The organism is Paucibacter sp. TC2R-5 (assembly GCF_025717605.1).
GTDB classification, from domain to species: domain Bacteria; phylum Pseudomonadota; class Gammaproteobacteria; order Burkholderiales; family Burkholderiaceae_C; genus Paucibacter_A; species Paucibacter_A albus.
In genome coordinates this window covers 170,800-228,470 of record NZ_JAJIRQ010000001.1, presented here as the reverse complement: position 1 = coordinate 228,470, position 57,671 = coordinate 170,800, and the positions used below count along the sequence as shown (strand labels likewise).

Genomic DNA, 57,671 nt, shown 5'->3' with positions numbered 1-57,671 from the left:
ATCGCAAACCGGCGCCCGCGCCGCCAAGCGCGCTGCTTAATTGATGGATTGGCTCGGCCCGCAGGGCCTTGCTGACTGAATCAAAAAAAGGCCCGGTGCATGCACCGGGCCTTTTGTCTATTCAGGGCTGCAGTTGCAGGCGGTCTAACTGGTCGGCCACCAACTCCAGCCGCAACAATGGGTTGTCCAGCTGCATCAGGCGTTGCCGCTCCTCCGGAGCCAAGGGCAGCAGCTCGCACCAGCGGTTGGCCAGCCAGCCGCAATCTTCCCAGCGATAAGGGGGCTGCAGCGGCAGATCGAGTGCCGCGGCCCCCTGCTCCAACTTGTGCAGCAAGGTCTGCAAAAGCTCGGCCGCGGGCCGCAGGTCCGGCGGCACTGTCACCTCGCTGTCCGCCGCCAACTCCTCCACCTCCCCCGACCACAGCCCATGCGGAGACTGCGCAATGCTGAGCAACTTGAAGCGCTGACCGCCGACACAGCGCAGCTTGAACAAGCCGGCCTGCGGCCTCTCCAGGCTTTCGATATGGGCCAGCGTGCCGAGAAGATTGAAGCGCTCGGACGCAAAACCGGCTTGGCCGCTCAAGCGCCGGCGCACCTCGCCGCCCTCCAGCAGGCTGACGACGCCAAAGGGCAGACCGCCCTTGTCGCAGCGCTCCACCATGCCCAGATAGCGCGGCTCGAACACCTGCAGCTGCAAGTAGCCGCCCGGAAACAGCACCGACTGCAGCGGAAAGAGGGGCAAGGTTTGCGGCTTCATGCGGGCAGCTTTGCTGTTTAGCGTGTCTTCGCCGCGATTTTGGCGCGGATTTGCGGCAGCATGGCCAGCGCCGCTTCGCGCCCGGCCTGCACCGACTGCTTGCGCACCGTGAAATCGGCGCTGCCAAAGCCGTCCAGCTTGGGCCGCAGCACCACATCGGCCTCCCTCAGCTCGAAGTTATTGATGCTGCGCCCCATGATGGAAAAAGTCTGCAACAACATCCGGATGGCGTCACTGCCGGGCTTGGCCTCCGGCGGCGAGCTGATGTCCACCGCGATCACCAGCTCGGCGCCCATCTGGCGGGCATAGCGCACCGGCACCGGGGCCACCAACCCGCCGTCCACATATTCGCGGCTGCCGATCTTGACCGGCTGAAACACCGCCGGCACCGAGCTGGAGGCCCGCACGGCCGCACCGGTATCACCGCGCTGGAACAAAATGCCGCTGCCGTCCGCCAAATCGGTGGCCACAATGCCCAGGGGCAGCTTCATTTGTTCGATCTGCTTGGCGCCGGTTTTCTCACGCACATAACGGGCCAAGGCCTCGCCACGGATCAAGCCACGGGTCGGGAAGGCCCAGTCGGTGATGGATCCTTCGTCCATGCCCTCGGCCAGCACCGCCATTTCGCGGCCACTCAAGCCGGAGGCATACAGTGCCGCGACCAGGCTGCCGGCCGAGGTGCCTGCCACCAGATCGACCTTGATGCCCTGTTCCTCCAGCACCTGAATCACGCCGATATGCGCAAAGCCGCGCGCCGCGCCACCACCCAGGGCCAGACCCACGCGGGGCGGCACGGGGACCGGCGCCGGCACGGCGGCGCGGGCAACCGGATCCACCATAGTCACGGGCGGCTTCTCGGGTGGCACCAAGGGCGCATTCGAGCAAGCCGTGATCAGCAAACTCAGCAAGACAAAGCCGGCAGCTCGCAGGCCTAGAGAATGCCGGGCGCAGGAAAAGAATGAATTGAGCATGGCCGATTCTAGAAGCCTGCAACACAATCAAGCCCAGGGCATGGCCATCATGCCCGAGGAGATGAGCATGGCAATTCAACACGCAAGCCTGGGCCAGCTGATAGACCTGAAGGCGCTCAGCGAGTTCAGCGTCGGAACCCCGAGCACCAGCTTGATCAAGGCCGATCAGCTGCAATTGCTGCACCTCTTGTTGCCAGCCGGCCAATATTTGAGCCAGCACAAGCTGGCTGGCGAGCTGTGCATCCAATGCCTAGCCGGCCGTGTACGCCTGGACATGGCCGGCACGCAGTTGCCGCTCAGTGCAGGCCAGCTGACCGTGCTGCGCGCCAATGAAGCCCATGCCGTCGTCGCGGAGCTGGACAGCAGCCTCTTGCTGACCTTGGTGCACAAGACTTGAATAGCTGCCGGGGCAGGAAAACCCCGGCCGACCACAGCACCCGAGGCGGCCACAATCGCCGCCATGAGTAGCCCACACAGAATGCGCCGCTGGGCGCCCCGTTTGCTCGCCGGCACCGCTGCCGCGCTTGTTTTGACTGGCTTCAGCGCCTGGCTGGCCTTGCGTGCCAGCTTGCCTCAACTGGACGGCACCATCGCCCTGCCTGGCCTGAGCGCGCCGCTGAGCCTGGAGCGCGACGCGCTGGGCACCGCCGTGCTGCGCGGCGAGAACCGGCTGGATCTGGCAAGAGGCCTGGGCTTTTTGCATGGCCAAGAGCGTTTTTTCGAAATGGATCTGACGCGGCGCTCGGCGGCCGGCGAGTTGTCGGCCTTGTTTGGCGACAAGGCCTTGCCGCGCGATATCCAGCGCCGCGCCCACCGCATGCGCGCCCGCCTGACCGAGCGCTTAGCCCAAATGCCCGCCGCCGACCAGGCCTTGCTGAAAGCCTACGCCGACGGAGTCAACGCCGGCTTGACCGGCCTGCCCGTGCGACCCTGGCAATACCTGATCTTGCGCGGTGAAGCGTCCGCCTGGACCGCGGTTGACTCGCTGCTGGTGGTGGGCGAAATGTTCTGGATGCTGCAAGGCGGCAGCGTGGAGGCCGGCTTCGAGCGTGCCACCCTGCGCGAACACGCCGGCGATGCGCTATTCGACTGGCTGAACCCGCGCGGGGGGCCCTGGGACGCGGCACTGGACGCCAGCGAAGTGAAGCCGGCCGCGCTGCCGGGCCCGGCCCTGCTGGATCTGCGCAAAACCCAGCTCGGCCGCTCAGTGCAAGCGGCATTCGAGCTAGCGGGCTCGGCGGGCGCCGAGGCGCCGCTGATCGGCAGCAATAACTGGGCCGTGTCCGGCAGCCGCAGCAGCAACGGCCGGGCCATCTTGGCCGACGATATGCATCTGGACCTGGGCGTGCCCAGCATCTGGTTTCGAACCCAGTTGGAACTCAAGACCCAAGAGGGTCAGGTCTTGCGGGCAGCGGGCCTGAGCTTGCCCGGCATGCCCAGCCTGGTGGTCGGCTCTAACGGCCATATTGCCTGGGGTTTTACCAACGCCTACGGTCAGTGGTTTGACTGGATCAAGCTGCCGGATCAAGTGCCCTCGGCGCGGCTGAAATCGTTTACCGAAACGATTGCCGTCAAGGGCGCCGCCGCCAAGACGCTGGAAGTGCAGGAACTGGACGGCGCGCCCATCGTGCGCGAGCAAGCCGGCCAACGCTATGCACTGCGCTGGATCGCCCACAAGGTCGAGGCCTACAACCTGGGCCTGGACAAGATGCTCACGGCCCGCGACGCCGCCGGCGCGCTGGGCGTCGCCCAAGCGGCCGGCATGCCGCATCAAAACATCCTGGTCGCCGACGATCAAGGCCAAATCGGCTGGAGCGTGGCTGGCCGCCTCTGGACACAAGCGCCCGACGGAGCCGGCTACGCGCGCTTCCAAAGCATGGATCTGGCCCCGCATGCGTGGCTGGGCCTGGCTGACTATCCTCAGCTGCTGCGGCCTGCCGACGGGCAGCTCTGGACCGCCAACAACCGCCAACTGGGTGGTGCCAAGGCGCAAGTGATAGGCGACGGCGGCTTCGATCTGGGCGCCCGCGCGCAGCAAATTCGCGCCCGCTTGAGCGAGCACAGCAGCCACAGCCAAGCCAGCCTGAGTGCCATTCATTTCGACAGCGAAGCCCGCTTCATCAAGACTTGGGGCGACCGACTGCTGCCCTTGTTGGCGAGCAGCCCGGCCCATGCTCAAGCGCTCACACAAATCAAAAATTGGAACGGTCACGCCGATGCCGGAGAGGTCGGCTACCGCTTGATTCGCACGGTACGTCTGCGCACCCTGGACCAGCTCTGGCTGGCCTGGACAACACCGGTGCTGGGCGCGCAGCAGGCCGACGAAAAGCGGCGCTTCAAATGGCATTCGCAGTTTGAATACAGTGCCGTACAAGCACTGACGGAGCGCCCTGCCCACCTGCTGCCGGCAGGCTACGCCAGTTGGGACGCCTTTCAATTGGCACAGGTCGACGCGGCGCTGAAGGAGCTGACCCAAGACGGCAAGCAGGCGTTGAGTCAAGCCACATGGGGCCAGCACAACGCCAGCCGGATCCAGCATTTGATGTCCAAGGCGGTGCCGGCCTTGTCGGCGTTTTTGGACATGCCCTCACAGCCGCAAGGGGGCGACTCCAACCTCCCCTTTGTCGCCAAGCCTAGCTTTGGTCAATCCCAACGCATGGTGGTCTCGCCCGGCCTTGAAAGCGCGGCGAGCTTGTCCATGCCGGGGGGCCAGAGTGGCCACCCGCTGTCGCCGTTCTATGGCGCCGGGCATGCCGACTGGGCGGCGGCCAAGGCCACGCCATTGCTGGCGGGGCCGACACTGCACCGACTCAGCGCGAATTGAGCGGTGGCGCAGGGTGACTCAGCCCGCGCTCAGGACAGCTTGTAGCTCTGCAAATGAATGCTTGTTTCGGTCGTCTCGATGCCCTTGATCAGCCGCACCCGCTCCAGCACATTGGCCAAGTCGCCCAGGTTGGGCGCGCGCAGCTCGGCCAGCAGATCCCAGCGCCCGTTGGTATCGAACAAGCCCGACACCCCCGGCTCGCCCAGCAAGATGCTGATGACTTCACGCGTCTTGTTGCCCTCCACCGCGATGCTCATCCAGGCGGTGATTTGATTCGGCGTCGCGTCCGGCCTGAGCTTGACGGTGTAGCCATTGATGACGCCGGTGTCCTCCAGCTTGGTGATGCGGTTGCTGACGGTGCCACGCGACACCTTCAGTTTGAGGGCCAAACTGGCGACGCTGGCGCGGGCGTCCTGGCGGAGCAAGGCAATCAGTTGCTGATCCAAAGTGTCCATGAATAGCTGTCCTGCTGAGTTAGGGCTGATGGCGATTCTGCCATTTCGACAATTTAGTCTGACTAAATGATAGATCTCTCTGACTTTTTGATCTTTTCTTGCTCTTCTCGCTAACAGGAGGCTTGGCCAGAATTCAGTCATTCGAAAAACGGAGACTGCCATGACCACCTTGCTGACCACCGAAGATGTTGCCCGCATTACCCAAACCCTGGGCCTGCCCGAAGTATTCAAGCGCTTGGTGGGCTACCTTGAAGCCGACTATTTGCGCTGGAACGAATTCGACAAATGCGCCCGAGTGGCCAGCCACACCGAGGACGGCGTGATCGAGCTGATGCCAATCGCCGACGCCAGCCTCTACAGCTTCAAATACGTCAATGGCCACCCCAAGAACACCCGTGTGGGCTTGCCAACGGTGATGGCAGTGGGCCTGCTGGCTGATGTGGCCACTGGTCGGCCGGAGCTGGTCAGCGAACTGACCCTGACCACCGCCTTGCGCACCGCGGCGACGTCGGCCATGGTGGCCCGCAAACTGGCACGCAAAAACGCCAAGTCCATGGCCTTGATCGGCAATGGCGCGCAAAGCGAGTTTCAGGCTCTGGCCTTCCACTATCTGCTGGGCATCAGCGAGATCCGGCTGTTCGACATCGACACCGCCGCCACCGCCAAGCTCTTGAGCCATTTGCAGGGCCTGCCCGGTTTGACGCTGAAGGTCTGCGCCAGCACTGCTGAGGCCGTACGCGGCGCCGACATTGTCACCACGGTGACGGCCGACAAGACCAATGCCACCATCATCACCCCCGACATGATCGAGCCCGGCATGCACATCAATGGCGTCGGCGGCGACTGCCCCGGCAAGACCGAGATGCACCGTGGCGTCTTGGAAGCGGCCAAGGTGTTTGTCGAGTTTGAGCCCCAGTCGCGCATCGAGGGCGATCTGCAGCAGATGCCGGCGGAATTCGAAGTTACGGAATTCTGGCGCGTGCTCAAGGGCCTGAGCAGCGGCCGTGACAGCGCCGAGCAGATCACCTTTTTTGACTCGGTCGGCTTCGCGCTGGAAGACTTCTCGGCGCTACGCCTGCTGCGCGACTGCGCCCGCGAGCTGGGCTTGGGCCAGGATGTGAGCTTGATTCCCCAAATGGCCAACCCCAAGGACTTGTTCGGCCAGCTCGGGCTGGCTCACGCAAGCAGCACATTGCGCGCCGCTTGAGGGTCTTTGAAGGTCTGAAAGCCTAAGTGCTGGCGCTGGGGGCCATCCATTGATGGTCCAGCAAGCTCAGTCCGGCGCCTTGGCGGCGGCGCTCGCGCAGCTGGCGTACGACCTCATCCAGGCGCGCGGATTCGGCCGCCGCCAAGCTGCTCAAAATGCGCTGATCCAGCCCGGGCAGTTGTAGCTCGGCCTGCCGCACGGCCTGACGGCGCGCGGTCTGCCTAGACTCCCATTGCGCCGCCGCCGCGGCCGCTTGCTCCACCTGACCCGTGGCCCTGAAGCAGCGCTGTTGCGCCCGCAGCGCGGGCAAGGCCACCACGTCGCGGACCCGCAGCTCCGCGCCCTCAAACACCGCCGCCAGCAGCTTCAAAGCCTCTTGCGGGCGGCACTCGCCTTCTTCCATCAAGGCCAGCTCCAGCAGCACCGGGCGCCGTATCGCATGCCAGGCGTTGGCCGCGGCGCGTTGCTCCAAATCCAGAAAAGCGCCGCGCGCCATCTGCCGACGGCCGCAGCGACGGTGCCAGCGCGCCTGATTCGCTCGCCACATGCAAACAATGTATTGACTGGCAACGTCCGGCGCCAGGGCCGCCGCTGGCTCATTGAAGCTGTTGGCGCGCTCCAGCACGGCGGCGGCAGCGCCGAATTTCTCCGCATCGATATAGGCGTCATAGAGGCTGCAGATCAGATGCATCGCATTCGAGTAACGTCGAATCCGCTCGTAGTCTGATTTGTGCTGGTCCATATGCCCCAGCGCCTCAAACATCAAGGTCAGCGCCGCGTCGCCGTCGCCCATGGACAAATAGACCATGGCCAGGCGCTCCAGGGCCTGCGCGGTCAGCAAGTTGTTGTGCAATTGCAATCCGTCTTGCAGTGCCACATGGGCGGCGCGCAGCGCTTGCTCGGGCATCAGTAAATTGGCCTGTGCAAATGAGAGCTGGGTCATCACGCCGGCGCGCTGTGCCGAGGCCTGATCGACGGAGATCAGGTCCAGCATGGCCGCGCAGTCGTGCAGGACTTGATCGAAGCGGTCGAGCTTGGTCAGCGCCGCCACGCGCGCATTCAGCAGCCGGTATTTCAGCGCTCGTTGGCCCTCGTCCAACTCGGCAGGCAATTGAGCCAGCAGCCGCTCCAGGGCCGCCAAGCCGGCATCGAACTGCTCCGCGTCCAACTGCTTTTGCAGCTCGCCAAAGGCTTTTTCAAGCGCGGTGAGCTGCATAGTTTCGGTCCCCATCACCAACTCCTCTTTATCCATTCAAACTCAATCAAAGTAGCGCCGACGCAGCGCCGCGTAGCGGCCGTCGAGCTTGATCCGGTCCAAGGCGCTTTGCAGCCCGTGCTTGATCGTGGGCTCGATTTCTGGGTGCAGGCCATACCAGTACGAGAGATCGGTGTCCATGGCGGCCAGCTCGGTCAGACTAGCAAAAGGCAGCTGGTGCTGCTTCAAATTCCAGGCCGCGGCCCAGTCCAACATCACGAGCAGGTCCATGCGGCCCGCCAGGAGCTTGCGCAGATTGCTTGCATCATCCTGCGCCCATTCGATCTCAGCTTCGGGCGTCAAGCCCATGGCCAGCAAGCGCTTGGCCGCAGCGGATTCGCGCACCACGCCGATCTTCAAGCCTTGTAACTGCTGCAGGCCGGTGAAGTGAATGTCGGTGCGCCGCGCCAGGCGATAGATCACGATGCGCCGCTCACTGATCGGGCCCACCCACTGAAACAAGGCTTCACGCTCGGGCAAACGTGCCAGCGAGAACAGCACCGAATGCTTGGACTCGGCGGCGGAGCGCATCGCCCGTATCCAGGGCTGAACTTGAACATCCAGGCCCAAACCGGCCTCGCCCGCCATCATGCGCAGCAAGTCCACACTGAAACCAGCCGGCCCGCTGGCGCCTGAAAAATTCAAGGGCGGCAAGTTTTCGGTGAAAGCCTGCAAGAAGAAAGGCTGGGCCGGCTGAGCATGAGCCATTGGCACGGACGCCAAACCGAGGGCCAGCACTGAGCCTCGCACCAGTTCACGTCGCCTCATCGGGTCTCCCGCATCTTCGATACAAACCCAGTGTAGAGCGGCCACAGCGGCCAATACACTTCAATGCCTCTGCAAGGCCGCAGCCACCTGCGCGTCCAGATCCGGCAAGGCCAGCGCCAACCGCGTCCATGCCGGCTCATTCAACTCCCGCAGCGCCGCGCCCCAGACCGGATTGGGGAAATGGCTGTCCCAGTCGAAACGCGCAATCACATGCCAGTGCAGATGCGGCACCACATTGCCCAGCGTGGCCAGATTGACCTTGGTCGGGCTCAAGGCACTGCGCAAGACCCGCTCAATCGTCGTGACCGCCTGCATACAGGCCTGCGCCTGGGCCTCGTCCAGATCGCTGAACTCCGCCACATGGCTTTGCCAGATCAAGCGGTAAAAAGCCGGAAAGTTCTCATCGGCTACCCGCACGACCCGCCACAGCGGCGTCTGCGCAACGAGCAGCCCACCCGGCTCCTGGCACAAAGGGCAGGTGGTGGGGCAAGTGGTGGGGCAAGCGGTGGGGCTAACGGTAAAGGTTGGGGTTGGGGCTGGGGAATTCATGGCGAGCCTGCAATTCAAGATGGCCGCACTGTAATCGCAGCCGCTTCGGCACCTGCTCCTGTTGGCACCTCAGCCGCCCAATCACTGATCAGCTGCGCCATCAGGATCAGGTCTTGGGTGCCGGCGTGCAAATACCGGGCAAAGCCAGCCAGCCACTGTGCATCGGGTGCCTGCGAGCGCTTGCACATCGCCTCACCCTCGGCGCACCAGGTGACCAGGCCGGTGGCGCCCAAGGTCGCGGCCAAGCCTCTGAAGCTGTGCAGCGCTCTTTCCGCCTCGGCAAAGCTGGCGCGCGCCAGATAGGCGTCCAGTTGCACCGGCAAGTCCTGCGCCGAGGCACAAAAGCTGCTGACCATGCGCTGGTACAGCGCCGTCTTGCCCATGAATCTGTCAATCGTCAGCTGGGCTTCAATCCCCAGCTCCAGCGCCCTGGCCTGCAAATGCGCGGGCAAGGGCAAAGACGCAAAGTGCCGCCCGGCGCCAACTTGAGCCGCCTTGGCAGCGGCACTGCGGCCGCTGACGCGCAGCAAGACTTGCACCAATTCGGCTAACTCGAAAGGTTTGCTGACAAAGTCCGTCATGCCGGCAGCCAAGCATTCCTCACGGTCCGAGGCCATCGCATTGGCCGTCATCGCCACCACCGGCAGCGCAGTCAAACCCAAGCCCTGCGGCCCGCCGGCGCGAATCAGGCGGGTGGCCGTGAAGCCGTCCATCACCGGCATTTGCACATCCATCAGCACGACATCAAAGGCGGCCGGCTCGGCGCGCAGCAGGTCCAGCGCCACCTGCCCATCACCGACCAAGCGGACCGTGGCCCCTGCCTGCTCCAACAGGGTTTGTGCAACTTCCTGGTTGAGCTCGTTGTCCTCGACCAGCAGCAGTCGCAAGCCCGCCAACACCAGCTGCTTAGCCGCAGCCGAGCGCGCCTGGCGCCGCACATTGCCCTGCCCGGCGCGGGTGCGTTTGAGCATATCGTGCAACATCGCCGCCGTGATGGGCTTGACCAAGATGCCGTTCAGGCTGGCCTGCTCCTCCTTGCTGCGCTCGGCCAGGCGCTCGCGGCCATGCGCAGTCACCATCACGGTGATTGGCGAGTTAGGCCCCATCAGCTCGCGCATACGGGCCATCGTTTCCCAGCCATCCATGCCGGGCATTTCCCAGTCCATGAAGACCGCGTCAAAGGGCTGGCGCTCGGCCTGCTTGCGCGCCTGCATCAGCTGCAAGGCCTCTTGCCCATCGGCCGCCGCCTCGGCCAGCCAACCCAAGGATTGCGCCATATGCTGCACCAGCTCGCGAGCGATCGCGCTGTCGTCCACCACCAGCACGCTCAAATGCTCGGCCAGACTATCGCCAGCTTGAGCAGAGTCGTCGGTCTCCACGGCCAGCGCATCGCCGACCGGCAGGGTCAGGCTGAAATGAAAGGTACTGCCCTCACCCAGCACGCTATCCAGCGCCAGCTCGCCGCCCATCATAGCGACCAGGCGCTGCGAGATGTTGAGGCCCAGACCGGTGCCGCCAAAGCGCCTGGTGGTCGAGACCTCGGCCTGCGAGAAGCCTTCGAAGATTTTTTTCTGATTCTCCGGCGCGATGCCAATGCCACTGTCACGCACCGCAAAGCGCAAGACCACGTCCGAGCCGCTGTAGCGCAGCAACTCGATGCGTATCACCACCTCACCCTGCGCGGTGAACTTGATCGCATTGCCGCTCAGATTGATCAAGACCTGCTGCAAACGCAGGGCGTCGCCAATTAAGACTGGCGGCACTTCCGCGGCGATGTCGAACATGACCTCGACCGGCTTCTTGCCCACATTGGTGGACACGATGGTCGACAGATCGCGCATCAGTTGGTCCAGCGCAAAAGGCTGCGGGTCCAGCGTCATCTTGCCGGCATCCATCTTGGAGAAATCCAGGATGTCGTTGATCAAGCCCAGCAAGGACTTGGCAGCGCCGGCGGCCTTGACCGTGTAATCGCGTTGGCGCTGATTCAGATCGGTGCCTTGCAAGAGCTTGAGCATGCCCAGGACCGCGTTCATCGGTGTGCGGATCTCATGGCTCATATTGGCCAGAAACTGACCCTTGGCGGCCGTCGCCGCTTCGACTTGGGCGTAAGCCTGGGCGTTGTCGAGCGCGATCGCGCCGTAGCCGCAGAGTGCACGCATGATGAAGACCTCGCGCTCGCCATAGGCTCGCGCGCGAGGCGACTGCACCGACATCACGCCCAGCAAACGCTCGCCGATCAGCATCGGAAAGTACATCAGGCTGATGGTTTCCATGGTGCCGGGGATCACAAACGAGCCCTCATCCTGCGGCGCCAACTCGATCTGCAGTTCGCGCCGCTCGCGCGCGCAAAGCGCAAACGATGAGTTGGGGTCCGCCAGCGGCATGCTCATGCCGGGCACGACCAGATCGCCCTCACGCGCGAACACCATATTCAAACGGGCGGCCTCTTCATCAAACAAACAGATGCCGAAAAATGTCGCATCCATCATCCGGTGGACGTGGCGGTGCAGCGCAGCGAACACCGCTTCTGAGTTCAAGCTGGCGGTGATCTCACGGCCAACCTGACCCAAGGTCTCCAGCGTGTCGCTGGTGGCCTGCAGAAGCTCGGCCCGGCGCGCCTCGGTCTGCGCGACGAGTCGGTGGTGCTCGGCCGCCGCAAGCGCACGCGCCGTGTCCTGACGAACCTGCATGGCAATGGCGCGGTTGTTGCCGTCCTTGCTGCGGGCCGTGTCGCGGGCCTGTGCCGCCGCCCGCGCGCTCAGATAGGCCCGCGCAAAATCGCCGGCCTCGGCCTGCGCCTGGGCCAACTCGTCGAACAACTCGCTCGGCGCCAAGAATCCTTCGATACCGGCCGCCGCATCTTGCGCCTGTTGCAAATAGTGCAGCGGCGCGCTGGCGGCCTGCAAATCGAGCGGCACGGGCAGACTGTGCTGACGGTGCAAGCCGGCCAGCACCCGCAAGATCTTCACCTGCTCCTCGATATTCCCCTGCTGTATGACCTCGGCCAAGGCGCCCTCGGCCTTGGCCAGGGCCTCCACAGGCCGACCCAACTTGGCCAAGGCGCTCGCCTGGCCGCGGTAACTGCGCAACACGGCAATGGGCTCACCGAGCTTGAGCGAAGCCTGCTCGGCCTGGCCAAAGCGCAGCAAGGCCTCGTCCGGCTGATCCAGGTCCAGCAAGACCTCGCTCAAGCCCTGCAAGACCATCACATAGGTATTCGATGCACCTAAATCGCCAATCGCGGCCAAGGCCTCAAGCTGGCACTGTCTGGCGTCCTGCAAGCGCCCCAACAGGCGCAAGACCGAGCCGGTCTGGGTCAAGGCCATCGCCAGCATCACCGGCCAGCCGCAGCCGCGCGCCAAGGCCAGGCCGCGCTCATCCCATTCCAGCGCCGCATCCAAGTCCCCCAGGCTGGCGAAAGAGTCGGCGCCATTGCAGGCCGACAGAATCGCAAACCTCAGTTGCCCGGTTTCCTCGGCCGCCTTGAAGGCCAGCAAAAATTGCACGATGGAAGGGCCGAGCTCACCGGTATAGCCGGCCACCACGGCCCGTACGCTGGCCAACATCGGCGTGACCACCGGCCCCTGATCCTCGGCGGGATCAAAATGCTGCTGCAGACTCAGCCCGGTCGCCTTGGCATCGCGAAAAGCCTGAAACAGCAGGCTGCGGGCGAGCGAAAACTTGATGCGGATCGGGTCGCCGCTGCGCCGGTAATCCGCCTGGCATTGCAGCAAGCAAGCATCGCGTTGGACAGGGTCGCCCGCATCACTGCGGATCGTGACCAGCGCGTTCCTGGCATCGCCGCTGCCCAGGCTGTCGCCGCAACTCTCGTACACGGCGATTGCAGCCAGCACCTTGGGCTCGGCCAACGCCGACTTGCCACGCAAGATATCGATCTCCGCCTGCACCAGGGTCAAACGGGTATGAATCCCTTGATGGTCGAGCAAGGTCAACTCGACGACTTCCAGCAAGGCCTGCGCCTCGCCGGCCCAACTCAGCGCGTTTTCGCTATCGCTTTGGCGCTGATACCAGGCCAGTTGCAGCAAAACAAGCAAGCGGTCCAGGCCCAGTGAAATCGGCAATGCCTGCAGCAAAGACGACACGACGTCCTTGCCAGCGAAGAGCTCAAGCTTAGGGGGGCCGAATTGCTTCACGCGAATGAAACTTCCAAAGACTCAGAATTAACACCCATTCGACCACAGGCCGCCCCCCCAGGGCGTGAGAACTGCACGCTTTTGTGAAGGCTTTACCGGCCCTTTACACCAGCACTCGCTCGATGCCGCCGCTGTTCGCCTTGGCCACATACTCGGGCATCCAATCCTCGCCGAGGATCTGCCGGGCCATTTCGACCACGATGTAGTCGGCCTCCAGCAAGCCGTTGTTGAGGTCATTGCCGTAGCGGCTCAGGCCTTGCAAGCAGCTCGGGCAGCTGGTCAGGATTTTGAGGTTCTCGGCCGCAGCGACCTTGCCGCTGCCGCGCAGCTCGGCCTCCATCTTGAGCAGCTCTTCTTCCTTGCGGAAGCGGATCTGCGTCGAAACATCTGGCCGGGTGACGCCCAGCGTGCCGCTCTCGCCGCAGCAGCGCTTGCTCTCGACCACATTCGGGCCGACCAGCGCATTGACGGTCAACATCGGCGCCTGCAGCTTCATCGGCGTGTGGCAGGGGTCGTGATAGAGATAGCTCTTGTCACTGCCCAGCGTGATGCCTTTTTCCAGCAGGTATTCGTGGATGTCGATGATGCGGCAGCCGGGGAAGATGTCCTCGAACTTATAGCCTTGCAACTGGTCATAACAGGTGCCGCAGGACACCACCACCGTCTTGATATCCAGGTAGTTCAGCGTGTTGGCAACACGGTGGAACAAGACCCGGTTGTCGGTGATCATCTTCTCGGCCTTGTCGAACTGGCCCGAGCCGCGCTGCGGATAACCGCAGCACAAATAACCCGGCGGCAAGACCGTCTGCACGCCGGCATGCCAGAGCATCGCCTGTGTCGCCAAGCCGACCTGGCTGAACAACTTCTCCGAGCCGCAGCCGGGGAAATAGAACACCGCTTCGGTTTCTGAGGTCGTGGCCGCTGGATTGCGGATGATGGGGACGTAGTCCTTGTCCTCAATGTCCAGCAGCGCACGCGCGGTCTTCTTGGGCAGACCGCCGGGCAGCTTCTTGTTGATGAAGTGAATCACCTGCTCCTTGATCGGCGCGGGTCCGACCGTGGCGCGCGGTGCTGCCGTCTGCTTTTTGGCGAAGGTCTTCAACACATCGTGAGCCAGGCGCTGCGCCTTGAAGCCGACGCCGACCATCGCCGCACGGGCGAGCTTGATGGTCTCCGGGTTCGACGCATTGAGCATGAACATCGCCGCCGCGTTGCCGGGCCGCCAGGTCTTTTGCCCCATCTTGCGCAAGAGATTGCGCATATTCATCGTCACTTCGCCGAAGTCGATCTTGACCGGGCAAGGGTTCAGGCATTTGTGGCAGACCGTGCAATGGTCGGCCACATCCTCGAACTCCTGCCAATGCTTGATCGAGATGCCGCGCCGCGTTTGTTCCTCATACAAAAAGGCCTCGACCAGCAAGGACGTCGCGAGGATCTTGTTGCGCGGCGAATAGAGCAGATTGGCACGCGGCACATGGGTGGCGCAGACCGGCTTGCATTTGCCGCAGCGCAGGCAATCTTTGATCGACTCGCTGATCGCGCCGATATCGCTTTGCTGCATGATCAGCGACTCATGGCCCATCAGACCAAAGCTGGGCGTGTAGGCGTTGGTCAAGTCCGCCGGGCTCGCACCGCCACGCAGCAGCTTGCCCTTGTTGAAGCGCCCTTCGGGGTCGACCTTGGCCTTGTAGCCTGCGAAACCCGCCAACTCCGAGTCCAGCATGAACTCCAGCTTGGTGATGCCGATGCCATGCTCGCCCGAAATCACGCCGTCCAGGCCACGCGCCAGCACCATGATGCGGCCGACGGCTTCATGCGCCGTCTGCAGCATCTCGTAGTTATCCGAGTTGACGGGAATGTTGGTGTGCACATTGCCATCGCCGGCATGCATATGCAGCGCTACCCAGACGCGGCCACGCAAGACCTCCTTGTGAATGCGTTTGCACTCGTCAAGGATGGGCGCAAACGCACCACCATTGAAGATGATTTGCAGCGGCTTGAGGATTTGCGTCTTCCAGGACGCGCGCAAGCTGTGGTCTTGCAACTGATCGAAGAAGCTCAAGCCCCCAGGCTGGGCCGCGTCGAGCTGATCCATCCACAACTGCCATTGCCCGCCGACCTCGTCCAGCAGCGCCAGCGCTTGCTGAACCCGGTCACCGAGCAACTCGGCGCTAGGGATATCGCCGGCGTCGTCGCTGCGGCCCAGCGGCAAGCTGCTTTGCGTGAATAGCTTTTTCAGGCCGGCCACAAAGGCGAGCTTGTTGCGCAGGCTCAGCTCGATATTGATGCGCTCGATGCCCAGCGTGTACTCGCCCATGCGCGGCAGCGGGATCACAACATCCTCGTTCACCTTGAAGGCATTGGTGTGCTTGGAGATCGCCGCCGTGCGCTTGCGGTCGAGCCAGAACTTCTTGCGCGCATCGGGGCTGATGGCGACAAAGCCCTCGCCGTTGCGGCCGTTGGCCAGCCGCACAACTTCAGAAGTCGCACGCGCGACCGCATCGGCATCCTCGCCGACGATGTCGCCGACCAAGACCATCTTGGGCAGTCCGCCGGAGGACGCGCCGGCCAGATTGGCGCGCTTGCTCTTGGTGCTGTAGCCCACCGCCTTCAGATAGCGGTCATCCAGGTGTTCCAGGCCCGCCAGTACCGCGCCGCCGGGGCGCTTGGCTTCGGCAAACATGAAGTCCTTGATGTCGACAATCGCCGGCACGCAGTCCTTGGGATTGCCGAAGAACTCCAGACAGACGGTGCGTACATGCGCCGGCATCTTGTGCACGACCCAGCGTGCGCTGGTGATCAGGCCGTCGCAGCCTTCTTTCTGGATGCCGGGCAGGCCGGCGAGGAATTTATCGGTGACATCCTTGCCCAGGCCTTCTTTGCGGAAGGTGCTGCCGGGGATGTCGAGACGTTCGGTGCGCTCCAGCCTCAACCCCGAGGCATCGAAGTAGCGCAGCTCAAAGCTGGCCGTCTCCACATCATGGATTTTGCCCATATTGTGGTTCAGGCGCGTGACCTCCAGCCACTTGGCATCAGGTGTCACCATGCGCCAGGAGGCGAGGTTATCCAGCGCCGTGCCCCAGAGCACGGCCTTCTTGCCGCCGGCATTCATCGCCACATTGCCGCCCACGCAGCTGGCCTCGGCCGAGGTCGGGTCGACGGCGAACACAAAGCCATGCGCCTCGGCCAGGTCGGCGACGCGCTGCGTGACCACGCCGGCCTCGCTCCAGATCGTCGCCACCTCGCGGTCCATCCCCGGCAGCGTCAGCATCTCGACGCCGCGCAAGGCCTCGAGCTTTTCGGTGTTGATGACGGCGCTGTTCCAGACCAGCGGCACGGCGCCGCCGGTATAGCCGGTGCCGCCGCCACGCGGGATGATGGTCAGGCCTAACTCGATACAGCCCTTGACCAGGCTGGCCATCTCCACCTCGGTGTCCGGGGTCAGCACGACGAACGGGTACTCGACCCGCCAGTCGGTCGCGTCGGTCACATGCGAGACGCGCGAGAGGCCGTCGAACTTGATATTGTCCTTGGCCGTGGTTTTGCCAAGCAGCTTGGTCGTGCGCCGGCGCAGCTCGGCCACCGCGTCGAACTGGGCAGCAAAGCTTGCAATCGCGGCGCGCGCGGCGGTCAGCAATTCACCGACCGATTGGTCGCGCAGCGGATCGGTGCTGGGGTCGCGGCGCAGCTCGACCTCGTGCAGCCGGTGCTCCAAGGCTTCGATCAGCAGGCGGCGGCGCTTGGGGTTGTCCAGCAAGTCGTCTTGCAAATAGGGGTTGCGCTGCACCACCCAGATATCACCCAGCACCTCGTACAACATGCGGGCCGAGCGCCCGGTGCGGCGCTCCTGGCGCAGCTGGTTGAGCAGCTCCCACGCCGGGGCGCCGAGCAGGCGGATGACGATCTCGCGGTCGGAGAAGGAGGTGTAGTTGTAGGGAATCTCCCGCAGGCGGGGGGCAGCATCGTGGCCCTGCTTAACAAGGGTCAGGTCTTGAGTCGGGACAGGCATCAGCGGGAGCGGAGCATTCATGGCGGCCGGACGCACAAAAGCGCCCATGGTTGGCTGTTGAGCGGGCATCTGGACAGACCCGCGTCAACAAGGCTGAGAACTTGGCAAGAGGCGCCTGAGCTTGTGGCTGCGCATCTGCTAAAAAATCTGAGCCGAACTCGAGGGATTACCCCAGCAGCTCGGGCGCCGATCGTACCGCAGTGCAGCATTCTGGCCGGGCACGCAGGCCTAAGACCTTGGCCCGTTTTGGGGAAATCCGCCCTTGCGCCGCTCGCGGTCTGCCTGTATTTTCCCCCACAAGCCACAAACACCCGGAGACCCCAGCCCATGATGACAACCAAGCACCTCGCTGCCGCCTTGACCATGCTGCTCGCCGGCCTGACGCCGCAAGCCCAGGCACAAACCGAAATCCAGTGGTGGCATTCGATGGGCGGCGGCCTGGGCGACTGGGTCAACGATCTGGCCAAGGAATTCAACGCCAGCCAGAAAGAGGTCAAGATCGTGCCCAGCTACAAGGGCAGTTACGACGAGTCGATGACGGCCGCGATCGCCGCCTTCCGCGCCGGCAATGCGCCGCATATCCTGCAGGTCTTCGAGGTCGGCACCGCCACCATGATGGCCAGCAAGGGCGCGATCATGCCGGTCGGCGAGGTGATGAAGCTGGGTGGCGCCAAGTTTGATGCCGGCGCCTATGTGCCGGCTGTGGCCGGCTATTACACGGCACCGAGTGGCCAGATGTTGAGCATGCCCTTCAACAGCTCGACGACGGTATTCCACTTCAACAAGGACGCGCTGAAGGCCGCCGGTATCACCACCCCGCCCAGCACCTGGCCCGAGGTGGCGCTGGCCGCCGCCAAGCTCAAGGCCAGCGGCCACAAATGCCCGTTCACCACGTCGTGGGTCAGCTGGACGCAGCTGGAAAGCTTCTCGGCCTGGCATAACGTCGAATACGCCACCAAGAACAACGGCTTCGGCGGCCTGGACACGCGCTTGGCCTTCAACACGCCGCTGCATGTGCGCCATATCGAGAACCTGGCCAATATGAGCAAGCAAGGCCTCTTGGTCTACAAGGGCCGCGGCAATGCGGCGGATGCCACCTTTGTCTCGGGCGAATGCGCAATGATGACCGGTAGCTCCGGCATGTACGCCAATATCAAGAAGAACGCCAAGTTCGCCTCCGGCATCGCGCCACTGCCCTACTACCCCGACGTGCCCGGCGCGCCGCAAAACACCGTCATCGGCGGCGCCAGCCTGTGGGTGATGGCGGGCAAGAAGACGCCTGAATACAAAGGCGTGGCCGCCTTTTTCAGCTTCCTGGCCCAGCCCGAGGTGGCGGCGGCCAGCCACAAGCGCACCGGCTATTTGCCGGTCACCAAGGCAGCATTTGAGTTGACGGACAAGAGCGGCTTCTACAAAGAGAACCCCGGCACCGATGTCGCCGTCACGCAGATGATCCGCAAGACCACCGACAAGTCGCGCGGCATCCGCCTGGGCAACTTCGTGCAGGTACGCACCATCATCGACGAGGAAATGGAGCAGGTCTGGGGCGGCAAGAAGAGCGCCAAGGAAGGCTTGGACGCAGCGGTGCAGCGGGGCAACGAGCAGTTGGAGCGCTTCCAGAAGGCCAACACGGGCGCGACCAAGTAAAGCGTTAGACAAGACAAACAGTGGCTATAGAAAAACGCGTTCAGTTCAAGGCCTCCTGGCTGCCCTGGCTGCTGCTGGCGCCGCAGTTGCTGGTCATTTCGGTGTTCTTCTTCTGGCCGGCGGCGCAGGCCTTGTTGCAGTCGCTGCAGCGCCAAGACGCGTTCGGGCTGTCCACCGAATGGGTGGGGCTGGAGAATTTTCAACAGCTGTTTGCCGACCCCGGCTATCTGGCCTCGTTCAAGACCACGGCGATTTTTTCGCTGCTGGTGGCCGGCAATGGTCTGGTCTTGTCACTGCTGCTGGCGGTGATGGCAGACCGCGTGGTCAAGCGGGCCGGCGTCTACCGCACGCTGTTGATCTGGCCCTATGCGGTCGCACCGGCGATCGCCGGCGTGCTGTGGCTCTTCATGTTCGCGCCCTCGATCGGCGTGGTGTCCTACTGGTTGACGCAAATGGGCATCCCTTGGAACCATTTGCTCAACTCGGATCACGCGATGACGCTGGTGGTGATGGCAGCCGTGTGGAAGCAGATCTCCTACAACTTCCTGTTCTTCATGGCCGGCCTGCAGGCCATCCCCAAGTCCTTGATCGAAGCGGCCGCAATCGACGGCGCCGGCCCTTGGCGGCGTTTTTGGACCATCATCTTCCCGCTGCTGTCGCCGACCACCTTCTTCTTGCTGGTGATCAATATCGTCTACGCCTTCTTCGACACCTTCGGCATCATCGACGCCGCCACGCACGGCGGGCCTGGCAAAGACACGTCCATCCTGGTCTACAAGGTCTATTACGACGGTTTCAAAGCGATGGATCTGGGCGGCTCGGCCGCGCAGTCGGTGGTCTTGATGTTCATCGTGATCACGCTGACCGTGGTGCAGTTCCGTTATGTTGAGAAGAAGGTTCAATACTGATGATTGAACGTCGCCCCGTCTTGACCTTCATCTCGCACCTGGTGTTGATCCTGGGCGTGCTGATCGTCGCCTTTCCGGTCTACATCACCTTTGTCGCGTCCACGCAAACGGCCGATGCAATCGTGCAAGCGCCAATGCCCATGCTGCCGGGCAGTCATTTGATCGAGAACTACAAGACCGCGCTGTTCGGCAACTCCGCTGGTGCGGGGTCCACGGCGCCGGTCGGCCGCATGATGTGGGTCAGCCTGGTCAGTGCGCTGACGATTGCGATCGCCAAGATTGCCATCTCGCTGCTGTCGGCCTTTGCGATCGTCTACTTCCGCATCCCGGGCAAGTCATTCTTCTTCTGGAGCATCTTCGTCACCTTGATGCTGCCGGTGGAGGTGCGCATTGGCCCGACCTACCAGGTGGTGGCCGACCTGGGCCTGCTCAATAGCTACGCCGGCCTGACCGTGCCGCTGATCGCCTCGGCCACCGCGACCTTTTTGTTCCGACAGTTTTTCATGACGGTGCCGGATGAGTTGCTGGAGGCCGCCCGCATGGACGGCGCCGGGCCGCTGCGCTTTTTCAAAGACATCTTGCTGCCGCTGTCGACCACCAGCATCGCGGCGCTGTTCGTGATTCAGTTCATCTACGGCTGGAACCAATACCTGTGGCCGCTTTTGGTCACCACCGACGAGAACATGTACCCGGTCGTCATCGGCATCAAACGCATGATCAGCGGCGGCGACGCGGCCAACGACTGGAACATCATCATGGCCACCGCGATGCTGGCGATGATCCCGCCGGCCTTGGTCGTGATGCTGATGCAGAAGTGGTTCGTCAAAGGCCTGGTCGATACCGAAAAATAAGAAGAGTGAGAGACACATGGCTTCCATTTCCCTCAGAAACGTCGTCAAGCGCTACGGCCACGGCCCCAAGGCCAATCAGGTCATCCACGGCGTTAATGCCGAAATCAAGGACGGCGAGTTCGTCGTCATCGTCGGCCCGTCCGGCTGCGGCAAGTCGACCTTGCTGCGCATGGTGGCCGGCCTGGAGGAAATCTCCGGCGGCGAAATCGCGATTGGCGAGCGCGTCGTCAACAACATCGAGCCGGCCGAACGAGACATCGCGATGGTGTTCCAGAACTATGCGCTCTACCCGCATATGACGGTGTTCGAGAACATGGCTTACGGTCTGAAGATAAAAAAAGTGCCCGAGGCCGAGATCAAGGCCCGCGTCGACAAGGCCGCCAAGATTTTGGAACTGGGCGGCTTGCTGGACCGCACGCCGCGCCAGCTCTCCGGCGGCCAGCGCCAGCGCGTCGCGATGGGTCGGGCCATCGTGCGCAAGCCGCAGGTGTTCTTGTTCGATGAGCCGCTCTCCAACCTCGACGCCAAGCTGCGCGCGCACACAAGGCTGGAGATTCAAAAACTACACCGCGAACTCGGCGTGACTTCGCTCTTCGTCACCCACGACCAGGTCGAGGCGATGACGCTGGCCCAGCGCATGATCGTGATGAACGGCGGCCATATGGAGCAGATCGGCACCCCCGAAGAAGTCTATGCCCGCCCCGCCTCCACCTTTGTGGCCGGCTTCATCGGCTCGCCGCCTATGAATCTGCTCAAGGGCCAGGCGCAGGGCCTGACGTTCAAAGTCGGCGGCATCACGCTGGATCTGCCCGAGGCCGCGCCGCGCGACGGCGAGCTGATCCTGGGCTTGCGGCCCGAACATCTGGATCATTGGCAGCATGAGCAGGGCTGGCCTTTTGAGGTCGAGATGATTGAGATGCTCGGTGCCGAGCGCCTGATCTATGGCCGCTTGGGCAGCGAGTTGTTCACGCTGCGCATCGACGGCACGCAGACGCCGCCGGCCCCCGGTAGCACGCTGAAGCTGGCGCTGAGCGACAAGCATCTGCATTGGTTCGACCCGCAAACCACCCGCCGGGTGGAAGAGAAAGCAAGCCCTCAATGAACAACGCCGCCTGGCCCCTGCCCTTCTGGATCGCCCACCGAGGAGCGGGCAAGTTAGCACCCGAGAACACGCTGGCCGCCTTTCGCGCGGGCGCCCAGCACGGCTACCGGGCCTTTGAGTGCGACGGCAAGCTCTCCAGTGACGGCCTGCCCTTCTTGTTGCATGACGCCACACTTGAGCGCACAAGCAATGGCCATGGCGTCGCCGGTGAGATGGCATGGCGCGACTTGTCCCGCCTGGATGCCGGCAGCTGGCACAGCCGCGCTTTTGCCGGCGAGCCGCTGCCCAGCCTTGACGCGCTGGCCCGCTTCGTCTTGGCCAATCGCTATGCCCTCAATATCGAGATCAAGCCCACCCCGGGCCAGGAGTTGCTGACCGGCCAGATGATCGGCCGCGAGGTCTTGCGCTTATGGAGCGGCTCGGGCTGCGCGCCCCTGTTGACATCGTTCGACCCGCCGGCCTTGCAGGGCGCCCTCGAAACGGCGCCCGACCTGCCGCGTGGTTTGCTGCTCGACAGCTTGCGCGCCGGCTGGCTGAGCGAAGCGCAGGCATTGGGCTGCCGGGCCGTCATCACCAACTATCGCTTGATGGATGCCGACACCCTCGCTCAGATCCACGCCGCCGGCATGAAGGCACTGGTCTACACCGTCAACGACCTGACGACTGCGCAAACACTGATCGCAAGCGGTGTGGACGGCATCATCACCGACGCGGTGGACAAGTTTTCGCCCGCTTGAGCGCCTGCCCATGGGCGCCACAGTGGTGACCGCTTGATGCGGATCTGACTTTGGCTTGACGGCCACAGAAAGTGTAGTCAACAATGCGCCGCCCCGGCCTCGGGCGTGAGTTTGGGCTTGGGGCAGCTGGCTCCAAGCCAATCCTTTGTTGAACAAGGAGTGATCACATGCCCTGTACCAAGACCCGCAGCGTTAGCAATCTCCAACGATTTGCCTGGGGCGGCCTCGTTTTCTGCGCTGTGCAGCTGAACGCTTGGGCGCAGGTGCCCGACCCCTTCGCCGGCAACAACACGCTGTACCCGCCGGATTGGTCGCAGCCTTTTCGAACCAGTCACTACGACTATCCCCTGCACCCGGTAGCGGCCAAATGGCCCGCGGCCAGGCCCGCAGGCCCCTTGAGCAAAGACACCGCGCCGGCCTATGTGGCAGCGGTCAAAAAAATGCTGGAAAAGGATTTGAAGGGCCTGCTCAACGACCCGCTGCACTGGTCGCCGCAGCAGGCGGGCTGGTACGACATGCCTTGGGGCGGGCAAGGTGCCACCATGAGCAACGGCAAGATCGACCCCTCAACAGGCCGCGAAGCACTGCTGGGCTCCTACACCGGGCAGATTCTGCAAAGCATTTCCTACCCCGAGAACCAGCGCCCCACCGTGCCCTCGTTTCAGAACCATGCGGTGGTTTACTACAACGATGTCGCGGCCCATCAACTGGGCAAGATCTGGAAGAACCCGCTGCGCCCCGACCTGAGTGCTGCGCAGTTTCCGGAAGGTTCCATCGTCGTCAAGGTCGAAGGTGTGACCTTGCTGGAAGACCAATGGCCGAGCAAGAACGGCCCGCCGGTCTTGAAGGGCTCTTCGGTTTCGCATCTCTACCGCCCATCGGTCGCTTCGATGGAGAAAGAGCCGGACCCGACCAAGCGCGTGCCCGTCATCACGCCGATGCGCTTTTTGCAGATGGCGGTGCGCATCAAGGACAGCCGCGCCTCGCCCAAAACCGGCTGGGTCTTCATGGCCTTTGCCTACGACAGCCGCTCTAACGCTGCCACCGTCTGGGACCGGGCGCTGCCGGTGGGCGCGATGTGGGGCAACGACCCCGAATTGGCCAAGTTCCCCGACGGCCTGGGGCCCAACGGTGTGCTGCAAGAAACCTGGGTCAGCAAAGATCTGCCCGATTTCATCAGCTACGGCCTGGGCTGGGGCGGCAGGCTGGCCGGCCCGTTGGACGTGGGCATTAGGCACAATGTAGTGACCGTGTCCGGGCGCCGCTCAGCCCTTGGGCAACCATTCCCGGCCACCTCCTGCGTGAGCTGCCACTCGGCCGGCCAATACCCATTCGTCGCCAATCTTTATCCCTCGCCGAACAAGGTGTTTCCGGAAGACGGCGGCCAGTTCATGCTATTCGACCCGGGCTCCAAGCAATGGGCGCAGTGGTTCCGCAATCTAGCGGGCAATCAAGCCTTATCCGGCCATGGGCGCGACGGCATCGTCGCTACCGACTACGACATGATGTTGACCTTCGCCTTGATGACAGCGGGCGGGTCGACCGGCGCCGACGTGTTCGTGAGGCCGCGCCTGCCCGGGCACTGACGCTGCGCTAGTGCGGCAAGACCTGGGCCCGCCGGCTTGCGATGCGCTGCGACCAGGCGGCCGCACCTTGCTCGCGCGCCAAGGCGGCGGCTGACTCGAAGTCCGCTTCGGCTTGGGCTTTGGCTTCGGCTCTAGCTTCGGCACTGCGTCCAGGCAGCGCAGCAAGAGCGGCCGCGCGTTCCCCCAAGAGCAAGCTTTCGAACTGGTGCTCACCATTGGCCGCTACGCGTGCGAGTTGCCGCTCCATCAGGGCCAGCGCCGCGCCATGCTGCCCCAGCTGCCCCAGCATCTCCGCCTCCAGCACCGCGAACCAGGTCTGCCAGTTCTCGAAGCCGGTCTCGGCCCAGCCCGCAATACCGGCCTGCAGCTCGGCCAAACCTTCGGCCCAGCGCGCTTGCCCATGCGCCCAGGCCCAGCCCCTTGCGATCCGCGCCATCGCGATGAACTCAGGGAAACCGAACTGACTTGAAAACTCGATGCAGCGCTCGGCCATTGGTAACGCCTCGGCGGCGTCCCCGCGCATCACTGCAGTATTGAAGTTAGCCAGCATCGCAAAGCCGAGCGTGTGGGGCTGGTTCAGGCCTTCGGCCAAGAGCAAGGCCTCGGCGGCAATACGCCGCGCCGCATCGGCAAAGCCCAGCACCTGGGTCGCCAGCGCCAGATAAAAGCGCCCGAACACGCCAAAATCCATCAGGTAGACCGGATAGAGCGCGGCGTCGCGCTGCGGCTCGTAGAGCGCGGTGGACTGCGACAAATGGCCCCGCGCCGCCTCCGGCTGACCTCGGTGAAACTGCACCATGCCCGCCATCGTGTGGGCGGCCAAGGCCGCCTCGGTTTCACCGGCGCGCAAGGCGGCGGCAAGCAGCAAGCCGTCCGCCAGCTCGCCGGCCGCAGCCAGCCGGGCACGCCCCCAGTTGAACAAGCACCAGGCGTAGCTGGTGGGGAACAACAGGGGCTGACCGGGCAAGGTCTGGCTGAGTTCATAGGCGCGCTGCTGGACGCTGCCAAATTCGTCGCTGCCGGGGCCCAGCAAGACCATGGTGGTGGGGCCCAACATGGACAGGAGGCCCAGTTCGGCCCGGTCGCGCTCAGCGCTGGCAGCCACCCCGCCCAAAGCAGCCACGCCGGCGCGCAGATGACCGGCGGCCTCACGCGGCGCGCCCCGCGACAGCGCCTGCCCGCCGGCGGCCTGCCACCAAGCGGCGGCCTCCAAGCCCCGGCCGGCGCGGCTCAGGTGACGAGCGGCCAGCTCGGGTTGATGATGGACGCGAGTCTTGAACTGACTCAGCAACACATCGGCCAAGCGGCCGTGAATCTCGGCACAGCGCTTGGCCGGCACCGAACCGTATGCGGTGTCTTCAACCAAGGCATGCTTGAACAACAAGCGCTCGCCGTCGGCGCTGCCGCTCAGCAGCAGGCCGCTGTCCAGCATCGCTTGCAGCGCAGCCTGCTGCCCGCCTTCAAGTTCGGGCGCGGCCGCAAAAAGCAGCTCGCGGTCGAACTCGCGGCCTATCACCGCCGCGACCTGCGCCAACTCCTTCGCCGCCGCCGGCAGCCTGTCCAGCCGCTCGGTCAGCAAGTCCACCAAGGTCTCGGGCACCGCATGGCCCAAGCCCACCGCGCCGCTGGGCGCGGCCCGGCGCTCCAGCAGCATATGCGTCATTTCCTCGATGAACAGCGGCACGCCGTCCGTTCTTTCGATGATGGCGGCCAGCCATTGCGGCGGCAGATCGGCCTGCTGCAGCTGCTGCGCTGCCACGGCAAAGGCGTCCTCGTCAGGCAAGCGCTGCAGCACCAGTTGCAGAAAGTTCTCGCCGTCCTGCCAGCGCGAGGAAAAGTCATGGCGCGCGGTCATCAAGAGCAGGATGGACGCGTCGTCGCCGCTGGCCAGCAGCTGCTCGATCAGCTCCAAGGAGGTCGGGTCGACCCAATGCATGTCCTCGATCACCAGCAGCAAGGGTCGCTCCTCCGCATGGCCGACGAAATACCGGGTGAGCGTTTGCTCATTGGCCGGGCTCAGGCGCTGGTGAGCCAGGCCCGAAAAGTAATGCTTAAGCGCCTCCTTGATCAGCTGCAGCTGCATAGGCGGCGGCATGGCCAGGGCCGGGTAACGGCCGTCCGACGCGACGCCCAAGAGTGCGGCAATCAGCGCGCAGTCGCTCGGGTCCTCGATACCGCCGATGGCCAGCTGCGCTTCGAGCTTGTCCAGCTTTACCGGATTGCTGTCGCTGCTGCTCAGGCCAGCGGCCACGGCCAGATGTTGGACAAAGGGCTGCAAGGCGCTGTTGACATGAAACGGCGAGCATTGCAGACGCAGCATGGTGTGGCCCTGCGCCGGCAGCACAAGATCCAAGGCCGTCACCAAGCGCGATTTGCCCAGGCCCGGCTCACCGAGCACCAAAGCGCCGCAGGTGCGCCCGGCGCTGGCGCGCTGCCAGATGGTCTGCAGGCTGTTGAGCTCGGCCCTGCGGCCAACCATAGGCAGACGCGTGTCGCGGCCGCGCCAAGCGGACCTGCTGTCCTGCGACAGCGCCCGGCGCACCACATTGATCGCCACCGGCGCTTCGAAGCCCTTCAGTGCATGCTCGCCGAGTTCAGCAAACTCGAACTGCCCTCCGGCGATGTGGCGGGTGCTGGGTGCAACACCGATGGCACCCGGCGGCACCGCAGCCTGAATGCGCGCGGCCAGATTGGGTGTGGGCCCAGCCACCGCAACCCCTTGCCCTACGCTGACGGCGACCATGCCGGTAGCGATGCCAATGCGCAAGGACAGCGGCACGCCCGGCTCCACCTCTATGCGCGGCAGCTCGGCCGCCAAATTCAGGCCGGTGTGCAAGGCCCGGGCAGCATCATCCTCATTGGCGAGCGGATAGCCGAAATAGACATCCACCCCGTCACCAACGATACGGGCGACAAAACCGCCATAGCGCGCGCTGACTCGCCGCACCAGATCGTGATACTGCTGCAGAGCAGCCAACCAGTCGTCCGGGTCGCAGCGCTGCGCCAATTCGGTTGAGCCGACCAAGTCGCAGAACAAGACGGTCATCTGGCGGCGCGAGCTGCGCTGCACCGCGTCCGAAGCCGGCAATGGCGCACCACATTGCGCGCAAAATCGGCCGCCCGCTGGACTGGCGGCTTGGCAACGAGGGCAAAACATAGGGTGCTTTTCAGGAGGCGGACCGCCGCAGTGTACGCGTTGACCCCTGCCAAGTTGCCGGAAAACCTGAACAGCCGCAGCAGCAGCAAGGGTCTACCCACCGTGCGGAAAGTCATCTTGCCAAGCCAGTGCCCTTGCACTACGCTGCGCGCTCTCCTATCCCAGGCATTTCCGCATGAAACTCTTTCGACTTTTGCCCCTGTCCGCCCTGCTGTTGTCGGCCGCTCTGACACAAGCTGCAACGCCCGCAAAGGCCCCTACCTCTGGCCTGGACCTCAGTGGCTTTGACAGCAAGGTACGCCCGCAAGACGACTTGTTCCTGGCCGCCAACGGCGCCTGGGTCAGCAAGACCGAGATCCCGGCCGACAAGGCCGAGTACGGCAGCTTTTATCAGCTGCGCGACCTGTCCGACAAGCAAGTGCGCGTGATCGTTGAGGCACTCGCCGCCAATCCAAAGGCGAGCCAAGCCAAGGGTAGCGTCGAGCAAAAGATCGCCGCCTTCTATGGCTCCTACACCGACCTGGCGGCCATCGACAAAGCCGGCTTGAAGCCCGCCAAAGCGATGCTGGCCAGCATTGACGCGATCAAGACGCCGGCCGATTTGGCGCGCTGGTTGGGTCGCGCTCAGGGTGCCGTCAACACGCCTATGGTGCTGTGGGTGATGCCTGACTTCAAAGAGCCGGGCATCAACCGTGCGCTGACCTGGCAAGGCGGCATCGGCATGCCGGACCGCGACTACTACCTGAAGGACGACGACAAGCTGAGCCAAGCGCGCAAAGCCTATCTGGCCTATTTGATAACGCTGGCCAAGCTCTCGGGCGAAAAGGCTCCTGGGGCTGTGGCTGCCCAAGTGATGGCGCTAGAGAAGCGCATTGCCGAGGCGCATTGGGACAAGGTCGACAACCGCAACCCGGTCAAGACCTACAACCCGATGACGCCGGACGAGTTGGCCAAGGCTGCGCCTGGTTTCGACTGGGCCGCCTTCATGGCCGCCGCACAGCTGCAAGGCGTTGACCGCATCACGGTCTCGCAGCCCAGCACCATGGCGGCGCTGGCCAAGATGACACAAGAAGTGCCTCTGGCCGACTGGAAGGCCTATCTGAAGCTGCGCGTGCTGGACGAAAACGCCGAACTGCTGCCCAAGCCCTACCGTGAAGCTCGCTTTGCCTTCCACGGCAATGCGCTGACGGGGGCCAAGGAAGAACGGCCACGTTGGCAAAAAGGCATTGCCGAGGTCAACGGCGCCCTGGGCGAAGCGATCGGTCAGGTCTATGTGGCCCAGCATTTCCCGCCCGCTTACAAGACCCGCATGGTCGAGTTGGTCGGCAATCTGATGAATGCCTACGGCGACTCGATCGACGGCTTGAGCTGGATGACGCCCGCCACCAAGGCCGCCGCCAAGGACAAGCTGTCCAAGTACATGGTCAAGATCGGCTACCCCGACACCTGGCGTGACTACAGCGCGCTGGAAGTGCGCGAAGGCGACGCCTTCGGCAACCGCGCGCGCTCGGGCCGCTTTGAATGGGAACGCATCGCCACCCGCGTGGGCAAGCCGGTCGACCGGGCCGAATGGGGCATGACGCCGCAAACCGTCAACGCCTATTACAACCCGTCGATGAACGAGATCGTCTTCCCGGCCGCGATTTTGCAGCCGCCCTTCTTTGATATGGCGGCCGATGACGCGGTCAACTACGGCGCCATTGGCGCCGTCATCGGGCATGAGATCAGCCATGGTTTTGACGACCAAGGCAGCCAGTTCGACGGCGACGGCGCGCTGCGCAATTGGTGGAGCGACGCCGACCGTCAGGCCTTTGAGAAAGTCGGCGCGCAGTTGGTGGCGCAGTACGAAAAGTATGAGCCGCTACCCGGCAAGACGCTCAACGGCAAGCTGACCTTGGGCGAGAACATTGCCGACCTGTCCGGCCTGCAGATCGCCTACAAGGCCTACCGGCACTCACTCGGCGGCAAACCGGCCGCCGTGATCGACGGTTATACCGGCGAGCAGCGCTTTTTCATGGGCTGGTCGCAAGCCTGGCGTGCCAAGGCGCGGGATGAACGCACCATGCAGAACTTGACCGTGGACCCCCATTCACCGGCCAAGTTCCGCGCCAACGGCGCCGCAGTCAATCACGACGGCTTCCACGAGGCTTTCGGCACCAAGCAGGGCGATCAGATGTTCAAGGCCAGCGAGGAGCGCATTCGCATCTGGTAAGTTCACGCGGGTGCTGAAGCCAAGCGCTGCAGCACCCTCGCCAAGACTTCATCGGCCGTGAACCACTCGGGATAGCGCTGCATGATTTCGACGTTTGGCCCCCATGGTGCCCACAGCGCCAGCGGGGTCGGCCCGATGACGCTGAGCAGCGGCGCACCGACCGCCGCCGCCATATGAGCCGGGCCGGTGTCGTTCGAAACCACAAGCCTGGCTCGCGCCAGCAAGGCGTTGTAAACGCCCAGGCCGACGCCCTCGAGGCGTAGCGCTGTCGGGTACATACGCCGCCCGCCCTCAACCTCATTAGGCCCGGGGCAAATCAGCACTTGCTGGCCGCTGGCGACCAGCCGCTCGACAAAGGCCGGAAAATGCGGCCAGGTTTTGTCGACCAACTCAATGGTGTCATTGGCAAATGGACACACCAACACAAAGCCGGGCCGAACGCCATGCTGCTGCAGCAAGGCATCTGCCTGCGCAAATTGGGCAGCGCTGACTTTGAAATCGATCGAAGCCGGCGGGGGCTCGCTGATACCGAGAAATGCACAACTCAGGTCCCAATAGCTGCGCAAGGTATGGACCTGCATATAGATGGCATGGCTGCGCGCCAGCAGCCAGCTGCGCCCATCACCGGCATAGCCCTCGGCTCGCAAGCCGGCCAAACGCATATCCAGCGCGGCTGAAATGGCACCGGGAAACACCACGGCATTTGAGCGGCGATCAAAGTCGGGGTCGAGGCGGCGTGCTTCGGCGCGCAAGCGGCGCAATTGCTTGATCCGATCACCCAACTTCTTGGGCCGCACATGTACCGGCCAGCCTTCGGCGGCGAACAAATCCGGCGCCCAGCCCTTGCCGACCAGTTGCAGCTGATAGCCATGGCGCTCAAGCAGGCGCAGCGCCGGCAGACCCAGTACCGCATCGCCGACAAAATTGCGCAGACGCACAATCAAGGGGCGCGGCCCATTTGCCTTGACTATCATCGCGAGTACTCCCGGTTATGCTCTGCGGCGGCATTCTGCCATTGCACCCAGTGCCCACTCTCGAGAACCTTATGCCCTCTTCTGCCCAAGCCCTGATTGCATTGCCCACCGCGCGCGAAATCATTGCGCAGCAAACCGTGGCCCTGGAACTTGGCTTACCCGCCACAGCGCCCGTCGCCGACGACCTGCTCGGCTGGATCAGCATCAACCATTTCTACAACGCAAGCCTCTGGGGCGAGGAAGATCTGGCTCGCCGGCAGCAGGCGCAGGATGCGGAGATCGTCGCCAACAAGCGCGCCATTGACCGCTTCAACCAAGCGCGCAATGACGCCATCGAGCGCATCGATGAATTCTTGCTCAGTGCCTTGGGCTTGGTCGACGCGGCCAGCATCGGCAGCCCGACACCGCGCTCGACGCAAGGCCCCGGCGCCCGGCTCAATAGCGAAACCGCCGGCAGCATGGTGGACCGCATGTCCATCATGTCTTTGAAGGTCGAGGCGATGCGCTTGCAGACCCTGCGCAGCGACGTTGACGAGGAACACCGCGCCGTCTGCAGCGAGCGCCTCGCCCGCCTGCGCCAGCAACGCAGCGATCTGGGCGACTGCTTTGATGCCTTGCTGGCCGATTCACTCGCCGGCCGCGCCTACTTCAAGGTCTACCGCCAATTCAAGATGTACAACGACCCGCGCCTTAATCCGGCCTTGGTCATGGAACAAAACACGGCGACCTCACCAAACCCCAGCAAGGCCTGAAGGGATTTCGCGCACGCTGGTGACGCAGCGCTGCAGGCAGCCGTTTCAGCTTGGCTGCGTGATCGACCCATCGGCAAACCTATACTCCCGGCCATGCCGCAGGGAGTTTCGCCCACCGAACTCTGCTCGGCCAGGGAGAATCAGTTAATGTCGGAAATTCGTGTCTTGCTGCTCACCGACGTGGTTGACAGCACCAAACTCTCGGAACAACTGGGAGACCAGTTGATGGCCGAGGTCTGGGTTCAGCATGACCGCGTGGCCCGTGACCTCTTGATTTCTTGGCGTGGCCGCGAAATCGACAAGACCGACGGCATGCTCTTGATGTTCGAGAACGCCGATGATGCGGTCCGTTATGCGCATGCCTATCACCAGGCCATTGGCGCGCTCGATACACCGCTTGCGGCGCGCGCGGGCATTCATCTTGGCCCGGTCATTCTGCGTGAAAACAGCGAAGAAGATGTGCTGCGCGGCGCCAAGCCCCTCGAAGTGGACGGTTTGGCCAAACCCACTGCGGCACGCATCATGTCCATTGCAGCCGGCGCACAGACGCTTTTGAGTGCCGAGGCCAGAGCGGCACTTGCTGCGCCCGAATGGGAGATCGAATCCCACGGTCATTGGATGATGAAGGGCGTTTCGGACGCGATCGAGATTTTCGAAGTCGCCCTGCCCGGCAAGCACGTCAAAGCCCCTGCCGATGGAGAAAAGGTCTACCGCGTGACTCGGGTTGCCGAGAACTGGATGCCGGTCAAGGAAATTCCCAACAACCTGCCGCTGCAGGGCAGCAAGTTCATCGGGCGCGAGCAAGAGCTGCGCGAGATCAAAACCCTGCTCGGCAACGCACGCTTGGTCACATTGCTGGGCATGGGCGGCCTGGGCAAGACCCGTTTATCGCTGCAGGCCGCGTTCGAGTTGATTCATCAGTTCCCTGACGGCGTCTGGTTCCTGGATCTGGCTCCGATCAGCGACCCGAGTTTGGCCCTGAGCGAGGCCGCGCAGGTGCTGGGCGTGCGCGAGGAACCGGAGCGCACGCTGCTGCAATCGGTCTGCGCCTATCTGAAGAATCGCCGGGTCTTGATGGTTTTTGACAATTGCGAGCATCTGATCAAGGCCTCTGCGGACCTGGCCCAGGCCGTCATCAAGGCGGCGCCCTTCGTGCGCCTGGCAGCATCGAGCCGCGAGGCATTGCGCATTCCTGGCGAGCGCGCCTACCCTATCTTGCCCTTGCCGCTGCCCAGCGTCGGCGATAGTGTGAGCAGCCTGCTCAAGTCCACTGCGGTGCGGCTCTTCGTCGATCGCGCTCAAGCGCACAAACCCAGCTTCGAGTTGACCGAGGAAGTTGCGCCGGCGGTGGCCGAACTGGTTGCGCGCCTGGAAGGCATACCGCTGGCCCTTGAGCTGGCCGCTGCGCGGGTGCGGGTGCTGTCGGTCGAAGATATCAATCGGCGGCTGAACGACCGCTACAAAATCCTAACCGGCGGTTCGCGCGTGCTGCAAGAACGGCAGCAAACCCTGCGCGCCTTGGTCGACTGGTCCTACGACATGCTGTCGGAGAACGAGATGACGCTGCTCAATCGCTTGGCGCCCTTCAAGGGCGGCTTTGATATGCAGGCTGCGGAATCCATATGCGGCAGCGAGCCGCTCAATCCCGACGATATTCTCGACTTGCTGTCCGCGCTGGTGGAAAAGTCTTTGGTCATGCAAATCGAGGAGGCCAAGGGCACCCGCTACCGAATGCTAGAGACCATTCGCGAATATGCGCAGGGCAAATTAAATGACAGCGGCGAAGCCGATGACCTGCGAGTGGCCCATTGCCAATACTATTTCGAGCTGGCCAAACAGGCGCGCGATGGCCTGCGTGGCGCCAAGCAAGGTGAATGGCTGGCCCGCTTTGAGGCCGAACAAGACAATTTGCGCGCCGCCATGAGCTTGGCGCTGTCGGATGAAGGCCTGGTGGACCCCATCCTGACGGTGAAGTTGGCCGTCGCGCAGCAAAACTTCTGGGTGCTGCGCGGCCACGCCGCAGAGGGCCGAGCCGCTGTGACCGCCATGCTTGAGCTCGCGGCGGTGCGGGAGTCGGCGATGGTGCATGCCCATGCGCTTTATGTGGCTGCGGTGCTGGCCTGGAGTCAGAGCGATCATGCCGCGGCCTTGAAAGCACTTGAGCCTTGCTTGGCGCTGCGTCGTGAGCTCAACCAAGCGGCCTTGCTGGCGCCGACGCTGTCGACCATTGCACTGGCCAAGCTCAGCGCAGGCGACGGCCGCGGCGCACGCGAAGCGGTGCTGGAAAGTCTGGCCCTGTTCCGGCAATGCGGCGATGCGGGCAACGAAGCGATCGTGCTGACCCAATTGGCGCAAATCGACTACTTCAATGGCGATGACGAAGAGGCAGCTCGCCATCTCCAAGAAGTGCTGGCCTTGGCTCGCACGCACAAGCATCCGGAAACCGAAGCCGAAGCCGAGTTGATCACCGGCCTGATCGCTTTTGAAGCGCAGGATTTTGACAAAGCAGACTTGGCCTTTGCCCGCTCTTTGAAGATTTGCCTGGCAGCAGGCGACCGACGCGGTGTCGCCAACGCGCTGTGGCGGCAGAGCCAAGTGCTGTCGGTCAAGGGCGAGTGGGCCGAGGCCAGCAGCCGGCTCTATGACGCGCTCACCGCCTTCAATGCGTTCGAGATGCGTGAGCAGTTGCTGGGCTGCCTAGATGATCACGCCGTCTTGGCTTTAGGCCTGGGTCATCAGGAACTGGCAGTTGGCTTGGCATCCGCCAGCACACAGCTACGCAACAACGCAAGACTCACGCGCCCGCAGCGAGCGCAAGCGCGCTGGCAGGCGTGGTTGGAGCAGCTCAGAGAAGCGGTGCCCGCTTCAGCCTATGAGCAGCTATGGCAGGAGGCGCTGGGCTGGGGCTCGGACGACTTGCTGCGCAAGTCATTGGCACTGTCGCTGAAGCGAGTGGCTGCACTGGCTCAATGAGCCAGTAGCTGTTGAGCATCTGCATGAAAAAAGGCGGTCGCCTCAAGCGACCGCCTTTTTCTCCATAGCGACTTTGGCCGCGCTGACTCAGCGCTTGCGGCGAACCATGAAACCAAGTCCCAACAAGCCTGCCAGACTCAACATCAGGCTGCTCGGCTCCGGCACTTGCGTGATGACGTTGTTGATGCTGCTCGTTGAGCCGCCATCCAATGTCATAGTGACAATATGGGTAACACCACCATCGTTGGTCACAATTGATTTTTGGATGAAGTTATCGTGCTCGCCGCGAATGGTGCTCGTTCCTCCATTGCAATTACGGCAAGCCAGCAAAGGGACACCATTCAAATATGAAATATCGAAGCTATTGACGTAGGCCCCTGGACCGTTTGCGGCAGCCAAGCCAGCAAAATAGGTTTTCAGGTCATTCGAACGATCCGTACTCCAACCAACCACCACTCCATTGTTCACATCCAGACCAGTAATATCGAGAGACAGCTGTGGGGAGGTAATACTGGTCGCCAGCGAATTTTTGTCATACAAAGTTAAAGTCGCGAGCCCTGTCAAAGTACCGCCGCATGGTAGGGGAAGCGAATACACACCAGACATCGAACCCAGGCAACTGTCAGGGACCGTGAAGTCAAACGTACCCGCATAACCCAGATTGGGCAAGGCGATCCCAAACAGCGGATCAAAGCTGGTGCTGACAGCGCCAGCGTGCGCGACACCGGTAAACGCAGCGGCCGCCAAGGCGACGGTCAAGCCGGTCTTTTTGAAAGCATTGAAAATTTGACTTGTCGACATGACGTTTTCCTTAATGAGGCCCAGGCATTCGGTGGGGGCAGACTGCAGATGAATCTATTCACCGACGCGCATGATGGCATAACGGTGCTCCAAAGTACCGATAATTTTCACCAAAACCACGCTCACCCCCTAAGCCGGGGGGCTTTGATTTGCGCAAACTGGCGCAATAGACTGGCCACTGGCCGGGCTTTTGCCCATCAAGCCAAATCAACCCAGCCCTTCGCAGACCAGGGTTAGAACAATTCCATCGCGCTGAGCTGAGCCTGCTCGCTCATCTTGCCGGCCAAGACCAGCTCGGCATGGCTGTGCACCTGGTTGCGGCCCGAATCTTTCGCGTGGTAGACGGCCTTGTCGGCGCGCTCGAAGGCAGAGGCCGGCGAATCCTCGATACGCACTTGCGTAAAACCAATGCTGACGGTGATGCGGCCAATTTGCGGGAACGCATATTGCTCGGTATTGAGTCGCAGGCGCTCGAAGGCATGGGCCGCGTCTAACTCGTCTTCGCAGCGCATCAAGACCACGAACTCCTCACCACCAAAGCGGTAGAGTAAGTCGTGAAAGCGAAAGCTGCTGCGCATCAGGCGCGACAACAAGAGCAAGACCTCGTCACCGATCAAATGTCCGAAGCGGTCATTGACCTGTTTGAAGTGATCGATATCGATGACGCCCAAAAAGTAACGCGGGCTGCTGCCCTCGTGACGCCGCCCATCATCGGTATCGGCCAGAATCGCCCGCGCCGGCAGTTCGCTGACGGCCTTCAGGAAGCTGTCCTCAAAGGTCTTGCGATTGAGCAGGCCCGTCAAGGTGTCACGTTCGCTGTAGTCGAGCAGGCCTTGGAAGTTGTGATAAATCCGCAGCACGCTGCTGACCATGCGTTGCGCCTTAGGGCTCATGCGCTGCGTTGAAATAACTTCCAAAACGCCCACCACCTCACGATCGGTGGCGATAGGGAACAAGCTGATGAATTGCTCGGCCTTGTCGGCCAAGGCTGGTAGCTCGCCCTGCACCACGGCGCGGCTATGCATGCAGTCCAGGCGCTGCGGGTAGTCTTGCAGCAAAGGCAGGCCAGCGGGGTCGGACCAGAGCGGGTCGGCGGTGGCCACAGCATCATCGGCGCCCAAGCGCGCGCGGGTCAGCCAGCGCTGCTCGCCCGCGTCGCCGACACAGCGAAAAATCGCCACCGACAGCGGCTCCAAGAGGTCACGCAATGCGCACACCAGGGTCACGTCCATGACGTCCCGGTCCCGGAAGCCGGTCATTTCGGCCAGATGATCAACGACTTCGGACATTTTTTTGACTCACTCCATTGCAGGAGTTCGAGCTACTTTTATTGACTTCGACGGACCCAGAGGGTTAAAGCTGCGGCCCCGACCCGCAGCGCCGAGCGCTAAACAGTGGGCTCGGCCGCAAATTGTGTCGAAGTGTATCCAGCAATCAATGACAAAAGTAACTCTTCGTCATAGGGCTTGCCTAAGTAATGGTTGACCCCTAGTTGTTGGGCGTAATCGCGATGCTTCTGCGCAATTCTGGAGGTGATCATCACCACCGGCAGGCCGGCCAAGCGCGGATCGGCCCGCATATTGCGAACCAGGTCGAAGCCGTCCATGCGCGGCATCTCGATGTCGGACAAGACCATGGCCGGTAACTCCTCGGCGGCCAGGCATTCCATCGCGTCTAGGCCGTCCTTGGCCAACTGCACCCGGTAGCCCTCGCGCTCCAGCAGCCGCTGGGTGACGCGGCGCACCGTCAATGAGTCGTCCACCACCAGCACCAGCGGTGCCAAGGTCTGCTCGGCCTCCGCCGGCTTGGCCTGACTACCCGGCCCTTCTTGACCCTGTGACTGGCGCAGCGCGGCCAAGCGCTGTTGCGCGGCGGCGCCATACCAGGTGGACAGCGCGACCGGGTTGTAAATCAGGGCAACCTCGCCCGAGGCCAGCAAGCTGATGCCGGCAAGACCTGGCACCCGGCTCAGCTGCGGGCCTAAGTTCTTGACCACCACTTCCTGATTGCCCAAGACCTCGTCGATGTGCAGTGCGATGCGCTGCTGGGCACTGCGCACCAGGACCACCGACATATGCTTGCCCTGGCCATGGCCGCGACCGGCCAGGCCCAGCAGGCCACCGAGCCAATAAAAAGGCAAGGCCTCGCCGCCGAATTGCAGCGTTCCGCTGGCATAGGCCGCCTCGACCTGCTCGCTGGGCACACGCTGCAAGGAATCCATCAAACCGGCCGGCACCGCCACCACCTGCTCGCCGCAACGCAAAAGCACCACCTGCGTCAGCGCCGTGGTCAGCGGCAAGCGCAGCATGAATGCCGTGCCTTGGCCAGGCACCGAGCTGGTTTCGATCGAGCCGCCCAGCGTGCTGACTTCGGCGCGCACCACGTCCATGCCTACCCCGCGCCCGGACAACTCGGTCACCTGCTCGGCGGTCGAAAAGCCCGGCGCGAAAATCAGCTGCATCAAGGCGGCCTCGTCAGGCATGTTAGGCGCCCCCACCGACTCGCCTGTCACGGCGGCCGGCAGCAAGCCCAGTTGCAGAGCGCGCTCGCGGATGCGCTGCAGGTCCAGGCCAGCCCCGTCGTCGCTGAAATTCAGCAAGACTTCATTGCCTTCTTGGCGCACCGTCAGGCGCAGCGTGCCGACCGGGTCTTTGCCCTGAGCGATGCGCGCCTCGGCCGCCTCAATGCCGTGGCTGACGCTGTTGCGCAGCAGATGTTCAAAAGCGCCCGCCATCCGCTCCAACACGCTGCGGTCCAGTTCGGTCTGCGCGCCGACAATCTCCAGCCGCGCCTGCCGCCCCGCGTCGCGCGCCGCTTGGCGCACCACCCGGTGCAAGCGCTCGGCCAAGCTCTCAAACTCGACCATGCGGGTGCGCAGCAAATCGTCTTGCAACTCTCGCGTCAGGCGCGACTGTGCGGCCAGCTCATCCTCACCCAACTGCACATTGCGCTGCAAGGCGCGCTGCACGGTGGCCACGTCGCCGACCGACTCGGTCATCATCCGCGTCAACTCTTGGAAGCGCGTGTAGCGATCGAACTCCAGCGGGTCAAAGTCGGCCGAGCCGTCCTTGGCCTGGAGCAGCTCTTGTTGGCCACCCAGCTGCGATTCGGCCTGCAGCTCCAGTTCGCGCAACTGGGCGCGCAGCCGGCCCAAGTTGTCGTCCAAATCAAGCAAGCTGCTCTTCATCTGTGCCAGCTCGGACTCCAGCCTTGCGCGCCTGATGCTGACCTCGCCGGCCTGCGCGGCCATGCGCTCCAGCAGGCTGCCCCGCACCCGCACCATGGCTTGCAGCCCGGTCGCGGCCGCCTCGACGCCCTCGTCCTGTGGTGTATCGGTGAAGCGTGACCAATCAATTTGCACCCCGGCCATCGCGAGCTGAGGCGCTATCGGCAAGCTCTCCGAGAGCACAGCGTCGCTGACCTGTTCCAGCTCGGGTTCCACGAGCGATTCGGCAGGAGCTTGGGCAGACAGTTCAGCGCTCGCTTGCGCCGCCGGCTCCACCGCCAATTCGAGCAGCGTCTCAGCCGCGGGCTCGATGACTGGCTCAACTACCGGCTCGACTACAGGCTCCGCAATGGCCTCGACTTCAGGCATAGGCGCCTGTACCGGTACCGCTACAGCACCCAAATGCTCAAAGCTGGCTTCCAGCGCATCCGCAGCGGCCTGCAAGCCCAGCAAGTCGTCCGGCGAAGGCAGGCCATCGGCGACGGCTCGCTCGAGCGCCGATTCCAGCGCATGGGCCTGCTCACCCAAGCGCATCGCGCCGGTCAGGCGGGCGCCGCCCTTGATCGTGTGCAATGCCCGCATGCAGGCCGAGGCGCAACGCAAGTCGCTCGGCTGGGCAACCCACTCCCGCAGCGCCGCATGCAGATCACGCAGCAAATCGCGTGCCTCTTCTTCGAAAATGGGCAAGAGCACCGGGTCGATGTCATCGGGCAGGCCCGGCTCGACCTGATCGGCTTCAGCCAAGTGCATGCCAACTTCGGGCGCATCTGGCGCATCCAGGGCAGCGGCTGCTGCCCCCGGGCGCGAGTCCCGCCAATGTTTGCCATCGTCCTCAAGATCACTCAATTCACCGAAACGGCTATTGGGCTCAAGATTGGGCTCATAGGCACGCAAAGCCGCCAGCGTTGCCGAGTCAAAAGTCTTCAAGAAACCGGCCGCAAATTGGTGCAGCAATTGCCGCACCTGGTCCGCCGCGCCGACAAACAGCTGCGCCTCGGCTTCGCTGTAGCGGCTGGCTCGCGCGGCCCGCCCCAAGGCATGCTCCATCGCGCGAGTCAAGGTCGCCAGATCATCAAATTTGACCGCCGAGGCGCTGCCCGACAAGGCATGTGACAAAGCCTCGCAATTGGCCGGCACCGGGCGATTCAACTCCAAGGCCCATTCGGCCAAACTCGTGGCCAGGCGACGCGACAATTCGTCGGCCTCGTTGAGGAAGATATTGAACAACTCCAGCTTGACCGGCAAGCTGCCAATCATTTTGTACTGCTCGTCCAGCGACTCATCCAGCGCGACAGGCTCTGAATGCGGCATGTCCTCGGCCTCATCGGGCGCAAGCGGATGCGGCTCGACGGCTGCGCGGCCACCCATGACCAAGACCGGCTCAAAGGCCGAGCGCGGCGGCGTGCGGGCGATGCTGGGTTCGGCCGAGGCATGAGCTTCCTGCGTTTCGGCTTCGGCCTGTAGTTCTGCTTCCGCCCCCGCTTCTGCTTCTGCTTCTACAGGCGCATCCACCGGGATCAACGGTGCCGGCGAAGCAGCCACCAAGGCCGACTGCTCCAGTTCCTCGCCCAGGTCCAAGCTGAGCTCGAACTCGGGCAACTCAAACACCGGCGCAGGCGGCGCGGTCGGCTCGGGCGGCAGATGGAGTTCGAAGGGCAAGACCTCCAGCGTCGACAAATCGTCGAGCGCGGTGTCCGGTTCCTGCACGGGAGCTGCGGCTTGTTCCAGCTCCGGCAACACCGGCAACTCCCGCAAATGCAGCTGCTCCAAGGCGTCGGCCGGTGCTTGCTCCAGATCGGTCGCCGGTGCATCGATCGAGGTCACTGGCCAATCGGCCGGAGCTTCTAACTGGGATGCAGCTGTCGTTTCAGCCGCCGATTCCAGCGGCACGGCGGCCTCGCCCAGACGCAAGGCATCGGCCGCCTGGCGCAAATACTCGGACCGTTGTGAAACCGGCGCTTGCGCCACGATCTGCGCGCACCAATCGGCGAGGTAATCCAGCGCCTCGCCGGTAAAGCTCAGCAGGCCCGCGTCGCCAAAAGGCGCAGCCTCGGCCAGACGGGCGTTGTATAGCTGCTCGCAGGCCCAGGCGCCCTCGCCGAAGGCGTCCATGCCGACCATGCGGGCGCTGCCTTTGAGCGTGTGAAAAGCGCGCCGCAGGACCGTCATGGCCTCGCGCTCGCTGGGTGTTTCCTGCAAGGTCGCCAGCGCCGCGCGCGCATTGGAGATGACCTCATCGGCCTCCTCCAGGAAGATCTCTTGCATCTCCGGGTCATGCGGCGGCTGGGCCACTGCGGCCGCAGGCGCAAGCACGGGAGCTTGGGCTTGGGCATGAACTTCGGGCGCAGCGATCGCCTCAGGCTGAGGGGGCGCCTCAATGCTGACGGGCAATTCAAGCGGTGCCGTGGGCGCGGCTTCAAATGCCAGGTCAAGCGCCAAGTCAAGGGGCGGCAGCTCGGCATGCGCCGGCCCGACATCGATCTCAGCAGCCGGAGCAGCAACAGCAACAGCAACAGCAACAGGCTGGGGCTCAACCGCATCATGCGCGGGCAAGGTCGGCAGCGGCTGATCCAGTGCTGGCGGATTGCGTGGCGGCACCGGGCTCGCGTCGCTGCGCCGGCCCATGACCGGATTGAGGCGGCCGCTGGCTTCGTCGAAGCTGAACATGCGCTTGGCCAGTTGCGGCTGCACACTCAACATATCGATGAGGAAGCCCAGCGCACCCAGGTTATTGGCCAAGCGGTCAAACAACTCGCGCGGCCCGCCGCGCTCCACGTCGACCTCGGTATTGGCCAACTCGTCGACCTCATCGCGCATGCGCAAACAGGCCAGCGAGGCTTGATCCAGCCCCAGCACCGTCAAGACACCGCGCATCGCTTGCAACTGGCCCGGCACCGGGATCAGCCGCTCGCGCTGGCTGGGGTTGCGGAAATACTCGTCCGCCTGCCGCTCGATCTCGGACAGGTTGACACGCAGCTCCTGGACCACGCTGCCCAGGGTTTGACGATCGGAGACCCGGCGGTACAAATCCTCCATCCAAGCTTCCAGCGGCTCGGGCTCGCCGCCGCGTGCCACCGACTCGATGCGGCCGGCCAGCCGGCGCACCCGTTCGGCCTGCTCGGGCTGGTCAAAAGCGGCGTCATCCAGCGCAGCCTCGACATACAGCAAGCTGGTCGCAACCTCCATGGCCAAGGCCGGTGGCGGCGGGGCTTCCGAACGCAGAGTTGCCACCACCGCACGCTGCAGCGACTCGGCCAACACCTCGCCGCTGGGAAAGAGTTTTTGCAGTGATTCGGCCAGGGCCGCAAACTGCTCATTCAAAGCGCTGGCCCGTTGGCTGTCGCCCTCGGCCGCACTGCCCCAAGAGTCCTTGGCCGACACCACCCGGCGGCGCGCCTGCGTCACCCAAGCGGGGTCGATATGACCCAGCGTCGCGTCCTCATAGTCGCCGGCGGGCATATCCAACAGCCCATAGCTGGCCAGGGCCGCTTGCAAGCGCGGGGCCGACTGCATCGCCGTGGACGTGGGCGTGGGCGCGCTGCTTTGAGCGCAAAAGAACAGCAGGTCTTGCGCCAGGCGCTCATTTACACCCGCATCGCCTTGGGGCAGCGCGCGCATCTGCGACAGCAAACGCGAGCCCAGGCGCTTGACCAAGGCATCGACCGTCAGCAAGCCCAGCGTCTGCGCCTCGAACACCGCGGCGGCCAGCTGCCACAAGGTTTTCGAGCGGGGCGACTGCAGTCCCGCAGCCAAGCCCGCGCTGAGCTCACTCAGGCTACGCGCATGTTCGGCGTTGGGCGCACGCATATGCTTGAGCAAAGCGGCCTCAAACGCCGGCCGCACCGTCGCTGCCGGCAAGGCCTGCGCGTGCGCGTCGGCCGGCAGCGTGCGCCAGCTCCATTCAAACTGCCATAAGTCGGCCGGATGAATGCGCTCGGCGCCATTCATCGTCTGCAAGTCCCGGTAGGCCGGAAACAGGCTCAGGGTCGATACGGGACTGGCACTGTGGGTCGTTACCTGGCTCGCCGCCGGGCCACCGGCCAACATGCGCGCGATCAGCGACAGCAAGGCAAAGTTGGCGCGCTCTATCGTTTCGACGTGAGTCACATCAATCTGAGCCGGCGCCTCGGCCAGGGCAGTCACAGCCTGTTCGGCCGCCCGCAAAACCAAGGCTCCCGCCGGCAAACCCACCAAGCCCAATACACCGGCCACCTGGTGCAGCTGTGCGGCCGCCGCCTGCAGCGCCGCCTGTGCGCCCGCATTGATCGGAGCGGCCACCATGCCCTCTGCGCCCAAGCCTGCCGCAGCCGATTGGCGATTTTCGCCATCGCGCAGTATGCGGCGCAGGGTTTTATGGACCGCCTCAAGCGAGCGCCGCAACTCCTCTTGCACCCAGGCAAGCGGGCTGAGGTCGGCGGGAAATTCTGAATCGCGTGCAATATCCATGCTCGGATCCCAGGCCTTAGGCAACTTTGAAGCGAGCCACCGACTGCTTCAATGCGTCAGCCGATCGGGACAACTCATGCACCATCAAGGCGGTCGAGCGCGTGCCTTCGCTGGTCTGCTCGGTCACCGCAAAAATATGCTGGATATTCGAGGCCACTTCATTGGCCGAATGCGCCTCACTGAGCGCTTGGCTTGAAATCTGCGCAATCAAGTCATCCAAACGCCTGGACACCGCATCAATCTCCTCCAGCGCGCGGCCGGCCGCGTCTGACAAACGCGTGCCTTGCACCACGCCCAGCGTCGAGCGCTCCATCGCCGCCACGGCGTCATGGGTGTCGGTTTGAATGGTCTTGACCAGCGCCGCAATCTGCCGCGTCGCGTCACCCGAGCGCTCGGCCAAACGCTGCACTTCCTCGGCCACCACCGAGAAGCCACGTCCGGCCTCGCCGGCAGACGCAGCCTGGATCGCCGCATTCAGCGCCAGCACATTGGTTTGCTCGGTAATGTCGGAGATCAGCTCGGTGATTTCGCCAATCTCTTGGGACGACTCGCCCAGGCGCTTGATGCGCTTAGAGGTTTCCTGGATGTGCTCGCGAATGGCGTTCATGCCGCTGATATTGTTCTGCATGGCCTGCAGGCCCGATTCAGCCGCCTGGCGCGACTGGCGCGCGACGGTGGCGGTAGCCTGGGCTTGGTTAGACACCTCATTGATGCGACCGGCCATTTGCAGCACCGCCTCGCCGGTGGAGCGAATTTCGTGCAACTGCTCTTTGGACGCGGCCAGCAAATCGGTCGAGGTTTGATCGACCTGGCCGGTGGTGTCAGTCACCCGGGAAGCCGTCAGCTGCACCTGGCTGACCAAGTTACGCAATTCTTCGACGGTATAGTTGACCGAATCGGCGATCGCGCCGGTGATGTCTTCGGTGACGGTGGCTTGCTGGGTCAAGTCACCCTCGGCCACCGTTTGCAACTCGTTCATCAAACGCAAAATCGCACCCTGATTGGCGTCATTGACGCGCTTGGCCTCTTGCTCCTGCGCCTCGGCCTCGGCTTTTTGCGCCTCCGCCATGGCCGCACGCTGCGCCTGCCCGCTGACATACAAACGCAGAAAACCTAAAGCCCCAACCACCAGGGCCGCCAAAGACGCCAACATCAGCGCCAGCAAACCCATGCTGACGCCACCTTCCGATTCCAGCTCCAGCGCCACTTGCTCCAGGCCTTTGCGCAGGCTTTCACTGTCGCCCAAGATACTGCTTTGAGCCTCACGCGCCGACACCAAACCCTGCAAATTGCCCAGAATCGCCGTCGCCTGTGTACGGGTTTGGTCGTATTGCTTGAGCAGGCTGAGCAAACGGGCGCGCAGCTGCCCATCCTTGGCGGCCGTCAAGCGCAACTCGGCGCTGCCATTGAGCAAGGCATCGGTGATCAACTTGAAGGAGTTCAAGTCCTTGCCCAGCAAGAAGACCGCCTCCGGGCTGACGCCCTCTTGGGTCAGGAATTCGTTCGCACTCTTGCCAATGCGCTGCGTCAACATCACCAGTTGCCCGGCGGCCGCGATCTCCCCGGCAGAGCCACCTTGTTGCAAGGATTCGGCCGACACGGCTTCGGCGCTTTCCAGCAAATCGGCCGACTGCCGGTTGATGGCCCGCAAAGCCGCTGCCACTTCGGTCAAGACTTTTTCTTGCGACTGCACCAGCTGACCGTTTTTGGCAGCACGCTCGACCAGCGGCGCCACCACCTCCAGGCTCGGCTGGACCGCCGCTGCAGCGGGTGCCAACACCCCTTCGCCACCGCGCAAATTGCTCACCACCGAACTCAAGATGCCGGTACTTTCTTTCAGCTCGGCAAAAGCGGCCGGTGTACCGACCAAGGCCGCAGAAACAGATTTGGCCATGCGCTGCGAATGCATCAAGGCCTGACCGGTGGCCCGCACCTGGGCAGCGCTGCGCGAAGCGCCCACCAAGCTCAAGCTGACCGTGGCGGCCGTGCCCAGCAAACCCAGGGCCACAAGAGCAGTCAACAGCGCTTGACGGCGCCCGCTGCTGGGAGGGGCCACGACAGCTCGGCCAGAGCCGTTGTCGGCGGCCGAGACCGTGGAGGCAAAGGTTGCGGTGGTCTCGCCAAATTCAGTGCTGTTGGCTTCGGTCGGCAGTGACTCGGCGATGATTGACACGGCCGGCTCGGCTTGCCTGACCATCCCGTCTTGCCCGGGCACAGAAGAAATCAAGGCATCGCCCGTCTGCATGGAAGCAGCGTGCTGTGCTGACAGCTCCGACTCGGTCTTGCCCAGGTTCTTGATCTTGTCCAGGAAGCTCATCTCACCCTCGTTCATCGTTGGTTAAGCGGGCGTGACCCCAGCTTGTACTTGCTACACCGAATCAAACCACAACTCGCAAGAACTGTTCGTGCCTAGAAAGGGCGTCCAAATGCAGCTGTTGCCACGATCGCCCCTCGCCGTCGACCATATGCGGGCCGGCAAAACGGGGTCGTTTCACCGAAACCTCCCTCCCCGTTTCGTCAAAACGGGGTCGTGGGTCGCCTTCCACGGTCTCGGTTTGTACGGTCAGCTGCTCGTCGCTGCGCAGGCCCACCAAGCGATCGACCAACAAGGCGCAGTTGATATGGAGCTCGGGGCTCAAGGACACCAAGCGGGTTTGCGCGCTGTCGGCCCGCATATCGGAGCGCACGCTGCTGCTTTCCCGCAGGCCCAGGAACATCGCCAAATCAACGACCGTGAACAGGCCACCGCGCAGATTCGCCACGCCTACCAACCAAGGCTTTGCGTATGGCACGGGCTTGATGGCCACCGGGGTGAAGATTTCCGCCGCCTGCTTCAAGGACAGCAGCAGGCCATAACCAGCACATTCCACGGCCAGCCAGTTGGCGACCTCGGTTTTTTGTTCGCGCGCATCTTGCATGCGCTGGGCCAAACGTTGCTGCAGTTCCCGCAGAGCTTGCTTATTGGACATGGAACCCCTCGCTCAGCAGGTACGCTGATCGGCCCCCCGAGGGGGCGCCAAGCTTGCGCTTGGCAAATCGGCCCGGCTTGGGAGCGGCCCGGCGCTCGATCCGAAATTCAAATAGACTCGCCATCGCGACTCAGCCCAGCGCCTTGATCTTGGCCAGCAACTCCTCGGACTTGACCGGCTTGACGACATAGTCGCGTGCGCCTTGCCGCATGCCCCAGACCTTGTCGGTCTCCTGGCCCTTGCTGGTGCACATGATCACCGGCACCGCCGCAAAGCGCTCATCGCGCGTGATGGTGCGGGTCAGTTGGAAACCGTTTTGCCCCGGCATCACCACGTCCATCAAAATCAGGTCGGGCGTTTGCTCGGCCAGGCGTTTCATCGCCTCCTCGCCGTTTTCTGCCGTGCGCACCGTGAAGCCCCGCTTGATCAGCATCTCGCTGAGGACATGCAATTCGGTTTTGGAATCATCGACCAGCAGGATATTTTGGATAGGCATAGGGTGTTCCTCAGGCCAGCGCGGCGAGCAGGTCGGCGCGAATAGAGCTTTGCATCAAACCCCGCGCCGATGCGCCAGCACGGCCTGCAGCAATTGATCTTTGGTGAAGGGCTTGGTCAGATAGTCTTGCGAGCCCACCATGCGGCCGCGCGCCTTGTCAAACAAGCCATCCTTGCTGGACAGCATGATCACCGGCACGCCGGCAAAGACGGGGTTGCGCTTGATGATGGCGCAGGTTTGATAGCCATCCAGGCGCGGCATCAAGATGTCGCAAAACACCAGGTCGGGCTGGTAGTCACTGAGCTTGGCGAGGGCGTCGAAGCCGTCTTCGGCCAGAACCACCTCGTGCCCGCCTTGCTTAAGGAAGATCTCGGCGCTGCGCCGGATGGTGTTGCTGTCGTCAATGACCAGCACTTTGGCAACGGCCGCTGCTGAGCCGGCGGCATGACCATTTGCGTTGCCTTCAGGAACTTGCACGTCCAAGCTGTTCTCCCCTCACCAACAAACAAGTGGCTTCGCCTAACGTCCCGCCTCTTCGCATGATGCGCAGTGTGACACGCCGCAGCCGCCGTCACGCATTGTTACGTGGGCGCAGTCGGTTTAGATACGAACCATCTCGAAGTCATCTTTACGTGCCCCACATTCCGGGCAGGTCCAGTTCATATCGACGGCGGCCCAGAGGGTGCCGGGTGCGATACCGTGTTCAGGGTCGCCCGTTGCCTCGTCGTAAATCCAGCCACAGATCAGGCACATCCAAGTACTTGCTTCGCTCACGATAGGTATCTTTGCTCACTACAATGCGAAGATTGTAGCCACGCCGGAGGACTCCGCCTTCGCTGGTGAATCGGCAAGAATGCGACAGACTGCGGTCGGATCGCACACTTGATGCACGCTTCACCGTGAAAAGGATCCGGCCACGTTTCTTGCCGCCTGCGGCCAGCCTATTGCAGCATTGAAAAAAGCTTGCAGAACCAAATCCGTCGCGCCGCAAAACCATGACCAAACCCGCTATCCCTGCCACCTCTGCGGCCGTCCTAGTCGACCCCGCCCTCAGCCTAGAAGAACAAGAAGAAGCGCAAGCGCCGGCCTGCGTGATGAGCTTCAATGCCAGCGACGCCAGCGGCGCCGGCGGCCTGGCCGGCGACATTGCCACCATCGCGGCCATGGGCGCGCATTGCCTGCCTGTCGTGACGTCCATCATTTTGCGCGACACCGCCGAGACCTTCGAGCATCACACGCTGGACTCCGAGACCATCGCCGAGCAGGCAAGAATGATTCTCGAAGACGTGCCGATTTCAGCCTGGAAGGTCGGCTTTCTCGGCAGCCCCGAGGGCATCAGCGCGGTGGCCGAGGTCTTGAGCGACTACCCCGATGTGCCCCTGGTCGCCTACCTGCCCAATGTGGCCTGGCTGGACGAAGAGCAGCAGCAAAGCTATATGGATGCCTTCCGTGAGCTGGTGCTGCCGCAGACCCATGTGCTGGTCGGCAATCACAAGACCCTGACCGACTTTTTGCTGCCCGATTGGGACGCCGACCGGCCGGCCTCGCCGCGCGAGTTGGCGGTGGCCGCTGGCCAGCACGGCACGGCACACGTCTTGGTGACCGGCATCAGCATGGCCAACCAATTCGTTGACAACGTGCTGGCAAATTCGCTCGGCCCCATCACCGGCGAGAAGTTCGAGCGCCTGGACGCCAGCTTCATCGGTGCCGGCGACACGCTCTCGGCCTCGCTGGCTGCGCTGCTTTCGGTCGGCGCCGAGATTCACTCCGCCGTCGGCGAAGCGCTGTCCTTTTTGGATCAGGCGCTGGACGCGGGCTTCAGGCCCGGCATGGGTAACGCCATTCCCGACCGTTTCTTCTGGGCGCTGCCGCCCAGCGAAGAAGAGGAAGCCGCTGCGGCCGCCGAGGCTGAAGCTGCCGGCGCGCTTGAAGTCGAGCCAACCGCAGCGGGGCCAGAAGACAGCCCGCCGACCCGCCCATCACGCCGCATGCACTGACCTGCCGGCTCGCTTCGTTCAATCTTTGTTTTTCGTCTGCTCATGTCCCAAAACCAAATCCTGTTCGAACGCGCTCAGCGCGTGATCCCTGGCGGCGTCAACTCGCCCGTGCGCGCCTTTCGCGCTGTAGGCGGCACACCGCGCTTCATCACCCGCGGTGACGGCGCTTATATCTATGACGCTGACGGTCAGCGTTATATCGACTACATCGGCTCCTGGGGACCGATGATTCTGGGTCACGGTCACCCGGCTGTACTGGAAGCGGTGATTAGCGCAGCCCGTGAAGGTTTCTCCTTCGGCGCGCCGACCGAACGCGAGATCGAGCTGGCCGAAGAGATCCTCAAGCTCGTGCCCAGCATGGAACAGGTGCGCCTTGTGTCCTCGGGCACCGAGGCGACGATGAGCGCCATCCGCCTGGCGCGCGGCGCCACCGGCCGCAGCAAGTTCATCAAGTTCGAAGGCTGCTATCACGGCCACACCGATGCCTTGCTGGTCAAGGCGGGGTCGGGTCTTGCCACCTTTGGTCACCCGACCAGCGCCGGCGTGCCCGAAGAAGTGGCCCAGCACACCCTGGTGCTGGAATTCAACCACTTGGCCCAACTGGAAGAAGCCTTCCTGCTGCACGGCAAGCAACTTGCCTGCGTGATCATCGAGCCGATCGCCGGCAATATGAACTTTGTGCGCACCCAGGTCGCTTATATGAAGCGGCTGCGCGAGCTGTGCACCGAATACGGCGCGCTCTTGGTGCTGGACGAGGTGATGACGGGTTTCCGCGTCGGCTTGGCTTCCGCGCAGGGCCACTACGCCAAACTGATCCCTGGGTTCACGCCCGATATCAGCGTGTTCGGCAAGGTCATCGGCGGCGGCATGCCGCTGGCTGCCTTTGGCGCCAGCCGCGACATCATGAAGCACCTGGCGCCGCTGGGTGGCGTTTACCAGGCCGGCACCTTGAGCGGCAACCCGGTCGCCACCGCCTGCGGTCTGGCGACCTTGCGCGAGATTCAAAAGCCCGGCTTCTTCGAGGCGCTGTCGGCCAAGACTCGCAGCCTGGTCGACGGCCTGGCCGCAGTGGCCAAGGAAAACGGCGTGCCCTTCAGCGTCGACTGCGAAGGAGGCATGTTCGGCTTCTTCCTGATGGACCAGTTGCCGCAGGAATACCAAACCGTGATGACGACCGACAAGGCCCGCTTCAACCATTTCTTCCACGCGATGCTGGACGCAGGCATCTACCTGGCGCCAGCCCTGTACGAAGCCGGCTTTGTGTCGGCCGCGCACAGCCAGGCCGATATCGAGGCCACGCTGGCCGCCGCCGCCCAAGCCTTGCGCTGATTCGACATTCGCCTTTTCCCGTTCAAGATGCATATTCACATCCTCGGTATCTGCGGCACCTTCATGGGCGGCCTGGCTGCCTTGGCCCGCGAGGCAGGCCACAAGGTCACCGGCTGCGACGCCAATGTTTACCCGCCGATGAGCGAGCAACTCGAAGCGCTGGGCATCGAATTGATCAGTGGCTTCGGCGCCGATCAACTCAGCCTCATGCCCGAGCTGTTCGTGATCGGCAATGTGGTGACACGCGGCGAAAAATTCCCGCTGATGGAAGCCATTTTGGACGCCGGCCTGCCCTACACCAGCGGCCCGCAGTGGCTGGCCGACCATGTGTTGCAGGGCCGCCATGTGCTGGCCGTGGCCGGCACGCACGGCAAGACCACGACGACCTCGATGCTGGCCTGGATTCTTGAGCATGCGGGCCTGCAGCCGGGCTTCTTGGTCGGCGGTGTCCCGCAGAATTTCGGCGTTTCGGCAAGGCTGGGGTCGGGGGCTCCGTTCGTCATCGAAGCCGACGAATACGACACCGCGTTTTTCGACAAACGCAGCAAATTTGTGCACTACCGGCCGCGCACCGCCGTGCTGAATAACCTCGAGTTCGACCATGCCGACATCTTTGCCGACCTGGGCGCCATCGAGACGCAGTTCCACCACCTGGTGCGCACCGTGCCTTCCAAGGGCCGCTTGGTCGTCAACGCCCGCGAGGAGGCGCTGCAGCGGGTGCTGAGCCGGGGCTGCTGGAGCGAGTTGCAGCGCTTTGGCGCTCGCAAGGAAGAGCCCGGCGCGTTGCGCGCGCGCGGCGAGCCGCAGGCCTTTGACGTGTTGCGCGGCAGCTTGAAGGTGGCCCGGGTCGAATGGGCTTTGTATGGCGAACACAACCAGCTCAATGCCCTGGCAGCAATCGCTGCTGCCGAACATGTCGGCGTGACGCCGGAGCAAAGCGCGGCAGCCTTGGCCGAGTTCCAAAACGTGCGCCGCCGCATGGAGCTGCGCGGCGAGGTCGTCCGTGCCGGTGGAAGCATCAAGGTCTATGACGACTTTGCCCACCACCCCACGGCCATCCGCACCACCGTCAACGGTCTGCGCCGACGTATTGCGCCAGTTGAGCGCATCCTGGCGATCTTCGAGCCGCGCTCCAACACGATGAAGTTGGGCGCCATGAAGGCTCAGCTGCCTTGGGCGCTGGAAGAAGCCGACCTGAGTTTTTGCAATCAGCAGGGCCTGGACTGGGACGCCAAAGACGCCTTGGCGCCGCTGGGCGCACAAGCCATCGTTGGCGCCGATGTCGACGCACTGGTGGCCGCCGTGCTCAAGCAAGCCAAGCCAGGCGACCATCTGCTGTGCATGAGCAATGGCGGCTTCGGCGGCATCCACGCGAAGTTGCTGGCGGCCTTGGCCGCAGGCTGATGCAAGTGCAGCTTCGCCCGACTCGCGCCGACGAGGTGGGTGAGCTGTTTCGCGTACGGGCGTCCACCGCTGAGAACGCCATTTCCACTGAGCGCTTGGCCGAACTGGGCATCACACCCGAGGCGGTACGCGCCTCCCTGCTGGCCGGCGAGATACACAGCTGGGTCGCTGTGCACGAAGCGCAGGTGGTCGGCTTTTGCAGCGCGCAGAACAGCAGCGGCGAGGTCTTGGTGCTGGCCGTGCAGGCCGGCTTTGAGGGCCGTGGCTTGGGGCGTGCCTTGCTGGATTGCGCCGTGCAGCACCTGCGCGCTGTGGCCAACTGCCAGCGCATCTGGCTGATGGCCGGCGCCGACCCAGCGCTCAGATCACATGGGTTTTACCGTGCACAGGGCTGGCAGGCCAGCGGGCGACACGATCAACACGGCGATGAGGAATTGCTCTGGCAAGCTTGAGCTCAATGCTTGCGCGCCAGACCCACCAGGCTCGCCGCTCCTATCGCCAGCAACAAGGCCAAAGCTGCGCCATAGAACACGCCGCTGGGCTGACCGCGGTCCATCAAGGCGCCAAAAATCGGCGCGGCCAGCGCAAAGCCCAAATCCAGGCCCGAATAGACGGTGCCGTAAACCCGGCCAGTGGCGCCGGGCGGCGCGGCGCGCTTGATCAACATATCGCGTGAGGGGCCGGCCAAACCGGTGCCGAAACCCGCCACCGCAACAATGGCCGCCGCCAACAAGGGCGCAATCCAGCCGGTCGCCGCCAGGGCCAAGAGCGCGGCCGCGCCGGCCAAGCCAATCGTGATGTTGCGCTCCAGGCGGTGGCCCTTGGCGACCCAGAAGCCACCAATCACCATGCCGACAGCCCCGCTGAGCATATAGCCGGTGACGACAAAGGCCGTCAGCTTCAAGGGCAGGCCGTACAAGCTGGTCAGGGCCGGGCTGGCGAAGCTTTGAATCGCCGTCAAGGCGGCGGTACCGAAGAAGAAGAAGGAGAAGCACAACCACACCGAGGGCAGGCGCAAAAACGCCATCGGGTGCTCGTCTTTGACACTCGCAGCGCCGGCTTTGTCATGCGACCACTGACCTTGGCTGTCGTCGATGGCGGCGCGTTTCACCCAGAGCAGGCCCAGGACCGTCAAGGCCAGCAAGCCGGTGCCGACGTAGGCATAACGCCAATTGCCCGTGAGCTCGGCAATGCCGATCGAAAACACCGGCGCCAAGGCCCAGCCCAAGTTGCCGGTGATGCCGTGCACCGAGAAGGCGTGGCCCAACCGAGCCTGCGACACGCGCTTGTTCAAAATCGTGAAGTCAGCCGGATGAAACGGCGCATTGCCCAGGCCCGCCAACGCCGCCGCCAGCATCAGGCCGCCGAAACCGCTGGCAAACCCCGCAGCCAGCGAGGCCAAGGCAAAGCAAGTCAGCGCCGCAAACAAAACCGGCCGGCCGCCGGTGCGGTCGACCAAGAAGCCGGCCATCGCTTGGCCAAGCCCGGAGATGATGAAAAAGGTCGTCACCAACAAACCAAGCTGTGAATAGCTCAGGCCAAAGTCATGCATAAAGGCCGGGAACAGTGGCGGCAAAAGCATGTGGAAAAAGTGCGAGGTACCGTGGGCCAGACCGATCAGGCCTATGGTGGAAAAGTCGCGACGCGCTTGCTCGCTGGCCTGCAAAGGGAGAGTGGCTGTGTTCATGCCCAGACTTTAGGCGCGCTGAAGCCGGCCGAGTTACGATAGATAGACAAGTTTTGTCGAATTCAAGCCAAATCAACCCATGACTCGCAAACCACCCACCACGCCCCGCGCCAGGCGCACCAGCCTGCCTCCGCTGGATCCGCAGCGCTATGCGCCAAGTGCGGCGCGGCCGGTGCGCGCCAAGGCCCGCCTGCTTGAGCATGATGTGGACATTCAGGCGCACAAACACAGCTGGGGCCAGCTGGTGTTCTCGGTGAGCGGCGCGGTGCGCGTCAACACTGCGCACGCCACGTATCTGGTGCCGCCGGCTCGCGCCGTTTGGATCGCGCCGGAAATCGTGCATGCGGTAACGGCCGTGGAACGCGCCGATCTGCGCACCGTCTACTTGCATCAAGCGCCGGCCGACAGCGCGGTGTGGCAGGGCTGCCGCGTCATCGAGGTGACGCCGCTGTTGCGCGAGCTGGTGATGCAACTGGCCGTGTCGCCCGATGCGGCGGACGACACTCGCCGCGAGGAATGCATCGCCAGCCTGGTACTGGATGAATTGAGGCGCGCCAACAGCCTGCGCTTGGGCATCGATCTGCCGCAGGACAAACGCTTGCGGCGCCTGTGCGAAGCGATGCTGGATGAGCCGCAGCGCCACACCGATCTGGACGCTTGGGCGTCCGAAGTCGGCGCCAGCGCGCGCACTATCTCAAGGCTGTTCCGCGATGAGCTGGGCAGCAGCTACGCGCAATGGCGCTCGCAAGTCTTGCTGGCCCGCGCGCTAACGCTGGCGGCCCGCAAGATGCCGATGAGCTTGATCGCGCATGAGCTCGGCTACGCCAGCGCCAGCGCCTTCACGGCGATGGTGACGCGTACCGTGGGCATGCCGCCGAGCCGATTTTTCGCAGAAGCCTGACAAGAAACAGCGTCGCTCGTGCTCAGCGATAGCGGCCCAGAATCGCTTGCAATTGACCGCTCACCACCAAGTGTTGCACAGCCGCCTTGATGCGCTCCGGCGCCAAGCCAGGTTGCTTGGACAAAAGGCAATGAGTTTGTGTCGAGCTGAGGGTCTGCTGCAGTTGCAGCTTCGCGCTGGACGCGGGCAGCCCCTTGTTGAACCACAGCGCGATCAAGCTATTGACCACCGCATAGTCGGAGCGGCCGCGCAGCAATTTCTCCAACACCAACTCCTGCGAGAGCGCATCCTCCCGGCGCAACTGCCCTGACCGCAGCGCCGGCTCGAGATCAGGATAGGCGTAACTGATCACCAGCCCGACGCTCGCCCCTGCGGCCTGGTTCGGGCGGATCTGTCCGCCCGCATAGTTGGCCGGCGCGACCCAGACATCTTCCATGCGAAAAAGAGCTACGGTCCAGAACTGTGCGGGGTAGCTGTCCACCATCCAGCTTGGGCTGACCAGGCATTGCAAGTCGACCGCGTTGGCAGCCAAAGCGGCTTCGCTGCGTTTAGGTGGCAGGACGACGATTTGGGCCTCGGCACCGGCATTGGTGGCCACCTGCTGAATGATGTCAAACAGAATTCCGCCGATCAGCTCCTTGCCACCGCTCTTGCTGAAAATGGCAAAGGGCATTGCCCAGGAATTGCTGACGCCAAAACGAAGAACCTCAGCCGACCAAGCCGAAGAGGCGCCGCCCAATAAGAATATGAAGCAGGTCACCAGTCTGTTGAAGACCCTCGTTATCTCAGGCATCGCCACAGTCTACGGCATGAAGGGATTGAACCCTTGCGGGACTGAATCCGGCGCCTGCGCTAACATTTGCCCATGACTCAAGTTCTCTTCGACTACACCCGCCAAGATGGCGCCGGCCTCAGCTGCACCGCGCAAGCCTGGGCCAAGACACCCGCGCCGCTGAACCTGAGCCAAAAGCAGGCGCTCAAGGCCCGCGCGGCCGAGCTGTTGAAGGCCAAAAACGCGGTGCTGGTCGCGCATTTCTATGTCGACGGCGATCTGCAAGACCTGGCGCTCGAGACCGGCGGCTGCGTGTCCGATTCGCTCGAGATGGCCCGCTTTGGCCGCGACCATGCAGCCTCGACGCTGGTCGTGGCCGGCGTGCGCTTCATGGGCGAAAGCGCCAAGATTTTGAGCCCCGAAAAGCGCGTGTTGATGCCCGATCTGGACGCCACCTGCTCGCTCGACCTGGGCTGCCCGGCCGATCAATTCGCGGCTTTTTGCGACGCCCATCCGGACCGCACCGTGGTCGTTTATGCCAACACCAGCGCGGCCGTCAAGGCGCGCGCCGACTGGATGGTCACCAGCTCCTGCGCGCTCGAGATCGTCTCCGCCTTGAAGGCGCAGGGCAAGAAAATCCTCTGGGCGCCGGACCGCCATCTGGGCCGCTATATCCAGGAGCAAACCGGTGCCGACATGCTGATGTGGCAAGGCGACTGCATCGTCCACAACGAATTCAAAGGCCTGGAGCTGGACCTCTTGCGCGAGCAGCATCCGGACGCCATGATTCTGGTCCACCCCGAGTCGCCGCAAAGCGTGGTGGCGCTGGCCGATGTGGTCGGCTCGACCTCGGCGCTGATCAACGCGGTGGTCGAAGGAACGGCGCAGGAATACATCGTCGCCACCGACAACGGCATCTTGCACCGGATGCGCCAGCTCGCTCCGACCAAGACCTTGATCGAAGCGCCCACGGCGGGCAATAGCGCCACCTGCAAGAGCTGTGCGCACTGCCCCTGGATGGCGATGAACGGCTTGCAAGGCTTGGTGGACTGCTTGGAGCGCGGTTTGCCGGCGATCGAAATTGACGAGGGCATTCGGGTCAAGGCGCTCGGATGTATTGAGCGCATGCTGGATTTCACCGCCCAGTCAAAAGCTGCCGCAGCGGCACGCTTGGTGCCCGGCATCGGCGCAGCTTGAGCTAGAAGCAAGGTCGGGCCGAAAATAGGCGGCCTGATCAGGGCTTTTCAGCGGCCCCTTGAAGTCAAAAAACGTTTATCGTGTGGGAATCTCTGACGGAGGCTTAGCCACATGAACCAAGACTTCAGCTCGATCTACAACCACCACGAACGCGAGGTGCTGAGTGCCGTGATGGCCCTGGCGCCGCAGTTCCCGGCCATTGCCGCCGACAGCGACTTGCTCTGCGACGTGGCCTGCGTCGCCTTGAACCGCCTGCCTCCGCGCTATATCCGCCACGCGGTGGACTTTCTGTTCTACCTGACCGAGCATGAGCGGCGCGAGATCGACACGGCCATCGAAGAGTCGGTCGGCTATGCCTTCAACTTCGTGCAAGCCCGATTGGCACTGCGCGCCAAGGGATAAAGCCCACTGAAAGGTGGCCAAGGCCGCCTCTGAGCACCTGACGAGCGAGGGCTTGAAGCAAAGCGCTGTCACAAAAAATTCATCATTCGTCGCTTGCTGACGTCATCACATGACGATATCGTTTCAATCCGATATCAGCGTTGATGGGAGTCAGCCCCTTGGACCTTCGTAAACTTGTTGCCCCGACCCTGGCCGCTGTCTTGTTTGCGGCCGTAGGCGGCGGTATCTGGTACTCCAATACCCGCTTGGGCGCACAGCAGGCTATTGAGGCTTCGGCGCAAGCCAAGCAGGCGCAGCAGGTCGCGCTGCGCGGCCTGATCGGCTCTGAAAAAGAAGCCTTCTTTGCCGACCAACGCGTGAAACAAGCGCTTGCCGCACATGGCATCAGCGTCGTGGTGGAGAAGGCCGGCTCGCGCGAGATTGCCGGCCGCTTCGACCCCAAGCAGTACGACTTCGGCTTCCCCTCCGGCGCGCCCGCCGCGCAACAACTCAAGGCCGCGGCCAAGGCGGCCAGCGTCTACAACCCCTTCTACACGCCCATCGTGTTCGCCAGCTGGCGGCCGATTGCGGAGATCTTGGTGGCCAATGGCATCGCGGCCAAGCAAGGGGATTTTTACTATGTGGTCGATCTGCCGGCCTTGATCGCCTTGATCGACAAGGGCGCGCGCTGGCGCGATCTGCGCAAGAGCGAAGCCTTCGCCACCGGCAAGGCGGTGCTGATCAATTCGACCGATGTACGCACCTCCAACTCGGCCGCCATGTACCTGGCGCTGGCCAGTTATCTGGCCAATGAGCAGCAGATCGTGCAGAGCGCCGCTGAGGTCGACAAGGTGATGCCGGTGCTGGCGCCGCTGTTCCTGCGCCAGGGCTTTCAGGAGCAAAGTTCGGCCGGGCCGTTTGAAGACTATCTGGCCCTGGGCATGGGCAAGGCACCGCTGCTGGTGGCCTATGAGTCGCAGATGGTCGAGTTCTGGCTCAAGAACCCCGAGCGCTTGAAAAGCGAGATGGTGCTGCTGTATCCGAAGCCGACGGTGTTTTCCAAACATGTCTTGGTGCCTTACACGCCGGGCGGGGTGCGTTTGGGTGAAGCCTTGGAGACCGACCCCAAGCTGCGCGAACTGGCGCATGAATATGGTTTCCGCACTGGCGGTGACGTGAAGGGCCCGGAAACTTGGGCCAAGCGCGGCATCAAGGCGCCCGAAGTCTTGGTCGACGTGATCGACCCGCCCAGTTACGAATGGCTCGAACGCATGATTCAAGGCGTTGAGAGCAAGTTCAAGTGATTCATTTTGTAGAGGTGTTCCCATGAGCAATTCCGCGCCCCAGACCAGCACTACCGAACTCTCACCGCCCAACGCCTTCACGCTCGAAGCGCCGGCCGCCGTCTTGCCCATGCCTATCGAGTCGGCCAGCGGCAAAGTGCGGCTGAAGGCCGACGACGTCACGCTGCTGGACAAGCAAGTGGCGCAGTTCATTGACGACATCAGCGCGCATGACAGCCAAGACCCCAAGTTCAAGGAGGCGCTGGAGCGCATCCATTCAATGGGTGTCAAGGACATCGAGGCTTCGGCCTCGGTGTCTAACCGCATGCTTGAGCGGCCGGTAGGCTCGCTGAAGAACGGCGGCTTCGACCAGGGCGCGCAGATTGGCCAGTCGCTGATCGACCTGCGCCGCACGGTCGAGTCGCTGGACCCGTCGCGCCAAGGGGATCTGTTCAGTGCCCGCAAGCTGCTGGGCTTTATCCCGCTGGGCAGCAAGCTGGTCGACTACTTTGACCGGTATCAGTCCGCGCAAGGCCATCTGAACGCAATCATCGAGTCGCTCAAGCGCGGCAAGGATGAGCTGCTGCGCGATAACGTCTCGATTGAGCAGGAGAAGGTCAATCTTTGGGGCTTGATGGAGCGGCTGGAGAAGTATCTGCACGTCGGCAAGAAGCTCGACGTGGAACTCGACAACAAGGCCCGTCTACTGGACGCCAGCGACCCCGAGAAGGCTCGCGTCGTGCGCGAGGAAATGCTGTTCTACACGCGCCAGAAAGTGACCGATCTGCTGACCCAGATGGCCGTCAATGTGCAGGGTTATCTGGCCCTGGACCTGATCCGCAAGAACAATCTGGAGTTGATGAAGGGCGTCGACCGGGCTACCACCACCACGGTCTCGGCGCTGCGCACCGCCGTCATCGTCGCGCAGGCGCTG

Annotated in this window: 42 protein-coding genes (2 of these 42 only partly in view); 22 read left to right on the top strand and 20 right to left on the bottom strand. The window is 63.3% G+C overall.

Annotated elements, in window-relative coordinates; genetic code table 11:
- On the top strand, positions 1–40 hold the 3' portion of the coding sequence (locus LNV08_RS00980) for a phasin family protein (RefSeq protein WP_263531787.1). It extends 515 nt beyond the left edge of the window; 40 of the gene's 555 nt are visible here — the last part of the coding sequence; its start codon lies beyond the left edge, outside the window; its stop codon occupies positions 38–40.
- Between the two features lie 81 nt (positions 41–121).
- Here LNV08_RS00980 and LNV08_RS00975 read toward each other — a convergent pair whose 3' ends face one another.
- Together LNV08_RS00975 and LNV08_RS00970 are read right to left on the bottom strand one after the other, a co-directional pair.
- The gene (locus LNV08_RS00975; RefSeq protein WP_263531786.1) at positions 122–757 is read right to left on the bottom strand and encodes an LON peptidase substrate-binding domain-containing protein; all 636 of its coding nucleotides are present in this window, start codon (positions 755–757) and stop codon (positions 122–124) included.
- 17 nt (positions 758–774) lie between these two features.
- Positions 775–1,728: a patatin-like phospholipase family protein gene (locus LNV08_RS00970; protein WP_263531785.1), complete on the bottom strand. Its 954-nt coding sequence runs from the start codon at positions 1,726–1,728 to the stop codon at positions 775–777.
- On the opposite strand from LNV08_RS00970, the gene LNV08_RS00965 reads away from it, so the two are divergent.
- Entirely contained in the window at positions 1,727–2,125 is a 399-nt protein-coding gene (locus LNV08_RS00965; RefSeq protein WP_263531784.1) for a cupin, read from the top strand. The genes LNV08_RS00970 and LNV08_RS00965 overlap by 2 nt on opposite strands.
- Positions 2,126–2,188: 63 nt before the next feature.
- Positions 2,189–4,552, top strand: coding sequence for a penicillin acylase family protein (locus tag LNV08_RS00960; protein WP_263531783.1), 2,364 nt, complete (start codon positions 2,189–2,191; stop codon positions 4,550–4,552).
- A gap of 29 nt (positions 4,553–4,581) precedes the next feature.
- Here the strand turns inward: LNV08_RS00960 and LNV08_RS00955 are convergent, their stop codons facing one another.
- Entirely contained in the window at positions 4,582–5,007 is a 426-nt protein-coding gene (locus tag LNV08_RS00955) for an Lrp/AsnC family transcriptional regulator (RefSeq protein ID WP_263531782.1), read from the bottom strand.
- Positions 5,008–5,167: 160 nt separating this feature from the next.
- On the opposite strand from LNV08_RS00955, the gene LNV08_RS00950 reads away from it, so the two are divergent.
- Positions 5,168–6,214, top strand: coding sequence for an ornithine cyclodeaminase (locus tag LNV08_RS00950; RefSeq protein WP_263531781.1), 1,047 nt, complete (start codon positions 5,168–5,170; stop codon positions 6,212–6,214).
- A gap of 22 nt (positions 6,215–6,236) precedes the next feature.
- Here the strand turns inward: LNV08_RS00950 and LNV08_RS00945 are convergent, their stop codons facing one another.
- The 5 genes from LNV08_RS00945 to LNV08_RS00925 all read right to left on the bottom strand — a co-directional run bounded on the left by LNV08_RS00945 (position 6,237) and on the right by LNV08_RS00925 (position 16,970).
- Positions 6,237–7,445, bottom strand: a complete 1,209-nt coding sequence (locus LNV08_RS00945) for a hypothetical protein (protein ID WP_263531780.1) — start codon at positions 7,443–7,445, stop codon at positions 6,237–6,239.
- Positions 7,446–7,472: 27 nt separating this feature from the next.
- Entirely contained in the window at positions 7,473–8,177 is a 705-nt protein-coding gene (locus tag LNV08_RS00940; protein ID WP_263531779.1) for a substrate-binding periplasmic protein, read from the bottom strand.
- 120 nt (positions 8,178–8,297) lie between these two features.
- Positions 8,298–8,786: an HIT family protein gene (locus LNV08_RS00935; RefSeq protein WP_263531778.1), complete on the bottom strand. Its 489-nt coding sequence runs from the start codon at positions 8,784–8,786 to the stop codon at positions 8,298–8,300.
- A 14-nt stretch (positions 8,787–8,800) separates the two neighbouring features.
- Positions 8,801–12,940 carry a response regulator gene (locus tag LNV08_RS00930; protein WP_263531777.1) on the bottom strand — a complete coding sequence of 1,380 codons (4,140 nt, stop codon included), beginning with the start codon at positions 12,938–12,940 and terminating at the stop codon, positions 8,801–8,803.
- Between the two features lie 103 nt (positions 12,941–13,043).
- Positions 13,044–16,970: an FAD/FMN-binding oxidoreductase gene (locus LNV08_RS00925; RefSeq protein ID WP_263531776.1), complete on the bottom strand. Its 3,927-nt coding sequence runs from the start codon at positions 16,968–16,970 to the stop codon at positions 13,044–13,046.
- Between the two features lie 309 nt (positions 16,971–17,279).
- Here LNV08_RS00925 and ugpB point away from each other — a divergent pair, with 309 nt between their 5' ends.
- From ugpB to LNV08_RS00895, 6 genes are all read left to right on the top strand, one after another.
- Positions 17,280–18,596, top strand: coding sequence for a sn-glycerol-3-phosphate ABC transporter substrate-binding protein UgpB (ugpB, locus tag LNV08_RS00920; protein WP_263532280.1), 1,317 nt, complete (start codon positions 17,280–17,282; stop codon positions 18,594–18,596).
- A 26-nt stretch (positions 18,597–18,622) separates the two neighbouring features.
- Positions 18,623–19,504 (top strand): sn-glycerol-3-phosphate ABC transporter permease UgpA, encoded by an 882-nt coding sequence (gene ugpA, locus LNV08_RS00915; RefSeq protein WP_263532279.1) that lies wholly within the window; start codon positions 18,623–18,625, stop codon positions 19,502–19,504.
- Positions 19,504–20,355 (top strand): sn-glycerol-3-phosphate ABC transporter permease UgpE, encoded by an 852-nt coding sequence (gene ugpE / locus LNV08_RS00910; protein ID WP_263531775.1) that lies wholly within the window; start codon positions 19,504–19,506, stop codon positions 20,353–20,355. The genes ugpA and ugpE overlap by 1 nt, the downstream gene beginning before the upstream one ends.
- A gap of 16 nt (positions 20,356–20,371) precedes the next feature.
- Positions 20,372–21,457 carry a sn-glycerol-3-phosphate import ATP-binding protein UgpC gene (locus LNV08_RS00905; protein ID WP_263531774.1) on the top strand — a complete coding sequence of 362 codons (1,086 nt, stop codon included), beginning with the start codon at positions 20,372–20,374 and terminating at the stop codon, positions 21,455–21,457.
- Positions 21,454–22,194 carry a glycerophosphodiester phosphodiesterase gene (gene ugpQ / locus LNV08_RS00900; protein WP_263531773.1) on the top strand — a complete coding sequence of 247 codons (741 nt, stop codon included), beginning with the start codon at positions 21,454–21,456 and terminating at the stop codon, positions 22,192–22,194. Before LNV08_RS00905 ends, ugpQ begins: the two co-directional genes overlap by 4 nt.
- A gap of 167 nt (positions 22,195–22,361) precedes the next feature.
- Positions 22,362–23,780 carry a hypothetical protein gene (locus tag LNV08_RS00895; RefSeq protein ID WP_263531772.1) on the top strand — a complete coding sequence of 473 codons (1,419 nt, stop codon included), beginning with the start codon at positions 22,362–22,364 and terminating at the stop codon, positions 23,778–23,780.
- A 7-nt stretch (positions 23,781–23,787) separates the two neighbouring features.
- On the opposite strand, the gene LNV08_RS00890 is transcribed toward LNV08_RS00895, so the two are convergent.
- Positions 23,788–26,937: an ATP-binding protein gene (locus tag LNV08_RS00890; RefSeq protein WP_263531771.1), complete on the bottom strand. Its 3,150-nt coding sequence runs from the start codon at positions 26,935–26,937 to the stop codon at positions 23,788–23,790.
- 175 nt (positions 26,938–27,112) lie between these two features.
- On the opposite strand from LNV08_RS00890, the gene LNV08_RS00885 reads away from it, so the two are divergent.
- A complete protein-coding gene (locus LNV08_RS00885) occupies positions 27,113–29,149 on the top strand; it encodes a M13 family metallopeptidase (protein ID WP_263531770.1) in 2,037 nt (678 codons plus the stop codon).
- Positions 29,150–29,151: 2 nt separating this feature from the next.
- Here LNV08_RS00885 and LNV08_RS00880 read toward each other — a convergent pair whose 3' ends face one another.
- On the bottom strand, positions 29,152–30,123 hold the full coding sequence (locus LNV08_RS00880) for a glycosyltransferase family 9 protein (RefSeq protein ID WP_263531769.1): 972 nt from the start codon (positions 30,121–30,123) through the stop codon (positions 29,152–29,154).
- Positions 30,124–30,194: 71 nt separating this feature from the next.
- Here LNV08_RS00880 and LNV08_RS00875 point away from each other — a divergent pair, with 71 nt between their 5' ends.
- Both LNV08_RS00875 and LNV08_RS00870 read left to right on the top strand, forming a co-directional pair.
- Positions 30,195–30,875, top strand: coding sequence for a DUF4254 domain-containing protein (locus LNV08_RS00875; protein WP_263531768.1), 681 nt, complete (start codon positions 30,195–30,197; stop codon positions 30,873–30,875).
- A gap of 147 nt (positions 30,876–31,022) precedes the next feature.
- A complete protein-coding gene (locus LNV08_RS00870) occupies positions 31,023–33,848 on the top strand; it encodes a tetratricopeptide repeat protein (RefSeq protein ID WP_263531767.1) in 2,826 nt (941 codons plus the stop codon).
- A gap of 87 nt (positions 33,849–33,935) precedes the next feature.
- Here the strand turns inward: LNV08_RS00870 and LNV08_RS00865 are convergent, their stop codons facing one another.
- From LNV08_RS00865 to LNV08_RS00830, 8 genes are all read right to left on the bottom strand, one after another.
- A complete protein-coding gene (locus tag LNV08_RS00865; RefSeq protein ID WP_263531766.1) occupies positions 33,936–34,649 on the bottom strand; it encodes a PEP-CTERM sorting domain-containing protein in 714 nt (237 codons plus the stop codon).
- A gap of 233 nt (positions 34,650–34,882) precedes the next feature.
- Complete coding sequence (locus LNV08_RS00860; protein WP_263531765.1) at positions 34,883–35,938, bottom strand: GGDEF domain-containing protein; 1,056 nt, start codon at positions 35,936–35,938, stop codon at positions 34,883–34,885.
- A gap of 98 nt (positions 35,939–36,036) precedes the next feature.
- Positions 36,037–42,321 carry an Hpt domain-containing protein gene (locus LNV08_RS00855; RefSeq protein WP_263531764.1) on the bottom strand — a complete coding sequence of 2,095 codons (6,285 nt, stop codon included), beginning with the start codon at positions 42,319–42,321 and terminating at the stop codon, positions 36,037–36,039.
- A 16-nt stretch (positions 42,322–42,337) separates the two neighbouring features.
- Complete coding sequence (locus tag LNV08_RS00850; protein WP_263531763.1) at positions 42,338–44,638, bottom strand: methyl-accepting chemotaxis protein; 2,301 nt, start codon at positions 44,636–44,638, stop codon at positions 42,338–42,340.
- Positions 44,639–44,699: 61 nt separating this feature from the next.
- Complete coding sequence (locus tag LNV08_RS00845) at positions 44,700–45,290, bottom strand: chemotaxis protein CheW (protein WP_263531762.1); 591 nt, start codon at positions 45,288–45,290, stop codon at positions 44,700–44,702.
- A 130-nt stretch (positions 45,291–45,420) separates the two neighbouring features.
- Positions 45,421–45,786, bottom strand: coding sequence for a response regulator transcription factor (locus LNV08_RS00840; RefSeq protein WP_263531761.1), 366 nt, complete (start codon positions 45,784–45,786; stop codon positions 45,421–45,423).
- A 54-nt stretch (positions 45,787–45,840) separates the two neighbouring features.
- A complete protein-coding gene (locus tag LNV08_RS00835; RefSeq protein ID WP_263532278.1) occupies positions 45,841–46,263 on the bottom strand; it encodes a response regulator in 423 nt (140 codons plus the stop codon).
- Positions 46,264–46,386: 123 nt separating this feature from the next.
- Positions 46,387–46,539, bottom strand: coding sequence for a rubredoxin (locus LNV08_RS00830; RefSeq protein ID WP_263532277.1), 153 nt, complete (start codon positions 46,537–46,539; stop codon positions 46,387–46,389).
- Positions 46,540–46,781: 242 nt separating this feature from the next.
- Between LNV08_RS00830 and thiD the strand changes: the two genes are divergently transcribed.
- From thiD to LNV08_RS00810, 4 genes are read left to right on the top strand one after another with little or no spacing between them, the layout of a single operon-like run.
- The gene (thiD, locus tag LNV08_RS00825) at positions 46,782–47,783 is read left to right on the top strand and encodes a bifunctional hydroxymethylpyrimidine kinase/phosphomethylpyrimidine kinase (protein WP_263531760.1); all 1,002 of its coding nucleotides are present in this window, start codon (positions 46,782–46,784) and stop codon (positions 47,781–47,783) included.
- Positions 47,784–47,825: 42 nt separating this feature from the next.
- Positions 47,826–49,112, top strand: coding sequence for a glutamate-1-semialdehyde 2,1-aminomutase (gene hemL / locus LNV08_RS00820; RefSeq protein ID WP_263531759.1), 1,287 nt, complete (start codon positions 47,826–47,828; stop codon positions 49,110–49,112).
- Between the two features lie 27 nt (positions 49,113–49,139).
- On the top strand, positions 49,140–50,516 hold the full coding sequence (mpl, locus tag LNV08_RS00815; protein ID WP_263531758.1) for a UDP-N-acetylmuramate:L-alanyl-gamma-D-glutamyl-meso-diaminopimelate ligase: 1,377 nt from the start codon (positions 49,140–49,142) through the stop codon (positions 50,514–50,516).
- On the top strand, positions 50,516–50,968 hold the full coding sequence (locus LNV08_RS00810) for a GNAT family N-acetyltransferase (protein ID WP_263531757.1): 453 nt from the start codon (positions 50,516–50,518) through the stop codon (positions 50,966–50,968). The genes mpl and LNV08_RS00810 overlap by 1 nt, the downstream gene beginning before the upstream one ends.
- 2 nt (positions 50,969–50,970) lie before the next feature.
- On the opposite strand, the gene LNV08_RS00805 is transcribed toward LNV08_RS00810, so the two are convergent.
- Complete coding sequence (locus LNV08_RS00805) at positions 50,971–52,203, bottom strand: MFS transporter (RefSeq protein ID WP_263531756.1); 1,233 nt, start codon at positions 52,201–52,203, stop codon at positions 50,971–50,973.
- Between the two features lie 79 nt (positions 52,204–52,282).
- On the opposite strand from LNV08_RS00805, the gene LNV08_RS00800 reads away from it, so the two are divergent.
- Entirely contained in the window at positions 52,283–53,104 is an 822-nt protein-coding gene (locus LNV08_RS00800; RefSeq protein ID WP_263531755.1) for an AraC family transcriptional regulator, read from the top strand.
- A 22-nt stretch (positions 53,105–53,126) separates the two neighbouring features.
- On the opposite strand, the gene LNV08_RS00795 is transcribed toward LNV08_RS00800, so the two are convergent.
- Entirely contained in the window at positions 53,127–53,777 is a 651-nt protein-coding gene (locus LNV08_RS00795; protein WP_263531754.1) for a substrate-binding periplasmic protein, read from the bottom strand.
- 192 nt (positions 53,778–53,969) lie between these two features.
- On the opposite strand from LNV08_RS00795, the gene nadA reads away from it, so the two are divergent.
- The 4 genes from nadA to LNV08_RS00775 form a co-directional block, all read left to right on the top strand.
- Positions 53,970–55,073, top strand: coding sequence for a quinolinate synthase NadA (nadA, locus tag LNV08_RS00790; RefSeq protein ID WP_263531753.1), 1,104 nt, complete (start codon positions 53,970–53,972; stop codon positions 55,071–55,073).
- Positions 55,074–55,184: 111 nt separating this feature from the next.
- The gene (locus LNV08_RS00785; protein ID WP_263531752.1) at positions 55,185–55,475 is read left to right on the top strand and encodes a late competence development ComFB family protein; all 291 of its coding nucleotides are present in this window, start codon (positions 55,185–55,187) and stop codon (positions 55,473–55,475) included.
- A 158-nt stretch (positions 55,476–55,633) separates the two neighbouring features.
- Positions 55,634–56,758, top strand: coding sequence for a hypothetical protein (locus LNV08_RS00780; RefSeq protein ID WP_263531751.1), 1,125 nt, complete (start codon positions 55,634–55,636; stop codon positions 56,756–56,758).
- A gap of 22 nt (positions 56,759–56,780) precedes the next feature.
- Positions 56,781–57,671 carry the 5' portion of a toxic anion resistance protein gene (locus LNV08_RS00775; protein WP_263531750.1) on the top strand. It continues 339 nt past the right edge of the window, so 891 of the gene's 1,230 nt are visible here — the first part of the coding sequence; it begins with the start codon at positions 56,781–56,783; its stop codon lies beyond the right edge, outside the window.

Coding starts and splice junctions, on each gene's coding strand:
- ugpQ (WP_263531773.1), top strand. CDS start 21,454: ATGAACAACGCCGCCTGGCCCCTGCCCTTCTGGATCGCCCACCGAGGA.
- LNV08_RS00890 (WP_263531771.1), bottom strand. CDS start 26,937: ATGTTTTGCCCTCGTTGCCAAGCCGCCAGTCCAGCGGGCGGCCGATTT.
- LNV08_RS00855 (WP_263531764.1), bottom strand. CDS start 42,321: ATGGATATTGCACGCGATTCAGAATTTCCCGCCGACCTCAGCCCGCTT.
- LNV08_RS00800 (WP_263531755.1), top strand. CDS start 52,283: ATGACTCGCAAACCACCCACCACGCCCCGCGCCAGGCGCACCAGCCTG.
- nadA (WP_263531753.1), top strand. CDS start 53,970: ATGACTCAAGTTCTCTTCGACTACACCCGCCAAGATGGCGCCGGCCTC.
- LNV08_RS00960 (WP_263531783.1), top strand. CDS start 2,189: ATGAGTAGCCCACACAGAATGCGCCGCTGGGCGCCCCGTTTGCTCGCC.
- thiD (WP_263531760.1), top strand. CDS start 46,782: ATGACCAAACCCGCTATCCCTGCCACCTCTGCGGCCGTCCTAGTCGAC.
- ugpE (WP_263531775.1), top strand. CDS start 19,504: ATGATTGAACGTCGCCCCGTCTTGACCTTCATCTCGCACCTGGTGTTG.
- LNV08_RS00845 (WP_263531762.1), bottom strand. CDS start 45,290: ATGTCCAATAAGCAAGCTCTGCGGGAACTGCAGCAACGTTTGGCCCAG.
- LNV08_RS00875 (WP_263531768.1), top strand. CDS start 30,195: ATGCCCTCTTCTGCCCAAGCCCTGATTGCATTGCCCACCGCGCGCGAA.
- LNV08_RS00860 (WP_263531765.1), bottom strand. CDS start 35,938: ATGTCCGAAGTCGTTGATCATCTGGCCGAAATGACCGGCTTCCGGGAC.
- LNV08_RS00840 (WP_263531761.1), bottom strand. CDS start 45,786: ATGCCTATCCAAAATATCCTGCTGGTCGATGATTCCAAAACCGAATTG.
- hemL (WP_263531759.1), top strand. CDS start 47,826: ATGTCCCAAAACCAAATCCTGTTCGAACGCGCTCAGCGCGTGATCCCT.
- LNV08_RS00850 (WP_263531763.1), bottom strand. CDS start 44,638: ATGAGCTTCCTGGACAAGATCAAGAACCTGGGCAAGACCGAGTCGGAG.
- LNV08_RS00895 (WP_263531772.1), top strand. CDS start 22,362: ATGCCCTGTACCAAGACCCGCAGCGTTAGCAATCTCCAACGATTTGCC.
- LNV08_RS00935 (WP_263531778.1), bottom strand. CDS start 8,786: ATGAATTCCCCAGCCCCAACCCCAACCTTTACCGTTAGCCCCACCGCT.
- LNV08_RS00785 (WP_263531752.1), top strand. CDS start 55,185: ATGAACCAAGACTTCAGCTCGATCTACAACCACCACGAACGCGAGGTG.
- LNV08_RS00950 (WP_263531781.1), top strand. CDS start 5,168: ATGACCACCTTGCTGACCACCGAAGATGTTGCCCGCATTACCCAAACC.
- LNV08_RS00940 (WP_263531779.1), bottom strand. CDS start 8,177: ATGGCTCATGCTCAGCCGGCCCAGCCTTTCTTCTTGCAGGCTTTCACC.
- LNV08_RS00955 (WP_263531782.1), bottom strand. CDS start 5,007: ATGGACACTTTGGATCAGCAACTGATTGCCTTGCTCCGCCAGGACGCC.
- mpl (WP_263531758.1), top strand. CDS start 49,140: ATGCATATTCACATCCTCGGTATCTGCGGCACCTTCATGGGCGGCCTG.
- LNV08_RS00865 (WP_263531766.1), bottom strand. CDS start 34,649: ATGTCGACAAGTCAAATTTTCAATGCTTTCAAAAAGACCGGCTTGACC.
- ugpB (WP_263532280.1), top strand. CDS start 17,280: ATGACAACCAAGCACCTCGCTGCCGCCTTGACCATGCTGCTCGCCGGC.
- LNV08_RS00880 (WP_263531769.1), bottom strand. CDS start 30,123: ATGATAGTCAAGGCAAATGGGCCGCGCCCCTTGATTGTGCGTCTGCGC.
- LNV08_RS00975 (WP_263531786.1), bottom strand. CDS start 757: ATGAAGCCGCAAACCTTGCCCCTCTTTCCGCTGCAGTCGGTGCTGTTT.
- LNV08_RS00965 (WP_263531784.1), top strand. CDS start 1,727: ATGGCCGATTCTAGAAGCCTGCAACACAATCAAGCCCAGGGCATGGCC.
- LNV08_RS00810 (WP_263531757.1), top strand. CDS start 50,516: ATGCAAGTGCAGCTTCGCCCGACTCGCGCCGACGAGGTGGGTGAGCTG.
- LNV08_RS00970 (WP_263531785.1), bottom strand. CDS start 1,728: ATGCTCAATTCATTCTTTTCCTGCGCCCGGCATTCTCTAGGCCTGCGA.
- LNV08_RS00925 (WP_263531776.1), bottom strand. CDS start 16,970: ATGAATGCTCCGCTCCCGCTGATGCCTGTCCCGACTCAAGACCTGACC.
- LNV08_RS00945 (WP_263531780.1), bottom strand. CDS start 7,445: ATGGGGACCGAAACTATGCAGCTCACCGCGCTTGAAAAAGCCTTTGGC.
- LNV08_RS00805 (WP_263531756.1), bottom strand. CDS start 52,203: ATGAACACAGCCACTCTCCCTTTGCAGGCCAGCGAGCAAGCGCGTCGC.
- LNV08_RS00870 (WP_263531767.1), top strand. CDS start 31,023: ATGTCGGAAATTCGTGTCTTGCTGCTCACCGACGTGGTTGACAGCACC.
- LNV08_RS00795 (WP_263531754.1), bottom strand. CDS start 53,777: ATGCCCTTTGCCATTTTCAGCAAGAGCGGTGGCAAGGAGCTGATCGGC.
- LNV08_RS00885 (WP_263531770.1), top strand. CDS start 27,113: ATGAAACTCTTTCGACTTTTGCCCCTGTCCGCCCTGCTGTTGTCGGCC.
- LNV08_RS00830 (WP_263532277.1), bottom strand. CDS start 46,539: ATGTGCCTGATCTGTGGCTGGATTTACGACGAGGCAACGGGCGACCCT.
- LNV08_RS00905 (WP_263531774.1), top strand. CDS start 20,372: ATGGCTTCCATTTCCCTCAGAAACGTCGTCAAGCGCTACGGCCACGGC.